The 57,671-nt window shown below is 73.4% G+C and carries 47 protein-coding genes and 1 pseudogene (1 of these 48 running past the window's edge); 28 read left to right on the top strand and 20 right to left on the bottom strand.

Annotation, left to right across the window (positions count from 1 at the left end; genetic code table 11):
• From ACFWAR_RS21190 to ACFWAR_RS21145, 10 genes and pseudogenes are all read left to right on the top strand, one after another.
• A protein-coding gene (locus ACFWAR_RS21190) for a ParA family protein (protein WP_385779313.1) crosses the window boundary here: on the top strand, positions 1–626 show its 3' portion. Its footprint begins 493 nt before the window's first position; 626 of the gene's 1,119 nt are visible here — the last part of the coding sequence; its start codon lies beyond the left edge, outside the window; its stop codon occupies positions 624–626.
• Positions 611–1,132 (top strand): hypothetical protein, encoded by a 522-nt coding sequence (locus tag ACFWAR_RS21185; RefSeq protein WP_385779311.1) that lies wholly within the window; start codon positions 611–613, stop codon positions 1,130–1,132. The genes ACFWAR_RS21190 and ACFWAR_RS21185 overlap by 16 nt, the downstream gene beginning before the upstream one ends.
• A 95-nt stretch (positions 1,133–1,227) precedes the next feature.
• Positions 1,228–2,358: a segregation/condensation protein A gene (locus ACFWAR_RS21180; RefSeq protein ID WP_385779309.1), complete on the top strand. Its 1,131-nt coding sequence runs from the start codon at positions 1,228–1,230 to the stop codon at positions 2,356–2,358.
• A complete protein-coding gene (gene scpB / locus ACFWAR_RS21175) occupies positions 2,351–2,980 on the top strand; it encodes an SMC-Scp complex subunit ScpB (protein ID WP_354384103.1) in 630 nt (209 codons plus the stop codon). The genes ACFWAR_RS21180 and scpB overlap by 8 nt, the downstream gene beginning before the upstream one ends.
• Entirely contained in the window at positions 2,980–4,473 is a 1,494-nt protein-coding gene (locus ACFWAR_RS21170; RefSeq protein ID WP_385779307.1) for a pseudouridine synthase, read from the top strand. The genes scpB and ACFWAR_RS21170 overlap by 1 nt, the downstream gene beginning before the upstream one ends.
• 138 nt (positions 4,474–4,611) lie before the next feature.
• A complete protein-coding gene (gene pnuC / locus ACFWAR_RS21165; protein WP_385779305.1) occupies positions 4,612–5,214 on the top strand; it encodes a nicotinamide riboside transporter PnuC in 603 nt (200 codons plus the stop codon).
• Entirely contained in the window at positions 5,211–6,323 is a 1,113-nt protein-coding gene (locus ACFWAR_RS21160) for an AAA family ATPase (RefSeq protein WP_385779303.1), read from the top strand. The genes pnuC and ACFWAR_RS21160 overlap by 4 nt, the downstream gene beginning before the upstream one ends.
• Positions 6,320–7,087: an NUDIX domain-containing protein gene (locus ACFWAR_RS21155; protein WP_385779301.1), complete on the top strand. Its 768-nt coding sequence runs from the start codon at positions 6,320–6,322 to the stop codon at positions 7,085–7,087. The genes ACFWAR_RS21160 and ACFWAR_RS21155 overlap by 4 nt, the downstream gene beginning before the upstream one ends.
• A complete protein-coding gene (locus ACFWAR_RS21150; RefSeq protein WP_385779299.1) occupies positions 7,084–8,103 on the top strand; it encodes an ADP-ribosylglycohydrolase family protein in 1,020 nt (339 codons plus the stop codon). Before ACFWAR_RS21155 ends, ACFWAR_RS21150 begins: the two co-directional genes overlap by 4 nt.
• Before the next feature lie 3 nt (positions 8,104–8,106).
• Positions 8,107–8,732: pseudogene (locus ACFWAR_RS21145) on the top strand (DNA polymerase beta superfamily protein).
• Here ACFWAR_RS21145 and ACFWAR_RS21140 read toward each other — a convergent pair.
• From ACFWAR_RS21140 to ACFWAR_RS21130, 3 genes are all read right to left on the bottom strand, one after another.
• On the bottom strand, positions 8,721–9,416 hold the full coding sequence (locus ACFWAR_RS21140) for a DNA polymerase beta superfamily protein (protein WP_385779297.1): 696 nt from the start codon (positions 9,414–9,416) through the stop codon (positions 8,721–8,723). The pseudogene ACFWAR_RS21145 and the gene ACFWAR_RS21140 overlap by 12 nt on opposite strands.
• Positions 9,417–9,465: 49 nt before the next feature.
• Positions 9,466–9,960, bottom strand: a complete 495-nt coding sequence (locus tag ACFWAR_RS21135) for a Rieske (2Fe-2S) protein (protein WP_385779295.1) — start codon at positions 9,958–9,960, stop codon at positions 9,466–9,468.
• Positions 9,961–10,068: 108 nt separating this feature from the next.
• On the bottom strand, positions 10,069–10,410 hold the full coding sequence (locus tag ACFWAR_RS21130) for a DUF952 domain-containing protein (protein ID WP_385779293.1): 342 nt from the start codon (positions 10,408–10,410) through the stop codon (positions 10,069–10,071).
• 69 nt (positions 10,411–10,479) lie between these two features.
• On the opposite strand from ACFWAR_RS21130, the gene ACFWAR_RS21125 reads away from it, so the two are divergent.
• From ACFWAR_RS21125 to der, 5 genes are all read left to right on the top strand, one after another.
• On the top strand, positions 10,480–10,995 hold the full coding sequence (locus ACFWAR_RS21125; RefSeq protein WP_385779347.1) for a YidB family protein: 516 nt from the start codon (positions 10,480–10,482) through the stop codon (positions 10,993–10,995).
• A gap of 160 nt (positions 10,996–11,155) precedes the next feature.
• Entirely contained in the window at positions 11,156–12,241 is a 1,086-nt protein-coding gene (locus ACFWAR_RS21120) for a prephenate dehydrogenase (RefSeq protein ID WP_385779291.1), read from the top strand.
• Between the two features lie 138 nt (positions 12,242–12,379).
• Positions 12,380–13,090, top strand: a complete 711-nt coding sequence (cmk, locus tag ACFWAR_RS21115) for a (d)CMP kinase (protein ID WP_385779289.1) — start codon at positions 12,380–12,382, stop codon at positions 13,088–13,090.
• 56 nt (positions 13,091–13,146) lie between these two features.
• Positions 13,147–13,734 carry a lysophospholipid acyltransferase family protein gene (locus tag ACFWAR_RS21110; RefSeq protein WP_385779346.1) on the top strand — a complete coding sequence of 196 codons (588 nt, stop codon included), beginning with the start codon at positions 13,147–13,149 and terminating at the stop codon, positions 13,732–13,734.
• Positions 13,735–13,810: 76 nt separating this feature from the next.
• A complete protein-coding gene (der, locus tag ACFWAR_RS21105; RefSeq protein WP_385779287.1) occupies positions 13,811–15,280 on the top strand; it encodes a ribosome biogenesis GTPase Der in 1,470 nt (489 codons plus the stop codon).
• Between the two features lie 24 nt (positions 15,281–15,304).
• On the opposite strand, the gene ACFWAR_RS21100 is transcribed toward der, so the two are convergent.
• Positions 15,305–15,757 carry a hypothetical protein gene (locus ACFWAR_RS21100; protein ID WP_385779285.1) on the bottom strand — a complete coding sequence of 151 codons (453 nt, stop codon included), beginning with the start codon at positions 15,755–15,757 and terminating at the stop codon, positions 15,305–15,307.
• A 235-nt stretch (positions 15,758–15,992) separates the two neighbouring features.
• A complete protein-coding gene (locus tag ACFWAR_RS21095; protein ID WP_385779283.1) occupies positions 15,993–16,808 on the bottom strand; it encodes a hypothetical protein in 816 nt (271 codons plus the stop codon).
• Between the two features lie 324 nt (positions 16,809–17,132).
• Here ACFWAR_RS21095 and ACFWAR_RS21090 point away from each other — a divergent pair, with 324 nt between their 5' ends.
• Positions 17,133–17,804: a transglycosylase family protein gene (locus tag ACFWAR_RS21090; RefSeq protein ID WP_385779281.1), complete on the top strand. Its 672-nt coding sequence runs from the start codon at positions 17,133–17,135 to the stop codon at positions 17,802–17,804.
• A 291-nt stretch (positions 17,805–18,095) separates the two neighbouring features.
• Positions 18,096–19,094 carry a helix-turn-helix transcriptional regulator gene (locus ACFWAR_RS21085; protein ID WP_385779279.1) on the top strand — a complete coding sequence of 333 codons (999 nt, stop codon included), beginning with the start codon at positions 18,096–18,098 and terminating at the stop codon, positions 19,092–19,094.
• A gap of 300 nt (positions 19,095–19,394) precedes the next feature.
• Here ACFWAR_RS21085 and ACFWAR_RS21080 read toward each other — a convergent pair whose 3' ends face one another.
• Positions 19,395–20,447 carry a phosphatase PAP2 family protein gene (locus ACFWAR_RS21080; RefSeq protein WP_385779277.1) on the bottom strand — a complete coding sequence of 351 codons (1,053 nt, stop codon included), beginning with the start codon at positions 20,445–20,447 and terminating at the stop codon, positions 19,395–19,397.
• A gap of 253 nt (positions 20,448–20,700) precedes the next feature.
• On the bottom strand, positions 20,701–21,849 hold the full coding sequence (locus tag ACFWAR_RS21075; protein ID WP_385779344.1) for a hypothetical protein: 1,149 nt from the start codon (positions 21,847–21,849) through the stop codon (positions 20,701–20,703).
• A 317-nt stretch (positions 21,850–22,166) separates the two neighbouring features.
• On the opposite strand from ACFWAR_RS21075, the gene ACFWAR_RS21070 reads away from it, so the two are divergent.
• Both ACFWAR_RS21070 and ACFWAR_RS21065 read left to right on the top strand, forming a co-directional pair.
• Positions 22,167–23,819 (top strand): MFS transporter, encoded by a 1,653-nt coding sequence (locus ACFWAR_RS21070; protein WP_385779275.1) that lies wholly within the window; start codon positions 22,167–22,169, stop codon positions 23,817–23,819.
• 206 nt (positions 23,820–24,025) lie between these two features.
• On the top strand, positions 24,026–25,210 hold the full coding sequence (locus ACFWAR_RS21065) for an acyl-CoA dehydrogenase family protein (RefSeq protein ID WP_385779273.1): 1,185 nt from the start codon (positions 24,026–24,028) through the stop codon (positions 25,208–25,210).
• Positions 25,211–25,219: 9 nt separating this feature from the next.
• Here the strand turns inward: ACFWAR_RS21065 and ACFWAR_RS21060 are convergent, their stop codons facing one another.
• On the bottom strand, positions 25,220–25,678 hold the full coding sequence (locus tag ACFWAR_RS21060) for a cell division protein SepF (RefSeq protein ID WP_354384123.1): 459 nt from the start codon (positions 25,676–25,678) through the stop codon (positions 25,220–25,222).
• A gap of 284 nt (positions 25,679–25,962) precedes the next feature.
• Between ACFWAR_RS21060 and ACFWAR_RS21055 the strand changes: the two genes are divergently transcribed.
• The 4 genes from ACFWAR_RS21055 (at position 25,963) to ACFWAR_RS21040 (ending at position 29,843) form a co-directional block, all read left to right on the top strand.
• The gene (locus tag ACFWAR_RS21055) at positions 25,963–27,318 is read left to right on the top strand and encodes a DUF5685 family protein (protein WP_385779271.1); all 1,356 of its coding nucleotides are present in this window, start codon (positions 25,963–25,965) and stop codon (positions 27,316–27,318) included.
• 83 nt (positions 27,319–27,401) lie between these two features.
• Positions 27,402–28,226: a DUF1684 domain-containing protein gene (locus ACFWAR_RS21050; RefSeq protein ID WP_385779269.1), complete on the top strand. Its 825-nt coding sequence runs from the start codon at positions 27,402–27,404 to the stop codon at positions 28,224–28,226.
• A gap of 88 nt (positions 28,227–28,314) precedes the next feature.
• Complete coding sequence (locus tag ACFWAR_RS21045) at positions 28,315–29,256, top strand: S1 family peptidase (protein WP_385779267.1); 942 nt, start codon at positions 28,315–28,317, stop codon at positions 29,254–29,256.
• Between the two features lie 107 nt (positions 29,257–29,363).
• A complete protein-coding gene (locus tag ACFWAR_RS21040) occupies positions 29,364–29,843 on the top strand; it encodes a hypothetical protein (protein WP_385779265.1) in 480 nt (159 codons plus the stop codon).
• A 48-nt stretch (positions 29,844–29,891) separates the two neighbouring features.
• Here the strand turns inward: ACFWAR_RS21040 and ACFWAR_RS21035 are convergent, their stop codons facing one another.
• The 7 genes from ACFWAR_RS21035 to ACFWAR_RS21005 all read right to left on the bottom strand — a co-directional run bounded on the left by ACFWAR_RS21035 (position 29,892) and on the right by ACFWAR_RS21005 (position 40,674).
• Positions 29,892–30,791, bottom strand: coding sequence for a DUF4231 domain-containing protein (locus tag ACFWAR_RS21035; protein WP_385779263.1), 900 nt, complete (start codon positions 30,789–30,791; stop codon positions 29,892–29,894).
• 100 nt (positions 30,792–30,891) lie between these two features.
• The gene (fxsT, locus tag ACFWAR_RS21030) at positions 30,892–34,857 is read right to left on the bottom strand and encodes an FxSxx-COOH system tetratricopeptide repeat protein (RefSeq protein WP_385779261.1); all 3,966 of its coding nucleotides are present in this window, start codon (positions 34,855–34,857) and stop codon (positions 30,892–30,894) included.
• A complete protein-coding gene (locus tag ACFWAR_RS21025) occupies positions 34,841–36,226 on the bottom strand; it encodes a TIR-like protein FxsC (protein WP_385779259.1) in 1,386 nt (461 codons plus the stop codon). Before ACFWAR_RS21025 ends, fxsT begins: the two co-directional genes overlap by 17 nt.
• A gap of 80 nt (positions 36,227–36,306) precedes the next feature.
• Positions 36,307–37,119 (bottom strand): AAC(3) family N-acetyltransferase, encoded by an 813-nt coding sequence (locus ACFWAR_RS21020; RefSeq protein ID WP_385779257.1) that lies wholly within the window; start codon positions 37,117–37,119, stop codon positions 36,307–36,309.
• Positions 37,116–39,389: a radical SAM/SPASM protein FxsBH, inactivated beta-hydroxylase extension form gene (gene fxsBH, locus ACFWAR_RS21015; RefSeq protein ID WP_385779255.1), complete on the bottom strand. Its 2,274-nt coding sequence runs from the start codon at positions 39,387–39,389 to the stop codon at positions 37,116–37,118. Before fxsBH ends, ACFWAR_RS21020 begins: the two co-directional genes overlap by 4 nt.
• 29 nt (positions 39,390–39,418) lie before the next feature.
• Positions 39,419–39,583 carry an FxSxx-COOH cyclophane-containing RiPP peptide gene (gene fxsA, locus ACFWAR_RS21010; protein WP_385779253.1) on the bottom strand — a complete coding sequence of 55 codons (165 nt, stop codon included), beginning with the start codon at positions 39,581–39,583 and terminating at the stop codon, positions 39,419–39,421.
• Between the two features lie 188 nt (positions 39,584–39,771).
• Positions 39,772–40,674, bottom strand: a complete 903-nt coding sequence (locus tag ACFWAR_RS21005; RefSeq protein ID WP_385779251.1) for an alpha/beta fold hydrolase — start codon at positions 40,672–40,674, stop codon at positions 39,772–39,774.
• Positions 40,675–40,965: 291 nt separating this feature from the next.
• Here ACFWAR_RS21005 and adhE point away from each other — a divergent pair, with 291 nt between their 5' ends.
• Positions 40,966–43,605, top strand: a complete 2,640-nt coding sequence (gene adhE, locus ACFWAR_RS21000; RefSeq protein WP_385779249.1) for a bifunctional acetaldehyde-CoA/alcohol dehydrogenase — start codon at positions 40,966–40,968, stop codon at positions 43,603–43,605.
• A gap of 106 nt (positions 43,606–43,711) precedes the next feature.
• On the opposite strand, the gene ACFWAR_RS20995 is transcribed toward adhE, so the two are convergent.
• From ACFWAR_RS20995 to ACFWAR_RS20980, 4 genes are read right to left on the bottom strand one after another with little or no spacing between them, the layout of a single operon-like run.
• Complete coding sequence (locus tag ACFWAR_RS20995) at positions 43,712–44,272, bottom strand: YcxB family protein (protein ID WP_385779247.1); 561 nt, start codon at positions 44,270–44,272, stop codon at positions 43,712–43,714.
• Between the two features lie 49 nt (positions 44,273–44,321).
• Entirely contained in the window at positions 44,322–45,506 is a 1,185-nt protein-coding gene (locus ACFWAR_RS20990) for an AAA family ATPase (protein ID WP_385779245.1), read from the bottom strand.
• Positions 45,507–45,531: 25 nt separating this feature from the next.
• A complete protein-coding gene (locus tag ACFWAR_RS20985) occupies positions 45,532–46,227 on the bottom strand; it encodes an acetate uptake transporter (protein ID WP_385779243.1) in 696 nt (231 codons plus the stop codon).
• A complete protein-coding gene (locus ACFWAR_RS20980; RefSeq protein ID WP_385779241.1) occupies positions 46,224–47,357 on the bottom strand; it encodes a DUF3533 domain-containing protein in 1,134 nt (377 codons plus the stop codon). The genes ACFWAR_RS20985 and ACFWAR_RS20980 overlap by 4 nt, the downstream gene beginning before the upstream one ends.
• Positions 47,358–47,536: 179 nt before the next feature.
• Here ACFWAR_RS20980 and ACFWAR_RS20975 point away from each other — a divergent pair, with 179 nt between their 5' ends.
• From ACFWAR_RS20975 to ACFWAR_RS20965, 3 genes are all read left to right on the top strand, one after another.
• Positions 47,537–51,112: a DNA polymerase III subunit alpha gene (locus tag ACFWAR_RS20975; RefSeq protein ID WP_385779239.1), complete on the top strand. Its 3,576-nt coding sequence runs from the start codon at positions 47,537–47,539 to the stop codon at positions 51,110–51,112.
• Entirely contained in the window at positions 51,109–52,146 is a 1,038-nt protein-coding gene (locus ACFWAR_RS20970) for a hypothetical protein (protein WP_385779237.1), read from the top strand. Before ACFWAR_RS20975 ends, ACFWAR_RS20970 begins: the two co-directional genes overlap by 4 nt.
• A gap of 238 nt (positions 52,147–52,384) precedes the next feature.
• Entirely contained in the window at positions 52,385–53,245 is an 861-nt protein-coding gene (locus tag ACFWAR_RS20965; RefSeq protein ID WP_385779235.1) for an esterase/lipase family protein, read from the top strand.
• A 49-nt stretch (positions 53,246–53,294) separates the two neighbouring features.
• Here ACFWAR_RS20965 and ACFWAR_RS20960 read toward each other — a convergent pair whose 3' ends face one another.
• Positions 53,295–54,368: a lytic polysaccharide monooxygenase gene (locus ACFWAR_RS20960; RefSeq protein ID WP_385779233.1), complete on the bottom strand. Its 1,074-nt coding sequence runs from the start codon at positions 54,366–54,368 to the stop codon at positions 53,295–53,297.
• A 296-nt stretch (positions 54,369–54,664) separates the two neighbouring features.
• Between ACFWAR_RS20960 and ACFWAR_RS20955 the strand changes: the two genes are divergently transcribed.
• A complete protein-coding gene (locus ACFWAR_RS20955) occupies positions 54,665–57,628 on the top strand; it encodes an NACHT domain-containing protein (RefSeq protein WP_385779231.1) in 2,964 nt (987 codons plus the stop codon).
• The last annotated feature ends 43 nt before the right edge of the window (positions 57,629–57,671 follow it).

Raw genomic sequence — 57,671 nt, 5'->3', positions numbered from 1 at the left:
GCGTGAATCCGATGGAACTCGACCTGACGGTCTACAACCTGCTCATGGAGCGGGGGATGTCGGCCGACGAGGTGCTGCTGAAGACGGCGGTCCCGAACATGGACCTGCTGCCCAGCAACATCGACCTCTCCGCCGCCGAAGTGCAGTTGGTCAGCGAGGTCGCGCGCGAGTCGACGCTCCAGCGGGCATTGAAGCCGCTGATGGCCGACTACGACTACATCGTGATCGACTGTCAGCCCTCGCTCGGTCTGCTGACCGTGAACGCCCTGACGGCGGCTCACAAGGTCATCGTCCCGCTGGAGTGCGAGTTCTTCGCGCTGCGCGGCGTGGCGCTGCTGACCGAGACCATCGAGAAGGTGCAGGAGCGGCTCAACCCCGAGTTGGAGCTCGACGGCATCCTCGCCACGATGTACGACTCCCGTACGGTGCACAGCCGCGAGGTGCTGGCGCGGGTCGTCGAGGCCTTCGACGACCACGTCTACCACACCGTCATCGGCCGCACGGTGCGCTTCCCGGAGACCACGGTCGCCGGTGAGCCGATCACCACGTACGCCTCCAACTCCGTCGGCGCCGCCGCCTACCGCCAGTTGGCCAGGGAGGTGCTCGCCCGGTGTCCCGCCGAGTGAGTCTGCCCGGAGCCGACGAACTGTTCCGCACGACCGGGGGGACCGCCCTCCAGTCGTCCTCGCCGCGACGCGCGGGCGAGGACGCGGCCTCGGCCGCGGGCGGTGCGTCGGTCCGGACGGAGCACACCGCCGCCGCGGAGGACGCGGGGGCGGAGGGGCGCAGCCGGGAGGCGGACCCCGCCGCGGGCGCCGTGGGCCAGCAGCGCAGGCCGCAGGAAGGTTCTGTCAGCTCCGTGGGCGGGGCCGGCGGCGAGCAGCGGCGCGGCAAGGGCCGCGGGGCGAACCGGCGGCCCAGCGGCCGCGAGCGGCACGACGAGAAGATCACGGTCTACGTCTCCGCCGAGGAGCTGATGGACCTGGAGCACGCGCGGCTGGTGCTGCGCGGCGAGCACGGGCTCGCGGTGGACCGCGGGCGGATCGTGCGCGAGGCCGTCGCGGTCGTCCTGGCCGACCTGGAGTCCCGCGGGGACGCGAGCATCCTGGTCCGCCGCCTGCGCGGGCGCTGACCCGCCGCTCGTACGCCGCGTCCCGCCCCGCCGGGGCGGAGGCGGCAGCATGGGGGCCGTAACGACCGTTCCGCCCCCGCACTCCCTGGACCGCGATGCCTCCCTCGACCGCCGACCCCGGCCGTCCCACCCGCCGCAGCCTGGGCCGCGGCCCCGGCCGGGCCGCTCCCGAACCGCCGGAGAACGCCCTGGAGGGCGCCGCGGAGCCCGTACGGCCCCTACCGGCCGCGGGGGACCCGGAGGCCGCGCAAGGGCCTCAGGGGCCCGCTGAGGGCGTTCGTGGCGGGTCCGGGGCGCGGGGCGCGAGCGCCGCGGAGCCCGAAGGGCCGCCTGCGGAGCCCGGTGGGCCGACGGGAGCGCCCGACGGCGCGGCCGGGGATCCCGGTGCGCGGGATCCGGGAGCCGTGGCGGGCGACGGCCGCTTCAGGCTGCGGCTGGCGAACTTCGAGGGCCCCTTCGACCTGCTGCTCCAGCTGATCTCGCGGCAGAAGCTCGACGTCACGGAGGTCGCCCTCTCCCGGGTCACCGACGAGTTCATGGCGCACATCCGGGCCATGGGGCCCGAATGGGACCTCGACCAGACCACCGAGTTCCTCGTCGTCGCCGCCACCCTCCTCGACCTCAAGGCCGCCCGGCTGCTGCCGGTCGCCGAGGTGGAGGACGAGGCGGACCTGGCGCTGCTGGAGGCGCGGGACCTGCTCTTCGCCCGGCTGCTCCAGTACCGCGCGTACAAACGCATCGCCACGATCTTCGAGCAGCGCGCCGAGGACGAGGGCCGGCGCCACCCCCGCACCGTCGGGCTGGAGCCGCACCACGCCGAACTGCTGCCCGAGGTGGTCATCGGCATCGGCCCCGACGGCTTCGCGCGGCTCGCCGTCAAGGCCATGCAGCCGCGGGCCCGGCCCGAGGTGTACGTCGACCACATCCACGCACCGCTCGTCAGCGTCCGGGAGCAGGCGGAGGTCGTCGTACGGATCCTGCGGGCCCGTGGCGAGGCCACCTTCCAGGAACTGACCGAGGACACGCGGGACACCCTCACGGTGGTGGCGCGCTTCCTGGCGCTGCTGGAGCTGTACCGGGAGAAGGTGGTCGTCCTGGAGCAGGAGGAGGCCCTGCGGACGCTCACCGTCCGCTGGACCGGCGCGGCGGGCGCGGACGGCGCCCCGGCGCCGTTGACCGTGAGTGACGAGTTCGACCGGACCGGGGAAGGCGCGCGGGATGAGTGACGTGGGAGAGCTGGCGCTGGGGCCGGCGCTGGAGGCCGTACTGATGGTGGTCGACGAGCCCGCGACCGAGGCCCACCTGGCCAAGGTGCTGGAGCGCACCCCCCGGGAGGTGGCGCTCGCGCTGCGGGAGCTGGCCGACGAGTACACCCGCCAGGGCCGCGGCTTCGAGCTGCGGCTGATCGCCGGGGGCTGGCGGTTCTACAGCCGGCCGCAGTACGCGGCGGCCGTGGAGGGCTTCGTCCTGGACGGCCAGCAGGCCCGGCTCACGCAGGCCGCGCTGGAGACGCTGGCGGTGGTCGCCTACCGCCAGCCGGTGAGCCGCTCGCGGGTCTCGGCGGTGCGCGGAGTCAACTGCGACGGGGTCATGCGGACCCTCCTGCAGCGCGGTCTGGTGGCCGAGGCGGGGACGGAACCCGAAACAGGTGCGATCCTGTACAGGACGACGAACTACTTTCTGGAGCGGATGGGCCTGCGCGGCCTGGACGAGCTCCCGGAGCTCGCGCCCTTCCTCCCCGAGGCGGACGCGATCGAAGCCGAGACGCTGGAGGGTGTGCCGTCGTTCGATCCGGACGAGGCGTACGCCCCGGACGATTCTGAAGACGACAAGACGACGGAACTTTGATGCGAAGCAGCGGCAACGGCAACGGCGGCGGCAACAGGAACAGCGGCGGCGGTGGTGGCGGACGCGGTGGTAACCCCCGCGGCGGCTCCTCCTCCGGCGGCGGCGGCAACTACCGCGGAGGCGGCTCCTCCGGCGGCGGTGGCTCCCGCGGCGGCTCCTCCTCCGGCGGCTCCTCCCGCGGCGGCGGCTACCAGGGTGGCGGCTCCGGCGGTTACCAGGGCGGCGGCTCGCGCGGTGGCTCGTCCTCCGGTGGCGGCTACCAGGGTGGCGGCTCGGGCGGTTACCAGGGCGGCGGCTCCCGTGGTGGCTCGTCCTCCGGTGGCGGTTACCAGGGCGGCGGCTCGCGCGGTGGTTACCAGGGCGGCGGCTCCGGCGGCTACCAGGGCGGCTCCGACGCGCGCGACCGCGACCAGGCCCCGGCGCCGCGGATCCGCAACCCCCGCCCCGAGGAGCGCCGCTACGACGTGGGCCCCGAGGGCGAGCGCAACGGTCGCGGCGGTGCCAAGGCGGGCGGCGGCGGTGCCCGTGGCGCGGCCGACGGCAACCGCGGTGGCGGTGCGCGCGGCGCGGCGGCCCGCGGTGGCGCCAAGGGCGGCCCCAAGACCTCCAGGACCCCCGGCATCGGCGGCGCGGGTGGTCCGCGGATCGGCCCCGGCAGCCGCAGCGGCAAGGCCAAGCCGCGCGAGCTGGAGGCGCGGATCGAAGAGCGCGTGCGCGACCGCTACGCCGACAAGCCCGAGATCAAGACCCCGAAGACCTTCCCGGGCGCCGAGGAGGAGGGGGAGCGCCTGCAGAAGGTGCTCGCCCGTGCGGGCATGGGTTCGCGCCGCGCGTGCGAGGAGCTGATCCAGCAGTCGCGCGTCGAGGTCAACGGCGAGATCGTGCTGGAGCAGGGCAAGCGCGTCCAGCCGTCGGACGAGATCAAGGTGGACGGCCTGACCGTCGCCACCCAGTCGTACCTGTTCTTCGCGCTGAACAAGCCCGCGGGCGTCGTCTCCACGATGGAGGACCCCGACGGCCGCCAGTGCCTCGGCGACTACGTCACCAACCGCGAGACCCGGCTGTTCCACGTCGGCCGGCTCGACACGGAGACCGAGGGCATCATCCTGCTCACCAACCACGGTGAGCTGGCCCACCGCCTCACGCACCCGAAGTACGGCGTGAAGAAGACGTACGTCGCCGCCATCACCGGCCCGCTGCCGCGTGACATCGGCAAGCGCCTCAAGGACGGCATCGAGCTGGAGGACGGCTACGCCCGCGCCGACCACTTCCGCGTCGTCGACCAGCTCGGCAAGAACTACCTGGTCGAGGTGACCCTCCACGAGGGCCGCAAGCACATCGTCCGCCGCATGCTGGCCGAGGCCGGTTTCCCGGTCGAGAAGCTCGTGCGGACCGCCTTCGGTCCGATCGAGCTCGGTGACCAGAAGTCGGGCTGGCTGCGTCGCCTGACCAACACCGAGGTCGGCATGCTCATGCGGGAGGTCGGCCTCTAGCAGGGCCGGGTCACCACCCCGCACCACCGCACCACCCAGGAGAGCCCGCGGCGCCACCGGCGCCGCGGGCTTTTCCCTTGCCTGGCGCCGCCGCACCACTTTATAGTCATGGTGACTATTAAAGAAGGGGGGGCGGTCATGAGCTGGACCGAGGTACTCGGCTTCGCCACCGGCGCCCTGTGCGTCTGGCTGGTGGCCCGCCAGCACGTCGCCAACTGGCCGATCGGCATCGCGAACAACGTCTTCTTCATCGTGCTCTTCGCCCGGGCCGGCCTCTACGCCGACGCCGGGCTGCAGATCGTCTTCATCGCCCTCGCCGCCTACGGCTGGTGGTCCTGGACCCACGGGGGTGGACCGGGAACGGCCGAGGCCCTGCCGGTGCGCGCCACCACGCGCACCGAATGGACCTGGCTGGCCGCGGCGGGGGCGGTGGGGGTCCTCGCCCTCACCCTGCTCCTCGGACGGGTCAGCGACTCCACCGTGCCCTTCTGGGACGCGCTCACCACCGGGCTCTCGCTCGCGGCCACCTACGGGCAGTGCCGCAAGCTCGTCGAGTCCTGGTGGCTGTGGATCGCGGCCGACCTCGTGTACATCCCGCTGTACGCGTACAAGGGCCTCTACCTGACCTCCGTGCTCTACGCCGGATTCCTCGTCCTGTGCCTGATCGGGCTGCGCAACTGGCGGCGCGAGGCGACCACCGCGTCCGGCGCCCGTACCGCGGCCGTGGGAGCGGGCGCGTGAGCGCGCACGGGCGGCGCCACGGGCACGGGCTGGTGCTCGGGAAGTTCTACCCGCCGCACGCCGGCCACCACCACCTGGTGCGCACCGCCCAGGACCAGTGCGAGCGGCTGACCGTCCTGGTCTGCGCGGCCTCCGTCGAATCGGTGCCGCTCGCCGACCGGGTCGCCTGGATGCGCGAGGCGCACCCGGGGGCGCGGGTCGTCGGCGCGGTGGACGACATCCCGGTCGACCTCCTCGACCCGGCGGTCTGGGAGGCGCACATGGCGGTCTTCCGGGGCGCCGTCGGGGAGCCGGTGGACGCCGTCTTCACCTCCGAGGAGTACGGCGCCGAGCTGGCCCGGCGCTTCGGCGCCGAGGAGGTGTGCGTCGACCCCGCCCGCTCCCTCTTCCCGGTCTCCGGGACGGCGGTGCGCGCGGATCCCGTGACCACCTGGGAGTTCCTCGGCCCGGGCGTACGGGCCGCGCTCGCCCGGCGGGTCGTCGTCCTCGGCGCCGAGTCCACCGGCACCACCACCCTCTCCCGGGCGCTGGCCGCGCACTACCGGCGCCGGGGCGGGGTCTGGGCGAAGACCGGCTGGGTCGCCGAGTACGGGCGCCGCTACAGCGAGGAGAAGCTGGCGGCCCTGCGCGCCGCGGACCCGGCGGCGGACTGGGCCGATGCCGCCTTCGCCTCCGCCGAGTTCCCGGTGATCGCGCGCCGTCAGGACGCGGACGAGGACGCGGCGGCCCGGCTCGGGTCCCCGGTGCTCTTCTGCGACACCGACTCCTTCGCCACCGGCATCTGGCACGAGCGCTACGTCGGCGCCCGCAGCGCGGAGGTGGAGGAGATCGCCCGCTCGGGGCCCCGACGGGACCTGTACCTGCTCACCGACCACGAGGGCGTCCCCTTCGAGGACGACGGGCTGCGCGACGGGCCGCAGCTGCGCCCCTGGATGACCGGCCGGTTCCACGAGGAACTCACCCGTACCGGCAGGCGTTTCCTCGTCATCGGCGGGGACCGCGAGGAGCGTCTGGAGACGGCCGTCGCGGCGGTCGACGGGCTGCTCGCGGAGGGCTGGTACTTCGCCGACCCGCTCCCCGAGGACGTACGGCCCCTGGAGCACCGGTGAGCGCCCCGCCCCGGGCCCCGCGCCCCGCCGGGTACGACCCGGCCGCCTTCGAGCCCTTCGCCGTCGCCGCCGACCTCGCCGTCTTCACCGTGCGGGAGGCGCGGTTGCACGTACTGCTGATCCGGCGCGGCCAGGAGCCGTACGCCGGGGCCTGGGCGCTGCCCGGCGGCTTCGTGCTGCCCCGGGAGTCGGCCGAGGCCGCCGCCCGCCGCGAGCTCGCCGAGGAGACCGGGCTGCCCGGTGCGGTGGTCGCCGACCTCCACCTGGAACAGCTGCGGACCTACAGCGAACCCGACCGGGACCCCCGGATGCGGGTCGTCTCGGTCGCCTTCGCCGCGCTGGTGCCCGACATGCCCGAACCGGCCGCGACGGGCGGCGGCGACGCCGAGCACGCGCGCTGGGTGCCGCTGGGGGAGGTCCGCGACCCGGTCCCCGAACTGGCCTTCGACCACGCGGTGATCCTGGCCGACGCGCGCGAGCGGATCGGCGCGAAGCTGGAGTACACCTGCCTGGCCACCGCCTTCTGCCCGCCCGAGTTCACCCTCGGGGAACTCCAGGGCGTTTACGAGACCGTCTGGGACACGGCCCTGGACCGGCCCAACTTCCGCCGCAAGGTGCTCGCCACCCCCGGCTTCGTCGACGCCGTGCCGGGCGCCGCCCGGCTGACCGGCGGGCGCGGCAAACCGGCCGCGCTCTACCGGGCCGGCCGCGCGAGCGCCCTCCACCCGCCCCTGCTCCGCCCTTCGGAAGGACCCACACGATGACCACGGCCACCAAGCGGGCGGCGACGGGGGCGATGACCGGGCTGGCCCTGGGCGACGCCCTCGGCTTCCCCACCGAGTTCAACGACGTCCCCTCGATCCTCGCCAAGACCGGCCCCTGGCGGCGGATGGCGCTGCCGCGCCCGGCGATCGTCACCGACGACACCCAGATGACCCTGGCCCTCGCCCGCGGGATGCGGACCGCCGCCGAGCGGGGGCCGCTCGCCCCGCTGCGGCTCACCCGGCCGGTCCGCGAGGAGTTCGTCGAGTGGTACCGCTCGCCCGAGAACAACCGCGCCCCGGGCCGCACCTGCATGGTCGCCTGCTCCCTGCTGGCACGGCCCGACCGCGACTGGCGCGACGCCAGCCAGGTCGGCTCGAAGGGCTGCGGGGCGAACATGCGGGTGGTCCCGGTGGGGCTCGTACCGGGCTGGACCGAGGAGGAGCGGGCCGGCGCGGCCCAGCTCCAGTCGGCCCTCACCCACGGGCACCCGACCGCGCTCGCGGCCTCCGACCTCACCGCGCACGCCGTGTACTTGCTGGCCCGGGGCGCCGAGGTGACGGGGCTGGTCGGGCTGCTGCGCTCGTACGCCCTCGACAACCGCACCCGCTACCACGAGCGGTGGCTCGGCGACCTGTGGCAGCGCACCACGGCCGATGCCACGCCCGAGTCGTACATGGCGCGCGGCTGGGACGAATGCCTGGCCGTCCTGGACCGGCTGTCGGCCGCCCTGCGCGAGCCCTCCCCAGAGACGGACCCCTGCCTGACCACCGGCGACGGCTGGATCGCCGAGGAGGCCCTGGCCACCGCCCTGCACTGCTTCCTGCTCTTCCCCGAGGACCCGCTGACCGCCCTGCGCCGGGCCGCCTGCACGGCGGGCGACTCGGATTCGATCGCCTGCCTCACGGGCGCCTTCGCGGGCGCCCACCTCGGCGCGGACGCCTGGCCCCGCGACTGGGAGGGCCGCATCGAATACCGCGACGAACTCCTGGCCTTCGGCACCCTCTGGGACGCGTGAGCCGTGCTGGACACGTCGAACGTCGACCTCGCCCCCGTCGTGGCCGAGCAGCCCGACCCGCTGCTCTTCGCCACGGTCTCGGGCGCCCACTTGTACGGCTTCCCCTCGCGCGACTCGGACGTCGACCTGCGCGGCGTCCACCTGCTGCCCCCCGAGGCGCTCTTCGGGCTCCAGCCGCCGGAGGAGACCCGGACCCGGATGTGGGACCGGGACGGCACCGAGATGGACCTGGTCACCCACGACCTGCGCAAGTTCGTCCGGCTGATGCTGCGGCCCAACGGGTACGTGCTGGCAAGCCGCTGCTCTACGCCTTCCGGGCGCTGCTGACCGGCATCGTGCTGATGCGCGGCGGCGGGGTGCAGGCGAACCTGCCGGTTCTCGTGGCCGAGGTGGCCGGGGCGCCCGGGTACCTGCCGGAGCTGATCGCGGCCAAGGTCGCGGCCGAGCACGGACCGTGCGGGGGACCGGACACGGGGCTGCTGCTGCGCGACTTCACGGCGCTGCACGGCGTGCTGGACGCGGCGCAGGCGGGCAGTGCGCTGCCGGAGCAGGCCGGTGCCGGTGTGCACGGGGTGCTCGATGGATTCGTGGTGCGTACGCGCACCCGGTTCCCGGGGTCAGTGGGCTGAGGCGCGGCGGGCGCGGGTGAGGAAGTCCTCGATGCGGGGGAGGTCCGGGTCGGCGGGGAGGGGGGAGGTGGCGAGGGCCGCCTCGCACTCCGCCTCCAGGCGGGACATCCGGAGCTCGACCTCGGCCCACGGGACCTCGCCGCGCTTGACGGCGAGCAGGTCCTCGCGCCGCTCGCCGACGTCGATCGTCAGCTCGCCGCCGCGCAGCAGGTCCCGGCAGGACTCCAGCAGGCGCAGCAGGTGCATCGCGTGCTTCCAGCGCGGGGCGCCGTGCGTGCGGACGTCCGCGCGCAGCTTGGTGCGCTGCGAGGCCGCGTAGCGGCCGAAGGTGGTGTGGGCGCGCCGGGACAGGAAGGCCCCGCGGAGCGAGAGGAGTTCCTCGCCCACCGGGGTCAGCCGTTCCACCAGCGGGGAGTGCAGGCACTCCAGGATGTTGGGGTTGGCGCGCAGCGCCAGCTCGCAGAAGCGCTCCAGCTCCCAGGAGAACTCCTCCTCCCGGGGCCCCTCCACGTGCGTCGGCGGCTTCTCGAACCGCCAGTACAGCGGGGTCGGGGCGAGGTAGACACCGCGCCGGTCGGTGTCGCTCGCGCCCGTGGCCAGACCGAACGCCCGCGACCCCGTCACGCACGCGTAGACCGTGTGCTCGCGCACCAGCGTCAGCGCCTGCTCGTCGTTCCTGTCCATCGCCGCAGCGTAGGCGGGTGGCGGCCCGCCCCGCGAAGGGATATCGCCGTCAGGCGAGGGTGATCTCGCCCGCCGCGGACACCACGATCTTCTTCTCCGCCAGCGGACGGGTCGCCGGACCGTGGGCCACGGACCCGTCGGCGACCTGGAACTTGCTGCCGTGGCACGGGCAGTCGATGGTGCCGTTCTCCACCTTGTTCACCAGGCAGCCCTGGTGGGTGCAGACCGCGGTGAAGCAGCGGTAGGAGCCCGCCGTGGGCTGGGTGACCACGAGCTTCTCGTCCTTGAGGACCGTGCCCCCGCCCACCGGTACCGCCTCGGCCTTCAGCAGGGCCTTGCCGGTCGCCCCGCCCCCGGCCGGGGACGACGCGGCGGAGGAGGGCGCGGCCGGGGACGACGCGGCGGGGGAGGGCGGCGTGGCCGCGCCGGCTCCGTTCGCCGGCTTCTCGTCGGCGCCGCCGCACGCCGTGAGCGCGCCGCCCGCCAGGGCCACCGCCCCTGCCGCCAGTACCGTGCGCCGGGCGGTGCGCGTGGGCTCGCTCATGACATCTCCTTGCTGGGGTGGTCGGTGGGGCAGCAGCATCCTGGCGCGTCGGGGGCTCCGTGAGAAGCCTGCCGCGCCGCCGTCCGCCGCCCCGCCGCGCCGGCCCCGTCAGTGGCCGGGCGTCGGCGGAGCCAGTTCCGCCGGGCGCCCCGGTGTCCGTACGACCTCCCACACGCGGACCACCGCGTCCCGGTTCAACGGGCCGTGGACGTGCGGGTAGCGGCCGCCGGATTCACCCTCCCGGCGGACCGGCGAGGTCAGCGCCGCCTCGTCGAGTTCGAGCGCGAGCAGCGGCCCGGGCACGGCCGCGTAGTGCGCCTGCGCGATGGCGAGCGCGGTGGCGGCGTCACCCGAACAGTGCACGAAGCCCTCCGAGTCGAGCGAGGGCGGGGCGTACGGGCGCTCGGGCGCGGCGGACCAGTCGGCGAGGGCGACGATGTGGAAGATCATGCCGTTCGTTCTACCGCAGGGCGCGGGGCCGGACGCCGCCCAGTGGCGGCCCCGTCCGGTTCGGGTGACATTGGCCGTGTTCTCGATGCCGGGTCGGCCAAGGGCCGCAGCCCGGCTCCCTCTTCGAAAGGCATGACGATGGCGGGTAACGACCTCGGCTCCCTGCTCGGCGGTCTCCTCGGCGGCGGCGGGAGCGGCGGCCAGGGCGGTGGCGGCGCGGGCAACATCCTCGGCGCCCTGCTCAGCGCGCTCGGCGGCGCCGGTGGCGGCGGTGGCGCCCAGGCGGCCGGCGGCGGCAACAACCCGCTCGGCGGGCTGCTGGACATGCTGACCAAGTCCGGCCTCGTCGACCAGGCCCAGTCCTGGGTCGGTACGGGCGACAACCAGGCGGTCAGCGGCGCCCAGATCGCCGAGGCCCTGCCGGACGAGGCCCTGCAGCAGGCCGCCCAGCAGGCCGGGGTCAGCCCGCAGGAGGCGGCCGACCAGATCGCCCAGGCGCTGCCCCAGGCGGTCGACAAGCTGACCCCCCAGGGGTCCCTGCCCACCGGCTCGCTGGAGGACATCATCAAGCAGCAGAACCTCTGAGCCACCGGACACCCGGACACCCGGCCACCGGCCGCCCCGGACCGGAGCCCGGCGGTCCGCCCCGCGCGGCGGACCGCCGGGCCCCGGTGCGTGCGGGCTGACTACGCTGGGACCGTGCGGCGCACCGCACGCCCGATCGTGATCCAGCCGAGGAGCCCCCGTGAGAACCGCCGCCGTCATCGGAACCGGACTGATCGGCACCTCCGCGGCCCTCGCCCTGACCGCCCGCGGGATCACCGTCCACCTCAGCGACCACGACCCGACCCAGGCCCGCACCGCCGCCTCCTTCGGCGCCGGCACCGACGAACCCGCCGAGGGCAGGGTCGACCTCGTGATCGTCGCCGTACCGCCCGCGCACGTGGCCACGACCCTGGCCGACGCGATCCGGCGCGGGCTGGGACGGGCCTACGTGGACGTGGCCAGCGTCAAGGGCGGCCCGCGGCGCGAGCTGGAGGCCCTGGGCGCCGACCTGAGCGCGTACATCGGCACCCACCCGATGGCCGGGAAGGAACGCTCGGGACCGCTCGCCGGCACGGCCGACCTCTTCGAGGGACGGCCCTGGGTGCTGACGCCGACCCGGGACACCGACCACGAGGTGCTGAACCTGGCGCTGGAGCTGGTCGCGCTCTGCCGGGCCGTGCCCGTCGTGATGGACGCCGACGCCCACGACCGGGCCGTCGCGCTGGTCTCGCACACCCCGCAACTGGTCTCCAGCATGGTCGCGGCGCGCCTGGAGGAGGCCGACGAGAGCGCCGTGCGCCTGTGCGGGCAGGGCATCCGCGACGTGACCCGGATCGCCGCCTCCGACCCGCGGATGTGGGTGGAGATCCTCTCCGCCAACCCCGGACCGGTCGCCGACGTGCTCACCGGGATCGCCGCCGACCTGGAGGAGACCGTGCAGGCGCTGCGCGGGCTCCAGTCCGCGGACGAGGAGAAGCGGCGCGGCGGCGCGGACGGCATCGCGGACGTGCTGCGCCGCGGGAACGCGGGCCGGGTGCGCGTCCCGGGCAAGCACGGCTCCGCGCCGACCGTGTACGAGACCGTGACCGTGCTGATCAGCGACCAGCCGGGCGAGCTGGCGCGGATCTTCGCCGACGCCGGTCGGGCCGGGGTCAACATCGAGGACGTACGGATCGAGCACGCCAACGGGCAGCAGGCCGGTCTGGTCCAGCTCAGCGTGGAGCCCCGGGCGGTCGCGGGACTCACGGCCGAGCTGCGCGAGCGGGGCTGGGCCCTGCGCCAGTAGGCCTCCCGGCCCTCCCGGAGCCCTCCCGGCGGCCCCCGGAACCGACCGGCGCCGGGTGCTCCGCCGAGTCGGTAACCTTAAGGAGGGGCGTTTTAGCGCGCCCGGACACGTACGCGCAACCAGGAAGGTGCTCGCCCCGTGGAAACCGCCGCTCAGTCCGCCGTGATCGTCGCCATCGACGGTCCCTCCGGCACGGGCAAGTCCAGCACCTCCAAGGCCGTCGCCGCCAAGCTCGGGCTGCGGTACCTGGACACCGGTGCGCAGTACCGGGCCATCACCTGGTGGATGATCACCAACGGCATCGACCTCGACGACCCGCAGGCCATCGCGCTCGCGGCCGGCAAGCCCGCGATCGTCTCCGGTACGGACCCCGCCGCGCCCACCATCAGCGTGGACGGCCTCGACGCCGCCGGGCCGATCCGCACCCAGGAGGTCACCTCCAAGGTCAGTGCGGTCAGCGCGGTGCCCGAGGTGCGCACCCTGATCACCGACCTCCAGCGCACCATCGCCGCCGAGGCGGCGGGGGCGGGCGCCGGGATCGTCGTCGAAGGCCGGGACATCGGCACCACCGTCCTGCCCGACGCCGACCTCAAGGTCTTCCTCACCGCATCGGCCGAGGCGCGCGCCGCCCGCCGCAGCGGCGAGCTGAAGGGCGCCCACGCCCAGGACCTCGCGGCCACGAAGGCGGCGCTGATCAAGCGCGACGCGGCCGACTCCGGCCGCAAGACCTCCCCGCTGGCCAAGGCCGCCGACGCCGTCGAGGTCGACACCACGGAACTCACCCTCGACCAGGTCATCGAGTGCGTGGTGACCCTCGTGGAGGACAAGAGGGCGGGCGGCGGCCGGTGAGCGAAACGCCCTCCCTCAAGGGTGCGGCGGTCGGCCGGCGGATCGGGATCGGGCTCATGTACGGGCTCTGGAAGCCCCGTGTGCTCGGCGCGTGGAAGGTACCGGCCTCCGGGCCGCTCATCCTGGCCGTCAACCACTCCCACAACGTCGACGGGCCCATGGTCATGGGCACCGCGCCGCGGCCCGTGCACTTCCTGATCAAGAAGGAAGCGTTCGTCGGCCCGCTCGGCCCCTTCCTGGAAGGGATCGGGCAGGTCAAGGTCGACCGCTCCGGTGCCGACCGGGAGGCCGTCACCCGCGCCCTGGGCGTCCTCGGTGACGGCGGGGTCCTCGGGATCTTCCCCGAGGGCACCCGAGGCGAAGGCGACTTCGCCTCGCTGCGCGCAGGCCTCGCCTACTTCGCGGTCCGCGGCGGAGCGCCCATAGTGCCCGTCGCGGTGCTGGGCAGCACCGAGCGCCGTGGCAGGCTGGTCAAGGGACTGCCGCCCTTCAAGGGGCGGGTCGACGTCGTCTTCGGCGACGCCTTCGACGCGGGCGACGGCAGTGGCCGCCGCACCCGCACGGCGCTCGACGCGGCCACCGTACGCATCCAGGACCGGCTGACCCGCCACCTGGCCGACGCCAAGCGGCTCACCGGCCGCTAGGCGAGACTTGAACTCAGTAGTGGACCCGCACGCTGCGGGTGCCACCGATCACCACGAACGACGAGGAACGGACTTCATGAACGACCAGCACGACCACGGAGCACTCGGAGACGCCGAGTACGCGGAGTTCATGGAGCTCGCCGCGGAAGAAGGCTTCGACATCGAGGACGTCGAAGGCGCGATCGGGGAGGCGGCCGCGGGCCCCCTCCCCGTCCTCGCCGTCGTCGGCCGCCCGAACGTCGGCAAGTCGACCCTGGTGAACCGCATCATCGGCCGCCGCGAAGCGGTGGTCGAGGACAAGCCGGGCGTCACCCGCGACCGCGTCTCTTACGACGCCGAATGGGCCGGCCGCCGCTTCAAGGTCATGGACACCGGCGGCTGGGAGCAGGACGTCCTCGGCATCGACGCGTCCGTCGCCGCCCAGGCCGAGTACGCCATCGAGACCGCCGACGCGGTCGTCTTCGTCGTGGACGCCAAGGTCGGCGCCACCGACACGGACGAGGCCGTCGTCAAGCTGCTGCGCAAGGCGGGCAAGCCCGTCGTGCTCTGCGCCAACAAGGTGGACGGCCAGAGCGGCGAAGCCGACGCGACCGCGCTGTGGTCCCTCGGCCTCGGCATGCCGCACCCGGTCTCCTCGCTGCACGGCCGCGGTACGGGCGACATGCTCGACGCCGTCCTGGAGGCCCTGCCCGAGGCCCCGCCGCAGACCTTCGGTTCCGCCGCCCCCGGCGGCCCGCGCCGGATCGCCCTCATCGGCCGTCCGAACGTCGGCAAGTCCTCGCTCCTGAACAAGGTCGCGAAGGAGGACCGGGTCGTCGTCAACGAGATGGCCGGCACCACCCGCGACCCGGTCGACGAGCTGATCGTGCTCGGCGGCATCACCTGGAAGTTCGTGGACACCGCGGGCATCCGCAAGAAGGTGCACCTCCAGCAGGGCGCCGACTACTACGCCTCCCTGCGCACGGCCGCCGCCGTCGAGAAGGCGGAGGTCGCGGTCATCCTGATCGACACGACCGAGAACATCAGCGTCCAGGACCAGCGCATCATCACCATGGCCGTCGAGGCCGGGCGCGCCATCGTCATCGCCTACAACAAGTGGGACGAGCTGGACGAGGAGCGCCGCTACTACCTCGAGCGCGAGATCGAGACCGAGATGCAGCAGGTCTCCTGGGCCCCGCGCGTCAACGTCTCCGCCCTCACCGGCCGCCACATGGACAAGCTGGTCCCGGCGATCGAGACCGCCCTGGAGGGCTGGGAGACGCGCGTCCCGACGGGCCGCCTGAACGCGTTCCTCGGCGAGATCGTCGCCGCCCACCCGCACCCCGTGCGCGGCGGCAAGCAGCCCCGCATCCTCTTCGGCACCCAGGCGGGCACCAAGCCGCCGCGCTTCGTCCTCTTCGCCTCGGGCTTCCTGGAGCACGGCTACCGGCGCTTCATCGAGCGCCGCCTGCGCGAGGAGTTCGGCTTCGAGGGCACCCCGATCCACCTCTCGGTGCGGGTGCGCGAGAAGCGCGGCTTCAACAAGAGCAAGAGCAACAAGCAGTAGTCGCACCCATCGGGTGCCCCGGGGTCAGTAGCCCCGGCGCGGAGCGGGCGGCAGGGCCGCCGGGATGTGCTGCATCCCGGTCTGGTGCTGGCGCCCGTTGCCGTATCCGGGGGCGGTGCCCGCGGTGGCGTACCCCTGGGCGCCCTGGCCGGCGTAGGAGGGCTGGGGGACGTACGCGGGCTGGGGCGCGTACGAGGGCTGCCACGGGTCGGTCTGCCATGCGGAACCGTTCCAGCCGCTCGTGCTGGTCTGACCGCTGCTGTACGTGCCCGGGTACCCGGTGGTGGCCAGCGCGCTGCCCGGAGCTGCCGGGGCCGTCCCGAAGGCCGTGAAACCGAGGTCCTCCTCGCCGCTGCGGTCGCCGGGCAGGGCCCGGAAGGAGCGCAGGTACTCCGAGTACAGGGCATCGAAGATCGGGGTGGGCGAGGCGGTGTGCGGCGCGGCGTGCGTCCCCTCCCGCGTCCATGCGGGGCGCATCGGGGGGATGGGGCTCGAATAGGACGGGGCGCGGGAGGGATCGTATGAATGCACGTATCTGCCAACGAAACCGGCGCCCTGCGGATGCGGGGCGCCGGGGAGAAATCGCAGATCGCCGGGGGTGTGCGGGACGGACCGCGCACCCCCGGCGCACGCCATCGTCCGGCCCCCGCCCGACGGACGGGTCCGTGGGCCGGGACCGGACGAGGGCAGTCCGGTGGGAGCGGGGCGGGGCTCAGGTGCCCGCGAGCGGCATGGAGGCCGCCACGAGCTTGCCGCCCGCCGCGGCCTTGTCGAGCGCGTCGCGCAGCAGGTCCTCGCGGGGCTGCTGGCCGATCGAGCCGACGGGGGCGGCGTAGACGAGGACGCGCTGGGTCTTGTTGACGGCGGCGCGCCAGCCGTCGGTGACCGAGAGCGCCTTGTGGGCCTGCCACCAGGAGGTGGGGGCGCCGCCGTCGATGCCGGGCTGGAGCACGGCGTGCAGCAGGCCCGCGGCGAGCAGCACCGACCAGCCGGAGAGCTGCGAGGGCAGCGCGGAGGTGTCGGTGACCGGGATGAAGCCCTGCTCGATGAGGAGGGGCAGGAAGTCGTCGCCGGGGCCGTCGGTGCCGGGGCGGGCGATCGGCGCGGTCGGCTCGACCACGAGCGCGGGGTGCAGCTCGCCGCCGATCAGGACCAGCCCGCTGGTGATGCCGAGGACGGCCTGGCCGCCGGGCACGGCCTGGGGGACGTCCGGGGCGGCGAAGGCGTCGCCGGGGGCCTCGGCGGCCGGGTCGGTGCCGGTGATGCTGCGGACGGCGCCCTGGAGCTGGGCCTCGGAGACGTTGACCACCTGCGAGGGGATGCACAGCGCGTGGGCGAAGGCGAGGACGGCGGTCTCCTCGCCGACGAACAGCACGGTGCTGGTCTGCTCGCGCTCCGAGTCCCCCGGGGTGCGGCACGAGGTGCAGTCGTAACTGCTCGGGGCCTGGTCACCGGCGAGCAGCCGGTTGGCTTCTTCGTCGCCGATCTCGGCGCGTACGTCATCACTGACCTCGAGCATGCGCGGCACGGAGTGACTCCTCGGACTACGACGGACCGGTGGGCCGTTCCGTCTCGGCGTGCGGGACCGGGCGGTTCCCGGCTCGCCGGGATCAACGGGGGAGCGAGGGCCGGGGTCACGCCGGATGAGGGAACGGATTCGAACCTGACCCCCGGACGAGTGAATGGGCTGAACGGAGCGTTGCTTTCATGCCAACTCTTTTCTCTTTGTGCTCAGTTGACGGCGCGGAATGCACGGTTGGCGGGGGCGGGGTGATCGGCCTTCCGGGTGGCCGCGCGGGGGCGGCCGCGTGGCGGGGCGGGGGTGCGAGGGGGGGCTGCGTAGCGTGATCAGATGCCCACATTCCGGATCCGGGCGGCCGTGTTGGTGGCTGCCGCGCTGGTGTTCGTACCGTCGGCGGCGTCGCGCGGTTACGCGTCGGCCCCACCACCGCCCGCGCCGGGGCCCGCCGGGGTCTCGGCCCTCGGTGCGCCGGGGACGATCGGGAAGGGGGCCGGGGACTGCGGGCCCGGCGGGCAGTGGCCGTGGGACTGCGTCGCCGACTGCGAGAGCACGGGCCGCTGGAACGTCAACACCGGCAACGGCTTCTACGGCGGGCTCCAGTTCTGGCAGCCCACCTGGGAGGAGCACGGCGGGCTCGGCTACGCGCCGCGCGCGGACCTGGCTCCGCGGGAGCAGCAGATCCGGGTCGCGGAGGACGTCCTGGGGACGCAGGGGTGGGAGGCGTGGCCGGTCTGCTCGAAGCGGTACGGGTTGGCGGGGCGGATGCATGTGGTGCGGAGCGGGGATTCCTTGGACTCGATCGCTCGGCGGCATCGGGTGCGGGGTGGGTGGCGGGTGCTGTACGAGGCGAACCGGGGGGTGATCGGGGCCCGGCCGGAGCTTCTGGCGGTGGGCACGCTCCTGTCCCTCCCCCCGTCGACCCCGGCCCCGACCCCGGCGCCGACTCCGGGGGCCGTGGCCCCCACGCCCGTCCCGGCCGCGCCCTCGCCGCGCCCGAGCTGACCCAGGCGTTCGTCCTGCGGTAGCCGGAGCCTCCGGCGGCGCCTCAATCGCCGGCGGGGCTGGATGTGGCTGGGCGCGGTGTTCGTCCTGCGGTAGCCGGGGCCTGCGGCGGCGCCTCAATCGCCGGCGGGGCTGGATGTGGCTGGGTCGATTCAGCCTGCCCGGCGTTTGAGGGCCCGCCGGAGGCTTCGGCAGCCGTCGGCGGTCTCGCCCGGCGGGGGCGGCGGCCGGTCGGGGCCGATTCAGCCCGCCCGGCGATTGAGGGCGTACGGCGCTGGCAGACTCGGGGGCATGCTGGATACCTCCGCTCGGTTGTTGCGGCTGTTGTCGCTGTTGCAGGCGCACCGGGAATGGACCGGGTCCGCCCTCGCGGAGCGGCTCGGGGTGACCCCCAGGACCGTACGGCGCGACGTGGACCGCCTCCGCGAGCTGGGCTACCCGGTCAACGCCAGCCCCGGCACCGGCGGCGGCTACCAGCTCGGCGCCGGAGCCGAGCTGCCCCCGCTGCTGCTCGACGACGACGAGGCCGTGGCGGTCGCGATCGGGCTGCGGACCGCCGCCGGGAACGGCGTCGAGGGCATCGGGGAGGCCTCCGTACGCGCCCTGGCCAAGCTGGAGCAAGTGCTCCCGGCGCGGCTGCGGCGCCGGGTCTCGGCCCTCAACGCCTTCACCGTGCCGATGCTGCGCGGCCCGGGCCGCGCCACCGTGGACCCCTCCGTGCTGGCCGAGCTGGCGGCCCTGTGCCGGGACGGCGAACGGCTGCGCTTCGCCTACCGGGACCACGCCGGGGCGAGCACCCGCCGGACCGTCGAGCCGCACCGCCTGGTGTGCACCGAGCGCCGCTGGTACCTGGTCGCCTGGGACCTGGAGCGCGCCGCCTGGCGCACCTTCCGGGCGGACCGGATCGAGCCGAGGCCCCCGCACGGCCCCCGGTTCACCCCGCGCCCGCCCCCGGCCGAGGACCTGGCGGCGTACGTCTCCGAGGGCGTCTCCCACCGTGGGTACGCGGCCCGGGCCGTGGTGCGGCTGCGGCTGCCGGCCGAGGAGGCGGCGCGGACCATCGCGCCCTCGGACGGGGTGCTGGAGCCGCTGGACGCGCACAGCTGCCTGCTGCGCACCGGAGCGGTCAGCCTGGACGTGCTGGTCATTCACCTCATGCTGCTCGGATGCGAGTTCGAGGTCGTGGAGCCCGTCGAGCTGACCGCGCGGATCCGCGCGGCGCGCGACCTGCTCGGGCGCGCCGTGGGGCCGCAGGACGGAGCCGACTCGCCGCCCGTGGAGAAAGGGTGAAGGTGCGTCGGGCAATGCCGACACGGAATTCCGGGGGCTCGTACAGGAATTGCAATCGCCCTTCGCCCCGGGCGTGTCGCGGGCCGGTAAACAATTGCCGCGAGGAACTCGGCAGGCGGAACGGCTGTCGGCAATCCGTGACACAAGCGTGACCCGGATTGGACGAACACCTGGGCGTTCGGCTGACGCACGACTGCCGCGGTCCGGAGGATGATCCGGATCGCGGCAGTCGGGTGGAGCGTGGAGCGGGGCTCGGGCGGGATCGGGCTGTGCGTACCGTGCTCTCGCCCGGGCGTGGGGTCAGCCGCCGGCCACGGGGCGGGCCGCCGGGTTGCGTCCGGTCCGGTCGCGGTCCGTGTGCGGCGGGCGACGGCTGCCCGCCGGGGTGACCGGGGTCCGCTCCGAGCGGATGACGTGCGGCCGGGCGCTCACGTGCGGCGCCGCCGTGCGGGCCGTGGTGGCGTGGCCGGCGCCCGCGGGCACCGCGGCAGGCTCCTCGGCCACCGGAAGCGCCTCGGCCGCCCGCTGGACGAACACCTTGGCCTGGGCGGTCAGCGGGGCGACGGGCAGTGCGGCCGCGCCCTCGCCGCTCCGGCGGCGCAGGCGCCAGGCGACGCGCTGCTCCATGATGAAGGCCTCGGTCCGGGCGATGAAGGGCTCGAACCACGGCAGGGCGAGCAGCACCAGCAGACCGGCGGCCCAGCCGAGCAGCACGTCGCTGACCCAGTGCGTACCGAGGTAGACGGTGGTGGCGCCGACGCTGAGGGCGACGATCGCGGACGCCGTCGACAGCACCCGTCGGGTGACTCCGGTGGAGGCCAGGTAGGCCAGGATCCCCCAGGTCACGACCGCGTTGGCGGTGTGGCCGGAAGGAAATATATCGCCGCCGCCGAACATCTCGGCCGAGCCGATCTGGGTCGCGTAGTGCGGGCCGAGGCGGCCGAGGCCGAGCTTGACCGAGCCCACGGTCACGTTGAGCGCGAGCAGGGCCACGCCGAGCGTGATCAGCGGGCGCAGGGTGTGCTGGCGCCAGCAGCGCCAGCCGAGCCAGGCCATGACCATCATCGAGGTGGGGCCGCGCTGGCCCAGGACCACCAGGTAGTCGAGGAAGGCGTGCACCTGCGGCCACTGCTCGTAGGGCCGGAAGAACATGAGCTGCCAGTCGAGCCGCACCAGCCACGAGGTGGTCAGTACGCCGATCACGATCGCCAGGTAGAACACGAGCGTCGCGCCGAAGAGCACGACACGGTGCCGGCTCATCTGCGGCACTTGCAGATGAGCCGGTCGTTCGGGTTCCCGGTCGAGGCGGGCGAACACCCGCTCCAGACGGGTGAAAATTTGGTCAGTACGCACCCAATCGACGTTACCGCGCGCCGATGGGCCGCCCGGTCGAATCCCGGGCTTTGTGATGACCATGTGATGTGGAGTTGGTCTCGTTCGGGTCTTTATTCCCCGGAATGCGGCAATGTCCTGCGGCGCGGCTGCCGGAACGTGATCCACATGTGTCCTGAATAAGGTGACACACTTATCGGGATTTTATGGGGCCGGGAGCAATTACTTTGCACAAAGATGGATCGGAATTCCCCCTTCCGTTAGCCGGATCCCGTTACGGCGGGCCCGACCCGTTCAGCCACCAGGCCCCGTAGACCGCCGAGGCCAGGGCCAGCGCCCCCACCACCGCGGCCGCCCGCCCGGTCCGACGGCGGGCCAGGGCCACCGCGACCGGCAGCAGCAGCGGAAAGGCCGGCAGCAGCAGGCGGGGCTTGGACCCGAAGTACCCCGAGGCGCACAGGGCCAGGGCCACCACGATCCCGCCGTAGACCAGCAGCGCCACGGGCTGCCGCCGGCGCACGCACGCCGCGCACAGCCACAGCACCAGCGCGACCCCCGCGAGCAGCCCCAGGCCCGCCGCCGCCCCGGCGGGCGTGCCCGAGCCCAGTCGGCCCCCGATGAAACGCGCGAAGGCCCAGCCGCCGTCGAAGCCGTTGCCCCAGCCGGCCTGCACGTCCAGGTAGCCGAAGAGCCCGCGCCCGGTGTGCGCGCCGACCCACAGGACGTAGGCCGCCGCCCCCAGCGGGGCCAGCGCCGCGCCGAGCGCCATCCGCCAGGTGCCCCCGCCGCGCCGCCGGGCCACCGCGGCCGCCACCCAGACCGCCGCGACCACCGCCGCCCCGACCGGCCGGGTCAGCCCCGCCAGCGCGGCCAGCGTGCCCGCCCACAGCCAGTTCCCGCGCAGCGCCCCGTACAGGGCCCAGGCGGCCAGCGCCGTGAAGAGGGCCTCGCTGTAGGCCATGGACTGCACGATCCCGACCGGCAGCGCGGCCCAGAGCGCCACCGCCAGCACCCCGGCCCGGCGCCCGTACAGCAGGTCGGCGACCGCGAAGATCCCCCAGGCCGCGGCCAGGGACGCCGTCCACGCCACCACCAGCCCCGCATCGCCGTGGGCCAGGCCGGTCGGCGCCGACACCGCCCGCTCCAGCCACGGCAGCAGCGGGAAGAAGGCGAGGTTCGAATGGACGTCGCCGTTGGCCAGCACCACCTCGTACCCGTAGCCCTCGCCCGCGACCCGCGCGTACCAGAGGGAGTCCCAGCGGGCGGAGAGCAGCGTGTGCGCGCTGCTGCCCGCGGCCAGCCCCCACAGCCAGAGCGCGAGCAGACCCAGTGCCCGCACCGCGGCGAAGGCGGCCAACGCGGGCGCGACCCGGCGCGGGGTCGGGCTCGGCGCGGGGTCCGGGGTGGGCTCGGGCGGCCGGATCGCGGGGTGCGGCGGCGCGGGCGGGGCGGGTGGGACGTGATCGTTCACGGGATCGATTATCGGGGCCGACGCGGGGCGCCACGGCCCGTGACCTGGCGTGTACGCCGGTGGAAGAGGGGGAAGGGGGCAGCTGCGCCGTGACGTACCGCACCGCGCGGACGGGACCGGGATGAGAGCTTGGCCACGTCGGCGGCGGCTCGAACTCGCGTACGCTGTCCGTTCACTCGCGCGTCGATGCCGGACCCCGTGGGCCGCTGCCGTCCGCGGCCGTCGGACGCTGGTCCGCCGCGGCGAGGGCTCATCTGGGAGGTGGATGCATGTCGGGGACGAACACCCTCCGGCAGCGGATCGGCGCGCTCGCGGGAGGCGCCAACCGCTGGGCCGTACTGGCCGTCCTCTGCGTCAGTCTGCTCCTCGTCGCGCTCGACGCGACGATCCTGCACGTCGCCGTCCCCTCGGTCACCGAGGACCTGCGCCCCGGCTCGATCGAGCTGCTGTGGATCGTCGACGCCTACCCCCTGGTCTGCGCCTCGCTGCTGATCCTCTTCGGCACGCTCGGGGACCGGGTCGGCCGCCGCCGGATCCTGCTGCTCGGCTACGGGCTCTTCGGCGCGGCCTCGGCGATCGCCGCCCTCGCCGAGAGCGCCCAGGTGCTCATCGCCGCGCGCGCCCTGCTCGGCATCGGCGGCGCGATGATCATGCCCGCCACCCTGTCGATCCTGCGCACGGTCTTCCCCGACCGCCGCGAGCGGGCCCTCGCGATAGGGATCTGGACCGCGGTCGCCGCCGTCGGCGCGGCGAGCGGTCCCGTCATCGGGGGCTTCCTCGTCCAGCACTTCTGGTGGGGCTCCGTCTTCCTGATCAACATCCCGCTGATGGCGCTGATCCTGCCGCTGGGGCGGTGGCTGCTGCCCGAGTCCAAGGGGGCCGACGACGGGCCCTGGGACGTGCTCGGTGCGCTGATGGCCGCCGGGGGCGTGCTCGGCACGGTGCTCGGGGTCAAGCGCGCGGGCGCCGACCGGACCTTCCTGGAGGTCGGGGCGGTGGTACCGGTGCTGATCGGAGCCACCCTGCTGGTGCTGTTCGTGCGGCGGCAGAAGCGGCGCGAGCACCCGCTGATCGACATCGGGATGTTCTCCCGGGTGGCCTTCTCCACCTCCGTGGGCTGCATCGTGCTCGCCATGCTGGCGCTGGTCGGCCTGGAGCTGATCGCCGTCCAGTACCTCCAGCTGGTGCTGCACCTGAGCCCGCTGGAGACGGGGCTGCGGCTGCTGCCGCTCACCTTCGCGGCGATGGCGGCGGGCGCCACCGGCTCGTACACCCTCCAGCGGGTCGGCCCGCGCGCGATGGTCTCGCTGGGCTTCACGCTCACCGCGTGCGCCGTGCTGCTGCTGACGCTGATGGGGCTGGACGACCGGCCCTGGCTGCTCACCTTCGGCTTCGTGCTGCTCGGCTTCGGGCTGCAGACCACGCTCTTCGCGGCCTACGAGTCCATGCTGAGCGAGGCCCCGGCCAGCAAGGCGGGGGGCGCGGCGGCGATCGGCGAGACCTCCTACCAGCTGGGTGCGGGGATGGGCATCGCGCTGCTCGGCAGCGTCATGAACGCGGCCTACATCCCGGGGCTGCGGGAGGTTCCCGGGGTCTCGGCGGCCGACTCCGGGCGGGCCTCGAACTCGCTCGGCGAGGCGTACCAGATCGCGCGGAGCCTTGGTGGGTCGGCGGGGGAGTCGCTCTACTCCGCGGCCCGGCACTCCTTCGTGCACGGGTTGCACGTGACGCTGCTGGTGAGTGCGGTGCTGTTGTTCGCGGGGGCGGCGATGGCGTTGAAGCTGCCGCGGGGGCTGGAGGCCGAGCCGGGTGCCGAGCCGGGTGCCGAGCCGGGTGCCCCGGCCGAGGCGGTCCGCATCCCCGGTCAGTCGGGGCCCTGCCCCGACCCGGTCGCGGAGCCCTCCGCCCCGCGCTCCTCCTGACCCCGGATCCCCGCGCCCACCCCGGGGCTCCGCCCCGGACCCCGCGCCTCAAACGCCGGCGGGGCTGATCTCGGCCCGCCCGCCCGACCCGCCCTGCCTGTTCGGTGATTGAGGGCGGGGTCACTCGGGTGGGGGTGGACCTCGGGGGTGAACGGTGGCTAACTTGCAGCGCTAGGTTTTGTTTCCAGGTCCGCCGGGAGGCCCTCGTGTCCGCGTCGAAAACGCCGTTCGTCCCCACCGATCCCCTGGGGCTCGACGAGCTGCTGAGTCCCGAGGACCTCGCGGTGCGGGACACCGTCAGGGCCTGGGCCGCCGACCGCGTGCTGCCGTACGTCGCCGATTGGTACGAGAAGGGCGAGCTGCCCGGGATCCGGGAGCTGGCCCGCGAGCTGGGTGGGATCGGCGCGCTCGGCATGTCCTTGACCGGGTACGGCTGCGCGGGCGCCAGCGCCGTCCAGTACGGGCTGGCCTGCCTGGAGCTGGAGGCCGCCGACTCGGGGATCCGCTCCCTCGTCTCCGTACAGGGCTCGCTCGCCATGTACGCGATCTGGAAGTACGGCTCCGAGGAGCAGAAGCAGCGCTGGCTGCCCGGCATGGCCGCCGGTGAGCTGATCGGCTGCTTCGGGCTGACCGAGCCGGACGTGGGTTCGGACCCCGCCGCGATGCGCACCCACGCCAAGCGCGACGGCGGCGACTGGGTGCTGAACGGGCGCAAGATGTGGATCACCAACGGCTCGGTCGCGGCCGTCGCCGTGGTCTGGGCGCAGACCGACGAGGGGATCCGCGGCTTCGCCGTGCCCACCGACACCCCGGGGTTCTCGGCGCCCGAGATCAAGCACAAGTGGTCGCTGCGCGCCTCGGTGACCAGCGAGCTGGTCATGGACGACGTACGACTGCCCGCGGACGCGGTGCTGCCGGAGGTCACCGGGCTGAAGGGCCCGCTCGGCTGCCTCAGCCACGCGCGGTACGGGATCGTCTGGGGCTCCATGGGCGCGGCGCGCGCCAGCTTCGAATCGGCCCTCGGCTACGCGAAGACGCGCGAGCAGTTCGGGAAGCCGATCGGCGGCTTCCAGCTCACCCAGGCCAAGCTCGCGGACATGGCCCTGGAGCTGCACAAGGGCATCCTGCTCGCCCACCACCTGGGGCGCCGCATGGACGCGGGCACCCTGCGGCCGGAGCAGATCAGCTTCGGCAAGCTCAACAACGTCCGCGAGGCGATCGAGATCTGCCGCACCGCGCGGACCGTCCTCGGCGCGAACGGGATCTCCCTGGAGTACCCCGTCATGCGGCACGCCACCAACCTCGAATCGGTGCTCACCTACGAGGGCACCGTCGAGATGCACCAGCTGGTCCTGGGCAAGGCACTCACCGGCCTCGACGCCTTCCGGTGAGCGCCCTGCTCAGCTCTGGTTGAAGAAGTCGCGCGTGCGCCCGCCGGGCTCGCCGCTGACGATCTGGGTGTCGGCCGGGGTCAGCAGGAAGACCCTGGTCGCCACCCGCTCGATCGAGCCGCGCAGGCCGAAGGTCAGACCGGCCGCGAAGTCGACCACGCGCTTGGCGTCGCCCGGGTCCATCGAGGACAGGTTCACGATCACGGGCACGCCCTCGCGGAACAGCTCGCCGATGCCCCGCGCGTCGCGGAAGCCGTCGGGGGTCACCGTGGCGATCCGCCGGCCCTGCTCGACTGCCGACTCGGACGCCACCTGGACCCGCGGGTCGGTGACCCACTGCTCGCGCTCCACACCGCCCGTGTGGTTGCTCTGCGCCGCGGCCTCCGCGTACTCGTCGTCGTAGTACCGCTCGTCACCGCTGTCCTCGACGAGACCCAGCCAGGCACTCGCCTTGCGTACCGAACCCATGGACGCCTCCTTTCACCGGGGGTCTGTATGTCATCTTCTCCGCGTCCCTATGGTCGACCATGATGCTGACAACGCGCCAAGTGGATAGTCGCCGCGCAGGGGTTTCGTGACGGTACTGGTGCAGAACATCCGGTGCGGGCCAAGGTTCCAGGCGTCTACCCGCTGCTGACTGAGTGAAAATACGATCGCTGCATCCGTTCGGGTGACCGCAGGGGACGTACGGGTGAAGGACCGGGCTCGGTACGATGCCCCGCACGCACGCGCTTGACACACGGGGGAACCACTTGTTCGGCATCGTCAGACCCTGCACGCACCGGCTCGGCGACCGGTTCAAGACGGAATGGATGGCCCATCTCTGCGGACTGTGCCTGGCACTTCGCGGGGACCACGGTCAGTTCGCACGGGTCGTGACCAACTACGACGGTCTGCTCGTCTCCGTTCTGACGGAGGCTCAGTCCGGTCCGGCCGCGGGCTCCCGGCGCACGGCGGGACCGTGCCCGCTGCGCGGGATGCGCACCGCGCCGGTGGCCAACGGCGAGGGCGCGCGGCTCGCCGCCGCCGTCTCCCTGGTGCTCGCCTCGGCGAAGGTGCGGGACCACGTGGCCGACCGGGACGGCCTGTTGGCGCGTGCTCCGCTGGCCGCCGCCGCGCGCACGGTGGCCCGGCGCTGGGACCGCGCCGGCGAGCGCACCGGGGCCTCGCTCGGCTTCGACACCGCGGTGCTCGTGGACGCGGTGGACCGGCAGGGCGACATCGAGGCGCTGGCCGGTCTCGGCACGCCGGTGCTGCGGGTGACCGAGCCGACCGAGACCGCCACGGCCGCCGCCTTCGCCCATACCGCGACCCTGGCCGGACGGCCAGGCAACGCCCCCGCGCTCGCGGAGGCGGGCCGCTACTTCGGTCGGCTCGCGCACCTGCTGGACGCGGTGGAGGACCAGGCCGCGGACGCCGCGGCCGGGGCCTGGAACCCGCTGACGGCCACCGGGACCCCGCTGGTCGAGGCCCGGCGGCTGTGCGACGACGCGCTGAGCGGGATCCGGCTGTCCCTGCGGGAGGTCGAGTTCGTGGACGCGGGGCTCGCGCACCGGCTGCTGGTGCACGAGCTGCGGAGCTCGGTGGACCGCGCCTTCGGCACGAGCTCCTGCGGGCACGCGGGCACGGCCGCCGCCGGCCATGCGCACGGCGGCCAGGGTCAGGGCCAGGGCCAGGGTCAAGGCTTCGGCGCGGCGCCGCCCGGCTGGGACGCGGGGAGCGGGGGCCCGTACGGCGGCCCCCAGGGCGGGAACCCGTACGGCGGCAACCCCTACGGTCCGGCCGCTCCCGGTGGTCCCGCGGCGCCCCCGCCGATGGGCCCCGGAGGCGGCGGGGGCGGCTGGAGTGGCGGTCCGGGCGGCTTCGGCGGCCTGCCGCCGCAGAAGCCGCGACGCGGCCTGCTGGGGGGCTGCGCGGTGGCCATCGGGCTCTTCTGCACCTGCCAGCTCTGCTGCACCGACTACGAGGGCCCCTGGTCCCGCAAGAAGCGGGACGCCTGGTGCGACAACTGCGACTGCGACTGCTGCAACTGCGACTGCGGATGTTGCAGCGACGGCTGTAGCTGCTGCGACGGATGCGACTGCTGTGACTGCGGGTGCGACTGCTGAGCGGCCGTCAGGGCGGGTCCGTACGGCGTACCTTGTCACGCCGCTGACACCAACCGGCGGTCGCGGTGTGGAAATGTGACCGCATGGTCTCCGACGCAACGGACACGGCCGACGCCGTCGCCGCCTGGGAGCGCTGGCACGCGCACCGGGTGGACGCGGTGTCCGGCCCCTACGGCCCCCTGGCCCTCACCGGCACGCACTGGCTCGCCGACTACCCGGAGGGTCGAATTCCGGACGTTCCGGGGCGGTGGCGCGAGACGGACTCCGGGGTCCTCCTCGCCGCCGGCCCCGGGGACGGGCTGACCCTCGACGGCGAAGCCTTCGCGGGCGAGGCGGTGCTCGGCGCCGACGACGGCCCGCCGTCGGCCTCCCGGGCCGCCGCGGGCGCGGTCCGGCTGGTGGTGATCCGGCGCGAGGGGGCGTGGGCGGTCCGCGGCTACGACCCGGACGCCCCGGCCCGCGGCGCCTTCAAGACGATCGAGGCCACCCCCTACGACCCGGCCTACGTGCTCCCCGGGCGCTTCCGGGCGTACGACGAGGACCGGACGGTACAGGTCGAGAACGCCGACGGGCGCGCCCGCGGGCTCGGCCTCGGCGGCGAGCTGACCTTCGACTTCCGGGGCGCCCCGCACACCCTCCAGGTCGCCGTGGACGAGGACGACGGCAGCCTGTGGGCCGTCTTCGGCGACGCCACCGGCGGGCGGAGCAGCTACCGCTTCCGGTTCCTGCGCCCCGGAGTCCCGGCGGCCGATGGATCCGTCACGGTCGACCTGAACCGGGCGCTGCTGCCCCCCTGCGCCTTCGCGGACCACTTCATCTGCCCGTTCCCGCCGCCCGGGAACACCCTGTCCTTCGAGGTCGCCGCGGGTGAACGGCGGCTGGAATCAGCCCTTGCTACCGGTATCTGACGCCACCACACTCCCGGTCAGTGCTTGTCAGGTGCACGGCCAGGCCCCCCAGTCCGCCGCGCCCCGATTCCCTCCGGGAGGACGAGAAATGAGCTTCAAGCACATCCCCCACACCCCCCACACCCCCATCCCCGCAGCGACCCGCGGGCGCGCCCGCACCCGCACCCGGCTCGCGGTGCTCGCCGCGGGCCTCGCCGCCGTCGCCGCCTTCACCGTCCCCGCCACGGCCAGCGCCAGCTCCGAGGCGGACGCGGGCGGCCTGAGCGCCGACCGGCTCGCCGCCGTCGGCGCCGCCGTCCAGCGCGCCGACGTCGCGGGCACCGCCTGGTACACCGACCCGGCCACCGGCACCCTCGTGGTGAGCGCCGACTCCACCGTCTCCGCCGCCGACCTCGCCAGAATCAGGCGCGAGGCCGGGACGGACGCCGGGGCCCTGCGCGTGGAGCGCACCGCGGGCACCTTCCGCAAGCTGCTCTCGGGCGGCGACGCCATCTACGCGTCGAGCTGGCGCTGCTCGCTGGGCTTCAACGTCCGCAGCGGGAGCACCTACTACGCGCTCACCGCCGGGCACTGCACCGACGGCGCCGGCACCTGGTGGACCAGCACCTCGCACACCACCACCGTCGGCAGCACGGTCGGCTCCAGCTTCCCGGGCAACGACTACGGGCTCATCAAGTACGCGAGCAACTCGCCCGTGCCGCCCGGCACGGTCGGCAGCCAGGACATCACCAGCGCGGCCAACGCCACCGTGGGCATGTCCGTGACCCGGCGCGGCTCCACCACCGGCATCCACAGCGGCACGGTCCAGGCCCTCAACGCCACCGTCAACTACGGCGGCGGCGACGTCGTCTCCGGCCTGATCCGCACCAACGTCTGCGCCGAACCGGGCGACAGCGGCGGCCCGCTCTACTCCGGCTCCCGGGCCATCGGCCTGACCTCCGGCGGCAGCGGCAACTGCTCCAGCGGCGGCACCACGTTCTTCCAGCCGGTGACCGAGGCCCTCTCCGCCTACGGGGTCAGCGTCTACTGATCGGCGCTCGTCCCGCGCGCCCCCGTGCGCACCCTGGACGTCCCCCCGCCTTCTGGGAGGATGTCGTGGACGTCCAGGGTTCGGCCGTCCACGGGGGAGGCTCGGGTATGAAACGCATCGGGGTGACCGGCCACCGGTCCCTTCCCGACGAGGTGATCGCCCACGTCGAGGACGGGCTGCGGGCCGTGCTCGACGGCCACGACGGCCCGCTGGAGGCGCTGTCCAGCCTCGCGGAGGGGGCGGACCAGCTATTCGCCGACATCGCGCTGCAGTGCGGGGCCGACCTCACGGTGGTGATCCCCAGCGCCGACTACGAGGCCACCTTCGGCGGCGGCGAGCCGCTCGCCGGCTTCCACCGGCTGCGGGAACTGGCCTCGCAGGAGGTCCGGCTCGACTTCGCCCGCTCCACGGACGAGGCCTACTACGCGGCGGGCACCTTCATCGCCGACAGCTGCGACCGGCTCGTCGCCGTCTGGGACGGCCTCCCGGCCCGCGGGCACGGCGGCACGGGCGAGATCGTCGCCTACGCCCGGGCGCTCGGCAAGCCCGTCACCGTGCTGTGGCGGACGGGCGTCGTACGGGACTGAGCGCTCCCGCACCGCACGACGCCGCGCCCCCGGGGCGGTGGGCCCGCCTCAACTGCTGTGCCGGGCCAGCCAGTCCGTGTGCTGCGGGGAGACGTAGCGCTCGGTCTCGTAGACCGCGGACGGCCACTGCGTCTCCGTGATCGTCGTCTGCATCACCACCATCATCGCGGACAGGTCCTGCTCGATCAGGGTGTGCGCCTCGATCAGCGGATGGTGGCGGCGCACCTCGTTCCAGGCGATCCCGGCCGCCGCGGCGGCGCTCAGCAGCGCCGTCACCTGCGTCCCCGGCCCCGATCCGAAGGCCCCGAGCAGCGCGAACAGCAGCGCCACGCAGGTCAGCAGCACGATCGACCACGACCACACCGCCGTGGCCCGCCGCGACACCTCCGTCTTGCGCTGGTACCACTTGCGCTGCTCGATCAGCCGGTCCCGCACGTACGTCTCGCGCCGCACCTGGTAGTCGAGGCCCCGCAGCCGGTGCATCGCCCCGGTGATCTCCCCGCCCTCGGGCAGCACCCCGGCGGCGCGCGGATCCTCCCAGCCCATCTTGCGCAACTCGTCCAGACCCGCCTCCAGCCGGGTCCCGTACACCTGCGCCACGCCCGACACGTCGCTGCCGAACGGCGCCCCGTGGACGGCGTACCGCCAGGCCAGCGACTTGATGAACTCCGCCGCGCTGCGGTTGAGCTGCCACTGCGGGCGGGCCCGGCGCCGGGTGGCGCGCATCCCGACGGCGAGCACCCCCGCGTACGCCAGGGCGCTCAGCATCCCGAACAGGTGCAGCGACCCGATCCGGGCGGTCGAGGACGGCAGCGCCCCGGCCGCCGCGGCCGTCACGAGCAGCAGCAGCTGCGCGCGGGTGGCCTGGGTGGACTCCCGCTGCCGGGAGATCGCCGCCTGGTCGGTGTGGTGGAAGAGGGCCGGCAGGTCTTCGTTTCGAAAGGTCATGCTGTCGGTCACAGCGAACCCCCCAGTCTGCTGTCCAGTGGTGCGCGGCGCGGCCGCCGGGACCTGCCCGGTCCCCGGCGGCCGCCCCGCCCGCGGGCGGTCACACCGCCAGCGGCTCCAGGTCGCGGTGGACCCGGCGCTCGTCGCGTGCGTAGCGGGTCAGGCCGTGTTCCTCGCCCAGGAGCCTCGTCAGCTCGTTCACCGCTTCCGTGCGGACCCGTGCGGCCTCCTCCTTGCGGCCCATCGAGTCCAGGCTGACCGCCATGTTGGAGGCGCTCGCCAGGGTTTCGGGGTGGTGTGCGCCGAGCGCCTCGCGCAGCCGCATCACCGACATCCGCTCCAACTCCAGCGCGCCCTCCGGATCGCCGAGGTCGGCCAGCGTGTTCGCGAGGTTCAGGTGGGCGAAGATGGTGTGCGGGTGGTTGTCTCCGAGCACGTCGCGCATGTGCCGGATCACGTGCCGCAGCATGGGCTCCGCCGTCTCCGCCGCACCCGAACCCCAGTGGAAGACCGCGAGGTTGTTGAGCGCGGCCAGCGTGTACGGGTGCCGTTCGCCCGGCACCTTCATGTACTCGTCGACGACCTCCTGCGCCAGGTCCCGCGCCCCCGCCGAGTCCCCGACGGCGAACATGTCGGCGGCCAGGTTGAGTTCGCAGGCCAGCAGATCCGGATTGACCGAGGTGTACTTGGCCCGGTAGCGGTTGCGGGTGGCGGTGGTCAGCCGCCGCGCGTCCTCCAGCTCACCGGCCCGGCGCAGCGATACGGCCAGCGACTTCGCGGCCGCGAGGGTGCCCGGGAAGGCGCGCCCCAACTGCCGCTTGTAGATCTCGTAGGTCCGGCTCAGCAGCTGCACCGAGTCGTCGTAGCGGCCCACCTCCCGCAGGTCGCGGGCCAGGCTCTGGGCCGAGGAGAGGGTGTACGGGTGGTCCGGGCCGAGCACCTCGGTGCGCCGGTCGAAGACCTCCTGGTCGATCTCGCGGGCCCGGGCGTACTGCCCGACCATGCGCAGGTTCAGCGCCAGGTTGTTCGCGGCCGCCAGGGTCCGGGGGTGCGACTCGTGGAAGATCTGGCTGAAGCCCTCGTGCGCGGCCGTCGCCAGCTCCATCGCCTCGCCGTAGCGGCCGAGGGTGCCCAGGTCCATCGCCAGGCCGCTGGTGGTCATGTAGGTGTGCGGGTGCGAGGGACCGAGCGCGGTGCGCTGGCGCTCCAGGGTGACCTCGTCCAGCTCCTTGGCCTCCACGAACCGCCCCTGCGAGCGCAGGATGTTGGACAGGTGGAAGCGCAGGTACAGGTACTGCAGGTCGTCGCCGCCCAGGGTCTCCTTCCAGGTCTCGCGCAACTCCTCGCCCAGCTGGTAGGCCGCCTTGAAGTCACCGCGCTTCCACAGGTAGCGGACCCGGTCGATCAGCAGCCGCCGGGTCTCCGGCTCCTTGCAGAAGCGGGCCTCGGACGGGGTCAGGTGCGGCCAGATGGTGTTGAACCGCGGCCACGTCTCCGGGTTGTCTATCGGCTCGTCGTCGTCGGGTCGGGCGCCCGCCAGGATCCGGTGCACCGCGTGCCGGGCCTCGCGCTGCTCCTCCTCGGTCAACTGGGCCCGGATCACGGCCTGGACCAGGCGGTGCACCTGGATGCTGTTGCTGACCTGGTCGACCTTGGCCATCGCGAAGCGGCCGATCTCGCGGATCACCCGGCCCAGCACCAGCTTCTCCTGGAGCGAGGAGTCGTAGGGCTTGAGGGCGTCGATCATCTCCTTGCTGTAGAGGAGGTTCGCCGAGATCGGCTCGGGCGCGAAGAAGGCGCAGAGCTGGAGCAGCCGCACGGCGGCGGGGGAGCGGCTCTGCAGCCGTTCTATGGAGACGTTCCAGGTGGCCGCGACCGGCTCCGGGTAGCCGGGCGGCTGGTTGAGCGCCAGCACCCGGGCCGCCTGCTGGGCGAGCTGCTCCAGGTACGCCGAGACGGGGGTGGCGGTCTCCGCGATCCACGCACCGGCCTGCTCGACGGCGAGCGGCAGGTCGCCGACCGCGATCGCGACCTGCTCGGCGTCGTCCTTGGTGAGCCCCGGGGCCCGCCGCTGGAGGTGCTCGATGGACTCCTCGCGCAGGAAGACGTCCACCGGCAGCGCGTCCCCGTACTGCGACCAGCTCTGGTTGCGGGAGGTCACCAGCACGTGCCCGGGGCCGCCCGGCGGGAAGAACCGCTTGAGGGTCTCCGGATCGTCCGCGTTGTCGAAGACGAGCAGCCAGCGCGCGGAGGGCACCCCGCGCCGCAGCAGGTCGATCGCCTCCTGGGAGGCGGCCGACATGTCCTCGCCCGTCTGCGCGCCGAGCCGGACGGCCAGCTCGGCGAGGGCCGCGACCACGTCGTCCGTCTGCTCGGAGGAGATCCACCACACCAGGTCGTAGTCCGCCATGAACCGGTGGACGTACTCCAGCGCGACCTGGGTCTTGCCGACCCCGCCGAGCCCGTACAGGGTCTGCGGCTGCGGCAGCACCACGGCCACGCCGCCGCCGAGCTGGTCGCGCATCCGCTCCAGCACGATGGAGCGGCCGGTGAAGCCCGGGTTGCGCGGCGGCGCGTTCCAGATCTTGGGGACGGTCCCCGGGAAGCGGGGGCCGGGCGCCGTGGCGCTGGTCATCCCGTCGTGGAGGGCGGTGGGCCGCTCCACCGCGCGCAGCAGGGCGGTGGTGGCGTGCACCTCGTCGAGGCGGAAGAGGTCCACCGGATTGCGGTCGATGTACGGGGTGCTCAGGCGTACGTCGCCCACGCGCAGCGGCACCAGCTGGCGCCGCCCGCCGGTCGGGTCCTCGGCGGCCGCCCGCTCCCAGACGTCCACGGCCCGGGCGGACTTGAGGTAGGCGCTGGAGAGCAGCACCACGGTCCGTGCGGCGGTGTCGACGCTGATCCCGGCGCCCAGGGTGTCGCCGGGCGCGGCCGCGGGCGGGCGTTCGGCGGAGACGTCCTTGGGCACCACCCGGAAACCGGCCCGGGTGAGGACCGACTCGATCCAGTCGGCCCACATCCGGTTCTCGGCGACGTAGGACAGGAACAGGTCGGCGGGCAGGGCGGGGCGGCGCCGGGTGAAGGCGTCGCGGATGCGCAGCCGGACCTCCTCGCCGATGGCGGGCATGGAGGTGATCTCGCCCTCGGTGACCACGGTGGTGAGCCGTTCGAAGGCGGAGAGCAGGGAGTTGGTGAGCCCGGCCTCGTCGCCGAAGGTGGCCAGGGTCTCCTCGTAGGCGTAGTACGGGCGGTAGGGGATCTCCACCGCGCCCCAGTAGGCGGTGAGTTCGTCGCCGCCCAGACCGCTGGGGAAGCGGTCGAACTTGATCCGGGCCAGCGCGCGGCCCGCGTCGGCCTTCTCCTTCTCGCCCTCGTCGATGCGCATCGGGACCGGGTAGATCTTGATGCCCCGGTCGTTGAACCGCTCGTCTATCTGCCGGGCGACGGAGGCGGCGCCGTCGATGGACTGGTCGGAGAGGGTGAAGCAGTCGACCAGGACGTCGGGCAGGTGGACCGTGCAGATGTCGGCTATGTCGCTCAGCCCGGTGCGGCTGTCGATCAGGACGTAGTCGTAGTTGAACTTCATGTCGTCGCGCAGCGCGTCGAAGAAGTGGCCGCCGCCGAGCCGGTCGTAGAAGTTGTCCCAGTCGAAGGTGGAGACCGTGGCCGAGTACTCGCGGTTCTGCCGGCCCGCGGAGACGAAGTCCAGGGTGCCGCCGTCGGGGAACTCCCAGCCGAGGGTCTCGGGGGTGAGGGAGACGGCGTGCGGCTGGATCCGCGCGTAGTCCTTGTGCCAGTCGTCGGAGCGCTGCGCCGGGCTGGTCGCGGCCCAGGCGTACTCGCTGATCAGGTCGATGATCCCGGTGGTCGCGCCCAGGGTGGAGGGGTCCAGGAACGGGTGGAAGAAGCGGTGCAGGCCGGGCGCCTCCAGGTCCCAGTCCACGGCGAGGACCCGCTTGCCGTTGGCCGCGAGGATCCAGGCGGTGTTGGCCAGCGCCATGGTGCGGCCGGTACCGCCCTTGTACGAGTAGAAGGTGACGATCCGTCCGTCACGACTGGCTGTCATCCGCGTCCCCCGCTTGGTTGGTCGGTCCGTCGGCGTCCGGGTGCGGCCCGGTGGTCCGGGCGTCGTGCTGTTCGGTGTCGGGCGGGAAGGGCGCGGGCGGCGGCGCCGGTGGCCCGTTCATGCCCATCGGGCCGAGCAGCCGCGGCCGTTCGGTGTGCGCCCCGCCCGCGGGCGGATAGACCTGGGCGTGTCTGAGGAACTGCTGGGCGGCCGCCTCGACCACCTGCGGCAGGATCTGGCCGAGGGTCTCCATGTTGGCCACGCCGTTCGCGGCGGCCCGGCAGGCGATCCGGCCCTGACCCATCTTCACGGGCATGGTGTCTTCCAGCTGATCGGTCAACTCCGCTTCCCTGGCCCGGCTCTGGTGGTCGTACCGGTTCCACGGCACGACCACGCTCACCCAGGGCCGGGGGTCCTGGTCGAAGGCGGCCAGGCGCTGGCGGCGCAGGTCGTCGGCGACGGCCCAGCGGTCGACGATCAGGATCTCGGGGCGGGTCGGCGGCTGCTTGGTGTCGAAGTGGCCGGCCTCGTCGTCGAAAGAGGCCATCGTGGTCTGGTAGTTGAGCGAGCGCACCAGGTCCTCGGCGACGTAGGCCACCGGCCGCTGGGCGACGGGGTGGTACGGGTTCCAGTCCAGCGCGGTGTCCCCGTAGTACTCGGGGCTGCGGCCCTCCGGGAGGTCGTGCCGGGTGGCGGCGGCGACGGTGACGTGCAGGCTGCGGGCCGCGTTGCCGGGGCCGCCCGCGGCCCCCGGAACGCCGAACGCGCTGGGCACCACCCGGTAGTCCATGGGGCGGCTGACGTCGAGGCGCACGGATTCGGCGACGCTCACGATGCGCTTGGCCAGCTCGTAGACGGCCCGCTCGTACTGTTCGGCGTACCCGCGCAGTTTGATCAGTCCGTAGAGCCCGTCGGTGACGTAGCGCTCGCCGAAGGTGTTGTGGTTGAACTGGAGCCGCTCGGCCGGGCCGGGCAGCTGCGCGGGCGGCACGGGGACCCACAGCGCGGGCACGATCGCCTCGGCCGGTTCGCCGCTGACCGCGGTCCGCTGGATGGTGCGGTGTGCGAAGGCGAACCATTCCTTTCCGCACATCTCGCTGGCGAAGTAGCGCGGTGAGAAGAGCGGGACGAAGACCCGACAGGTGGCCAGTGCCGTGCCGAGCCGTTCCGACCAGCCCTCGCCGCTGCGTATCTCCCGGTCCATGAATCCGGCGTCGGATCCGGCGGGCAGGTCAGTGAGCGCCATGACGTGGCTGGAGAGGTCACGGAAAAGCCGCTCCACCCACATGTCGGGGTCGGGCCCCCCGGCCCCGAACCTCGGCGTATGCGCATAACTGAGAAAAAAGTACGGCTGCACTGATGCGGGCACACGACCCCCGTCCCGAAGATGTGGAGCGAAGAAACATCATTCCGGAGCTGCTCCGCCACATCGCCTCATGGTTCAGTCAATCAGCGTCTGTTTTCGGTCATCCAGGTAACGGCGTGATCGACGGCATCAGGAATCCCGAAGATCTTGACCGAGGCCCCTCCCAGCTGCCCCTCGCGCACCTTGGACGAGGGGAAATCCCGGCCGATCTCCGCGAAATCACTGTCGTCGAGCGCGACGTCCTCGTATGCCGTCCACTCCTCCCCCTGCCGCCGCCCCGGAAGGTTCACCTTCACCACACACGCGTACATGCGCAAGGGGGGCTTCGGAATTCGATACTCCGCGAGATGGAATGCGCTGCAAACGGAAAATCCCACATTGATCATGAGTACCTGCCCCCCCTCCCGGCACAGCGTTCCCAGCGGCGAATCCTCCCCCAAATGGCAGGCCAGCCGATGACCGGCGGCGAACCGCCGCGCACCGTGCCCCAGCACCGCGAAAGAGGTCTGCGGATGGCCGCTGCGCGCCGCCCCCCGCGCGGTGCGCACCGCCTCCGCGAAGACGCCCATGTCCTCGCTCGGGGTGCGCACCGGATCGAAGCCGGGCATCCGGGCCCGGAAGGCCCGCAGCTCGGCCCCGTCCATGCCCGCGGTCCGGGCCAGGTGGGAGGTGGAGGTGCGCGAGTTGGAGGTGGTGAAGGCGGGCACCACCAGGGTGCCCCGGGGGCCGAGCACCTCCACCAGGGCCGCCAGCAGCCGCTCGGCGCGCAGACCGGTGCCGCCCAGAGAGGCGTGCACCAGGAGCCGGCCCCCCGGCCGCACCCCGAGCAGCCGCAGCCGCGCGGCGAGCGCGGCCGTGCTGGGCGGTGCGAGGAGCGGGGTCGGCCCGCCGCTCACGCGTCGACCGCCTTGGCTTCCCAGCGCATCTCCTCGACCAGCCGCTTGCCGGTACTGGTCAGCTCGGCCGCGCCCGCGAGCCGGTCCAACGCCCGGTGGATCCGGTCCGTGCCCGCCGGGTGGTACGGCTCGGTGGCCCGCCGGTACGCCTCCACCGCGACCCGCTCGTGCACGTCCGCCAGCAGCCGGGACACCGGAACGGGCCGCTCCCGCCAGGGCGAGGGGTGCTCCCACGCCCCGTCCAGCGCGTACAGGTCGGCCACCTCGGTCAGCGCCCGCAGCCGGGCCCGGCGCTGCCCGGTGAGCAGGGCCAGGGCGGTCTCGCCGACCCCGGCCGCGTAGGGCAGGCCCAGGGCGCCGGGGCCGTGCCGGCCCGCCTCGCCCCAGCCGACCGCCCGCGGGCCCCCGGCCAACGGGGTCAGGGTGGTCAGCCCCGCCGCGGCCGCCCGCGCGAACTCCGGCACCGCCCGGTGCAGCAGCGCCCAGGCCGCACCCAGCCGCTCCCGCCACTCCTCGGCCTCCCCGGCGCCCAGGCGCAGCCGCGGGGGGCGGGCGAAGCAGGTGCGGTACGGGTCCAGGTCGTCCAGCGCCACGGCCGGGCCCCGCGGCCCCGGGGACCAGGACCGTACGGGCTGCCAGCGCGCGTCCCCGGCCGCCGGGCCGAAGCGGTGCCCGGAGCGGCCGTCGTGGGCCGCGTAGCCGTCCTCGGTGGCCCGCAGCGAGGCGCGGCCGTCCGTGCCGGGCTCCCCGAGCCGCAGCAGCCCCAGCGTCGGCAGGTACACCTCGCCGTCCCGGTAGCCCACCTCGGCGGGCAGGTCCAGGCCGCCCCGCAGCACGGCGGCGGCGGCCAGCGCGGCCAGCCGCAGCGCGGCCTCCGGCCCGTCCGGGCGCCCCTCCTGCGCCGCGTCCAGGGCCGCCAGCACCCAGGTCCGGGTGTAGGGGTGCGCCAGTACGAGGTCCAGCGCGTCCGCACCCGCCCCGCCCGCGCCCTCCACCGCCCCCAGCAGCTCCCAGGCGTGCGCCCAGGCGGCCCCGCCGCCCGCGCGGGGGGCGAACTCGGTCAGCTCGGCGTGCAGGCGGGCGAGAAGCACCCGCGTCAACTGGTGCTGGGAGGCTGCCAGTTCGGCGGGGTCGCTCAGCTCGACGGCGGTCGCCTCGGCGGCGGTGCGCCCCTCGACCCCGTCGATCAGTTCCCGCAGGTCGGCGCAGTAGACGGAGGGGTTGGCGAAGTCGGTTCCGGGGCGGTAGCGGTGGGTGTAGAGCCCGCCGCCGCACGAACGTACGACGGGGCAGCCGCGGCACGTGTCGCTGACGCCCTCCAGGCCGAGCTGCCGGGCGCGCACCCCGGGGTGGGCGGCGACCTGGTCGAAGGTGTGCGAGAAGACGTCGAAGCCGGTGGCGGCGGCGCCCTCGTAGGCGCTCTTGAGGGAGTCCACCTGCTCCAGGGCCCCGTCCGTCTCCACGACCACCAGGTCGGTCGGGGCCAGGCCCAGCGACTCGGTCAGGCTGGGGCCGCCGCGCAGGGTGCTGGCGAGCGACTCGAAGATGCGCACGGGCACGGGCCGCCCGAGCCGGTCCCAGTGGTCGAAGACGCGCAGCAGCCAGCGGGCGTACGCGTCGGGCGCGCCGTCGGGGCGGGGCGGGGGCGTCTCCCAGGTGGCGTGCGGGAGCAGGAAGTCCACGCGCGGGGGTGCGAGGTCGACGAGGGCGTCGAGCACGGCGACGGGGTCGTTGGCCACGTCCACCGTGCATAGCAGGCCCTGGTAGAGGTGCCGGTAGGGGGCCGAGCGGAGCAGTTCCACGGCGGCGAGGACGAGCGGGTGGCTGGTGCGGCCGTCCGCGAAGCGGCGGTGGCGGTCGTTGGCCGCGCGGTCGCCGTCCAGGGAAATGCCGACCCGGACGCCGAATTCGGCGAAGAGGTCGAGGTGGCGGGTGCCGAGCTGGAGGCCGTTGGTGTGGATGCGCAGGTCCAGCGCGGCGGTTCCGGCGAGGGCCCGGGTGAACTCCTCGCACACCAGGCGCAGTCGCTCGGGTCCGGCCAGCAGGGGTTCCCCTCCGTGGAGAATCACCGTGACGGAGGGGAGTGCATGATCACGGGCATGTTCGGCGAGCCGCGACGCGGTATGGGAAATGACCTCGGGGGAGATCACTTTCGGCCGGGCTCGCCAGCTCTGATCTGCGTGTTCATAGACATAGCAATGATCACACGCGAGATCGCATCTGCTGTGAACCTTGAGGACGATCTCGCGAAAAGCGATCAGGCCGGTCATTCCACCAGTCTAGAGCGCCTACTTCTCGGTCAGAGCGCAGAGTTGAAGATCGGTGCCTGAACCGTGCGACCGGATTCTTCGCGCAGGACGCGTCCGAGCGCGGCGGCGGAGGACGCGCTGCGGACGTCGATCTGGGCGAGGGGGACCCGGCGGGCCTTGACCGTGCTGGTCGCGGGGGTTGCGGAAGTGTTCACGACACCGTCCTTGAGGGGGCCATGTGAAATGGGCGGGGGATTGACAGGAGCGTCATGCTCGTGCCATGCGTGGACTTTACTAGTCCACGTCCTATTGGCAACCGAGACATGACGCCAGGTCAAGCGTTCTATAGAAAGAGTGACGCAATTCCTTTACCCGCCGCCCGCAGGCCTCCTCGTGTTCGCCGTCAGGCAGGCCGTTGGTGCTGTTCGGGCGGGTCGGGGAGATCGCGCAGCAGCCAGGTGAGGATCTGCGGCAGGGCGCGCAGGGCCGCGAAGTGCGCCGCCGCGGGATCGATGGTGGCGGTGGCGCCGGGGATCCGCTCGGCCAGCCAGCGCGAGTGGCCGACGGGGGAGAAGACGTCCTGCTCGCCGTGCCAGATCATGACCGGGCAGCGGATGTCGGCGGGCTCGAACCCCCAGGGGCTGCACAGCGCGAGGGCGTCGTCGATCCAGCCGTCCGCCGAATTGCGCAGCCCCTCGCGGAAGTTGCGCAGCAGCATCGAACGCAGACCGGCGTCCGCGACGATCATCCGGTCGTTGTCGGTGAGTTCGATGCGCAGCTCCTCCAGCAGCCGCCCCGGATCCTTGCCGATGGCCGCGGCCCGCGGGGTGAGCCGGGCCGCCAGCTCCTCGGGGTCCGCCGACGCGGTGGTGTACTCGCGCACGTTCGAGGCGGTCATGCCGTCGAACCAGTCGAGCCCGTCCGCGTCCCAGGGCGCGAGGCCGACCAGGGCCGCCGTCCGGGTGACCCGCTCGGGCAGCAGGGCCGCGCAGGCCAGGGCGTGCGGGGCGCCGCCGGAGCGGCCGGCGACGGCGAACCGGTCCAGGCCGAGGGCGTCGGCGATGGTGGCCACGTCCCGGACGGCGTCGGCGACCGAGCGCCCGCGCAGCCGGTCGGAGTCCCCGTAGCCGGGACGGTCGTAGGCGATGATCTGGATCCGGCGCTGGTAGAGCACCATGCCCCGGGGGGCCGGGCCCAGTCTGCTGCCCGGGGTGCCGTGCAGCAGGAAGACCGGTCTGCCGCGGGGGTCGCCGAAGCGCTCCACCATCAGTTGCCGTCCGTCCGCGGTGCGCACCCGATTGTGCACGCGTCCCTCCCTCACGGTCGACGGTGAAGCCGTCCTGGTGATTGTGCTCGCTGGGGGAGGAGTGCGGTAGGGCGCACTCTCTCCGAAATTCTTGTGAAAGTTTTCACAAGCGCACAGGGGTCTTTGGTCCCCTGGCATATCCGCAGGTCAGATGCCATTTCGAAGGGGAGTGAACGGTGGTGAACGGCCCTTCGACCCCCGCTGTGGGGGCTTTTTCGGCGCCACTGCTTCCGCTTTTGGGTGTCGAATTGAGGCATCAGGAAAACGGGTCGCAAAGAAGGAGTTCCTGCCATGCAGGCCAACGAGATGGTGGACGCGCTCGTCCAGGGGGCGCTCACGGCGCTCGACCAGTTCGAGGGTTTCGACCAGGAGCAGGTCGACCACATAGTCAAGAAGGCCTCCCTGGCGGCCCTGAGCAGCCACGGAGAGCTGGCCGAGCTGGCGGTCGAGGAGACCGGCCGCGGCATCTTCGAGGACAAGGCGGTCAAGAACCTCTTCGCCTGCGAGCACGTCGTGAACTCGATGCGCGGGCTGAAGACCGCCGGCGTCATCCGCCGCGACGAGCTGAACGGCATCACCGAGATCGCCGAACCCGTCGGCGTCGTCTGCGCGATGACCCCGGTCACCAACCCGACCTCGACCACGATCTTCAAGGCGCTGATCGCGCTGAAGACCCGCAACCCGATCATCTTCGCCTTCCACCCCTCCGCGCAGAACTGCTCCGCCGAGGCCGCCCGCATCGTGCGGGACGCCGCCGTCGCCGCGGGCGCTCCGGAGAACTGCGTGCAGTGGGTCACCGCCCCCTCCATGGAGGCCACCGGCGCCCTCATGAACCACCCGGGCGTCTCCACCATCCTCGCCACCGGCGGCAACGCGATGGTCAAGGCCGCCTACTCCTGCGGCAAGCCCGCTCTGGGCGTCGGCGCGGGCAACGTCCCGGCGTACGTCCACAAGAGCGCCAAGCTGGCCCGCGCGATCCACGACATCGTGCTCTCCAAGGCCTTCGACAACGGCATGATCTGCGCCTCCGAACAGGCCGTCATCCTCGACCGGGAGATCTACGAGAAGGGCCTGGCCGAGTTCAAGCGGCTCGACGTCCACGTCGTCTCGGCCGCCGAGAAGACGAAGCTGGAGCAGTTCATCTTCGGCACGACCGCCTACGCCGCGGACGCCTCCGGCGCCAAGCTGAACCCCGCGGTCGTCGGCAAGTCGCCGCAGTGGATCGCCGAACAGGCCGGTTTCGAGGTCTCCCCGCAGACCTCCATCCTGCTCGCCGAGTGCAACGAGGTCGGCGAGAACGAGCCGCTGACCCGCGAGAAGCTCTCCCCGGTCCTGGCCGCCCTGAAGGCCGACGACACCGAGCACGGCCTCGAACTCGCCGCCGCGATGGTCGAGTTCCACGGGCTGGGCCACAGCGCGGCCATCCACGCCGAGGACGAGGCCCTCGTCGAGGAGTTCGGCAAGCGCGTCAAGGCCATCCGCGTCATCGCCAACTCCCCTTCCACCTTCGGCGGCATCGGCGACGTCTACAACGCCTTCCTGCCGTCCCTGACCCTCGGCTGCGGCTCCTACGGCCACAACTCGGTGTCCAACAACGTCACCGCGGTCAACCTGATCAACATCAAGCGGATCGGACGGCGCAACAACAACATGCAGTGGTTCAAGGTCCCGCCGAAGATCTACTTCGAGCGCAACTCCATCCGCTACCTCGGTGAGATGGACGGCATCGGCCGCGTCTCGATCGTCACCGACAAGACGATGGTCGCCCTGGGCTTCGTGCAGAAGGTCACCGACATCCTGCAGGCCCGCGAGGGCGCGGTCGCCATCCAGGTCATCGACAACGTCGAGCCCAACCCGGAGCTGTCGACCGTCCAGGCCGGCGCCGCGATGATGCGCGACTTCAAGCCCGACACGATCATCGGCCTCGGCGGCGGTTCGCCGATGGACGCCGCGAAGATCATGTGGCTGATGTACGAGCGCCCCGAGGTCGAGTTCGCCGACACGAAGGAGAAGTTCTTCGACGTCCGCAAGCGCGCCTACACGTTCCCCTCGCTCGGCGAGAAGGCCAAGATGGTCGCCATCCCGACCACCTCCGGCACCGGCTCCGAGGTCACCCCCTTCGCCGTCATCTCCGACCCGGCCGCGGCCCAGAAGTACCCGCTCGCCGACTACGCGCTGACCCCGAACGTCGCCATCGTCGACCCGGTCCTGCCGATGGGCCTGCCGGCCACGGTGACCGCCGACTCCGGCTTCGACGCCCTGACGCACGCCACCGAGGCCTACGTCTCCGCCTACTCCAACGACTACACCGACGGCCTGTGCCTCCAGGCCATCAAGCTCGTCTTCGAGAACCTCGAACGCTGCGTCCTGGACGGACCCAACGACCCCGAGGCCCGCGAGAAGATGCACAACGCCTCCACGGTGGCGGGCATGGCCTTCGCCAACGCCTTCCTCGGCCTGGTCCACGCCATGGCGCACACCCTGGGCAACACCTTCCACGTCGCCCACGGCCGCACCAACGCGCTGCTCCTGCCGCACGTGATCCGGCACAACGGCACGGTCTCGCACAAGGCCACCCCGTGGCCGAAGGCCGAGGTCTACCGGGCCCCCGAGCGGTTCCAGGAGATCGCGAAGATGCTGGGCCTGGCGGCCGCCACCCCGGCCGAGGGCGTGGAGTCCTACGCCAGGGCCGTCGAGGAACTGCGCGCCAAGTGCGGGATCCCGGCCTCCTTCGCCGAGGAGGGCGTGGACGAGCAGGCCTTCATCGAGGCCCTGCCGACCCAGGCCATGAACGCCTACGCCGACCAGTGCGCCCCCGCCAACCCGCGGATGCCGATGATCGGGGACATGAAGCAGCTCATGCGCCAGGCGTACTACGGCAACACCGAGGGCGCCCCGGCCAAGGCCCCGAAGGCCGCCAAGAAGAAGTAGCGGCCGCGGGAGGATCCGCAGGACGAGCAGCAGGAAAAGTCAGGAGCCCGCCCGGGGCGTCACGGCCCGGGCGGGCTCCCGCACGTGCGCCGCGCGCGGGCGCGGATCAGATCCGCCGCAGGTGCTCCGTGAACAGGGCGCGCGCCCCGTCGACGTCCTCGGGGGAGAGCGCCCCGCGCTTGGGGAGCACGAAGAAGTGCTCCAGGCTCCCGGTGAGGACGAACAGTTCGTCCGTCTCGAACCACCAGGGGTAGCCGCGCCAGTCGGTGACCTCGTCCGCCGCGTCCGCTCCGTCCGCCCCGGCCCCGGTGACGGTCAGGCCGTCCTCGGTGAGCACGGTGCGGACGGCGCCGCGGGCCGCGTCGGCCTCGTACAGGCGGTTCATCCGGAACCGGCGGTGCCACTGCCGGATGCCGAGCGGGGCGATCAGGAGGGTCACGCCCAGCGTGACGTATCCGGACGTGCCGAGGCCCCAGACCGCGACGCGCAGGCCGCCCGCCGCGGCCCCGAGCACGACGGGCAGCACCAACATGGCGGTGCGGCCCGGCCGGGTGCCCAGGGTGTACCGCCACAGGGCCCGGCCGTAGTCGGCGGCGACCGGGGCATGGGCGAACCGGGCGGTGCGCGAGGCGGTGTTCCCGGCCGAGGCGGCTTGATTCATGTCCATGACAGCGGAGGGTACGACACCCCCCGGGCGGGGCTCCCGCGGCCCCGGATCAGCGCTGCGGCCAGTACCAGAGCGGCTCGTCCAGCGGGCCCTCGCGGCCCGCCACCTCCGTCTGGCCGAAGTCCTTGAACAGGGTCAGCGTCCGCAGGTCCACCCGGTGGTGGCGGCTGCCCGCGGCGAGCGCGTCGGCCAGCGGATCGGCGTGGGTGACCACCACCGTCTGGGTCTCCCGGCTCGCGGTGAGGATCAGGTCCGCCAGGGGGGCCAGCAGGTCCGGGTGCAGGCTGGTCTCCGGCTCGTTGAGGACCATCAGCGCGGGCGGTCGGGGGGTCAGCAGGGCCGCCGTCCACAGCAGGTAGCGCAGGGTCCCGTCGGAGAGTTCGGCGGCGCCCAGCGGGCGCAGCAGCCCGTGCTGGTGCAGCTCCAGCTCGAAGCGCCCGTCCCGCTCCCGGACCCCCACCCGGGTGCCCGGGAAGGCCGCCGCCACGGCCTCGTCCAGCGCCGCCCCGTCGCCCACCTCGCGGATGGTCTGGAGCGCCGCGGGCAGGTCGGACCCGTCGCCACCGAGCACGGGCGTGCGCGTGCCGATCCGCGGGGTGCGGGCGGGGGCCGCCGCGTCGGTGCGGACGTGGTCGTAGAACCGCCAGGACCGGATCAGCTCGCGCAGGGCCAGCAGGTCGGGCGCCAGCTGCGGGTCGGCGAGCTCGCTCAGCATGGAGTCGTACGGCCGCAGCGCGCCCTGGGTGCGGTGCCAGCCGCCGTCCGCCGTGCGGGTGCGCACGGCGGGCCCCGAACGGTCCGACAGCAGGGCGGCGGGGCGCAGCACCGGCCCGGCCCAGGTGCACTCCCGCTTGATCTCGGGGTCCAGGCCGAAGAGGGAGTCCGGTACGGGCGCCGGGTGGCCGAAGTCCACGGCGTACCCGAACTCGTCCCCGGCGAAGCCCAGGCGCAGGCTCACCGGTTCGGAGCGGACGGTGGGCTGGACGGCGTAGCGCCCCTCCCGGACCGCCCGCCCGGTCTTCTCCGGTCCCGCCCACAGGGTCGAGGGCAGCCCGCCCTCCCGGGCCAGCGCCGCGACCGCGCCGCCGCGCGCGGAGTCGGCGAGCAGCCGCAGGGAGCGGTAGAGGCTGGACTTGCCCGTCCCGTTGGCGCCCGTCACGACGGTGAGGCGGCCGAGCGGCACGATCAGGCGGCGCAGGGAACGGTAGTTCTCGACGGCCAGTGTGGTGATCATCCTTCGATCGTCGCATTCCGTCCGGTCACGTCTCGGGGTGCTCCTCGGGAGCCAGGAAACGGCCCATGGGCAGCACCGGGCGGCCCCAGGTGCTCGCGAGGATCTGCCCGGCGAGCAGGTACAGGGCGCCGAGCGCGGCCAGCAGGCCCGCCCAGCCGGTGATCCGGTTCCAGATCACCTCGCCGGTGAACCCGTTGACCGTCATGGCGATGAAGACGACGAGCACGCAGGTGAAGGTCGACAGCAACACCAGGTGGATCCGCCAACTGCCGAGCCAGAGCACGAACACCACGAACACCCAGGGCAGCGTGAACAGTCCGCTGACGTCCCCGCGCAGCGCGGGGTCGGTCGCGGGCAGCACCCACTGGAGCAGGCAGGCCTTGGCCATCCAGAAGAGGCCGAAGCCGCCGAACACGGTGGCGTGCCAGGTGTCGCCGCGCTGCGCCTGGAAGAGGCCGGCCAGCAGCTGGGCGAGCCCGCCGACGAAGAAGCCGACCAGCGGCAGCACGGAGTGGCCGAGCTTCTCGGGGAAGACGCCCGCGTCGATGCCGGTGGCGATGGTGGTGACCACGATGAAGCCGGTGAGGCCGAGCGCTCCGAGCTGCGCCTGGGCGCTCGGCTCCATCCGCTTGACGGAGGCGGACTGGGCCACCGGCCCCTGGCGGTTCCACAGGGCGCGGCCGGCCGGGTCGTGCGCCGGGCCGCCCGTCGGGTCGTTCACCGCCCGGCCCCTTCGGCGGGATCGGGGTCGGGGTCGGGCAGGCCGCTGCCCACGGCCGCTCCCGGGCGCCCCTTGTGGAAGATCGCGCAGGCCAGGGTCACGGCGGAGCCGAGCACGGCCCAGCCCGCCAGGACCAGCATCGAGGGGGCCATGTCATTGCCCTTGAAGTACGCGATGGAGCGGGCGGCGTAGGTGCCCGCGCCCGGTGGCAGGGCGGGGCCGATGGCCTTCCAGAACGGCGGCAGCAGCGGGTAGGGATAGGCGCCGCCCGCGCTCGGGTTGCCGAAGACGACCACCAGCAGGATCGCCAGGCCGATGCCGACGACGCCCGCCAGCCCCTGGAAGGCCAGGGTGATCGCGCCGACCGCGAAGACGACCAGCGTGCCCAGCCCCCAGAGGCCGAGGATGCTGCCGGGCAGCGCGTCCAGGACGGGTCCCGCGATCACCGCGCCGAGCAGCCCGGCGGCGATGGAGTACAGCAGCAGCGCACCGAGCCGGATGACCGCGCGGGCGGAGTTGGCGGGCCGTGCGCCGGCGCTGATCGCGAGGATCGCGGCGCACAGGTAGCCGCCCACGCACCAGCCGACGACGAGGTAGAAGGAGCTGAGGCCGCGCCCGTCGCCCGCGGCGGAGGGGGCCACGTCGACGACCTGGACGGTACGGCCCTGGGCCTTCTCGGTCAGGCCGACGACCTGTTCGAGGGCCTGGGAGAGCGCCGCCCCGGAGCCGCCCGCGACGAGCAGCCGGTCGGTGGTGCCGCCGGGGTCGACGATCAGGGCGCCGTCCACCTCCCGGTTCTTGATCTGGCGCAGGGCGGTGGCCTCGTCCTTGACCGCTCGGGGGTCCAGCGGCTTGCCGGGCAGCTCGCCGAGCTGCTTCACGGACCGCTCGGTGAGCTGGGCGACGGGGGTGGTGACCGCCAGCGGGATCTCGCTCGGCTTGGGGTGGTGGAAGGCGCCGATGTAGGAGGTGATGAAGGCGAGCTGGAGCGCCAGCACCCCCAGGACCAGCAGGGCTGCCCGGGCGGTCACGGCGTCCTTGACCTCGGCGAGGAAGCCGCCGGAGGGGGCGCCGGAGGGGCCGGTGGAGCTGCCCGAGGGGCCTGCTGCGGTATCGGTGGGCCGGTTCATGCCTTCACGCTCGACCGGGTGGGGACCGGGCGCAGCAGGGGTGGGCCGAACGGATGAACGGGGCGGGTCGCACCCGGATGGTCGAACACGTGTTTCGCACGGACATTCGAATTGCTCTATGGTGGAGAGGGGGAGGGTGAAGGAGTGTCGGGCGCAACGAGCGAAGCAGGAGGCCGCGGATGCCTGGTTTCACGCATCTGCACACCGTTTCGGGGTTCTCCGCGCGCTACGGCGCCTCGCACCCCGAGCGGCTGGCGGAGCGCGCCGCGGAGCGGGGCATGGACGCCCTCGCGCTCACCGACCGCGACACCCTCGCGGGTGCGGTGCGGTTCCTGAAGGCGTGCGAGAAGGCCGGGATCCGGCCGCTGTTCGGCGTCGGACTGGCGGTGGCCCCGGCCCCCGGCGATGGGGGCCGTCCCGCCCCCGGCCGCGACGACCGGCTCTCGCACCGGCTCCGCGCGCCCGTCACCCCCGTCAAAGGGGGAGCCTTCATCGACGAATCCGCCACCCGGGCGCTCTTCCTCGCCCGCGACGGAGCCACGGGCTGGGCCGAGCTGTGCCGGATGATCAGCGCCGCCCACGCCCGCCCCCGGGGCGGCGGCGGGGGCTCCCCGCTGCTGCCCTGGGACGCCCTGCACGGCGCGGGCGGCGTGTACGTCCTGCTCGGCCCCGACTCCGAGGTCGGCCGCGCGCTCGCCGCGGGCCGCCCCGACCGGGCCGCCCGGCTGCTCGCCCCCTGGCGCGAGCGCTACGGCGACGACCTGCGCCTGGAAGCCGTGGACCACGGCCGCGGCGGCGCCCGGGCGGGCACCGGCCCCGGCTCGCTGCGCCTCGCCGCCCGTACCGTCGGCTTCGCCGCCGACCAGGGCGTGCGGGTCGTGCTCAGCAATGCCGTGCGGTACGCCGACCAGGGCCAGGGCCGGGTCGCCGACGTCCTGGACGCGGCCCGCCGGCTCGTCCCGGTCGACCCCCGGCGCGGCCTCGACAGCGGGGAGCGCTGGCTCAAGGATCCCGCCGCCATGGCCGAGGCCGCCGACCGCGTCGCGCTCGCGGCCGGTCTGGGCCCCTCCGGCGCCCGCGACCTGCTGGCCGAGACCCGGGCCACCGCCGAAGCCTGCGTGGTCGACCCCGCGGACGACCTCGGCATCGGCGAGGTGCACTTCCCCGAGCCCCGGCTCGTCGGCGCCGCCCACCGCACCGCGCAGCGGGTGCTCGCCTCCCGCTGCGCGGCGGGCATGGTGCTGCGCGGGCACGCGGACGACCCGGTGTACCAGGAGCGGGTGCGCCACGAGCTGGACATCATCGCCCACCACGGCTTCGCCTCGTACTTCCTGACGGTCGCCCAAGTGGTCGACGACGTACGGGACATGGGCATCCGGGTGGCCGCGCGCGGCTCCGGGGCAGGCTCGCTGGTCAACCACCTCCTCGGCATCGCCCACGCGGACCCGGTCGAGCACGGACTGCTGATGGAGCGCTTCCTGTCCAAGCGCCGCCGGGTCCTGCCCGACATCGACATCGACGTGGAGTCCGCGCGCCGCCTGGAGGTCTACCGCGCGATCATCGACCGCTTCGGCATCGAACGGGTCGCCACCGTCGCCATGCCCGAGACCTACCGGGTCCGCCACGCCATCCGCGACGTGGGCGCCGCCCTGTCCATGGACCCCGCCGAGACCGACCGGCTCGCCAAGGCCTTCCCGCACGTCCGGGCCCGCGATGCCCGCGCGGCCCTCGCCGAGCTGCCCGAGCTGCGCGACGTGCGCGAACGACAGGAGCGGGGCGGGGCGCACGGGCTGTTCTGGGAGCTGGTCGAGGCGCTGGACGCGCTGCCGCGCGGGGTCGCCATGCACCCGTGCGGAGTGCTGCTCTCCGACGCCTCGCTGCTCGCGCGCACGCCGGTGGTCCCCACCAGCGGCGAGGTCCCCTTGGGCGCCGCCGGTCCGGGGAGCGCCCCGCTGCCCATGTCCCAGTTCGACAAGGAGGACGTGGAGGACCTCGGGCTGCTCAAGCTCGACGTGCTCGGGGTGCGGATGCAGTCGGCGATGGCGCACGCCGTCGCCGAGATCCGGCGCGGTACGGGGCGGGAGCTGGACCTGGACGACCCGGCGCAGGTGCCGCCGGGGGACGGGGCGACGTACGAACTGATCCGCTCCACCGAGACGTTGGGCTGCTTCCAGATCGAATCGCCCGGCCAGCGCGACCTGGTGGGACGGCTCCGGCCCGCCACCTTCCACGACCTCGTCGTGGACATCTCGCTCTTCCGCCCCGGCCCGGTCGCCGCCGACATGGTGCGCCCCTTCATCGAGGCCCGGCACGGGCGGGCGCCGGTCCGCTTCCCGCACGAGGACCTGGCGCCGCCGCTGCGCGAGACCTACGGGGTCGTCGTCTTCCACGAGCAGATCATCGAGATCGTCGACATCATGACCCGCTGCGGGCGGGACGAGGCCGACCGGGTGCGGCGCGGGCTGTCCGACCCGGATTCGCAGGCCCGGATCAAGGTCTGGTTCGCGGCCCGGGCCGCCGAGTTCGGCTACGCGCCCGAGGTGATCGCCCGGACCTGGGAGATCGTCGCGGCCTTCGGCTCCTACGGCTTCTGCAAGGCGCACGCGGTGGCCTTCGCGGTGCCCACCTACCAGTCCGCCTGGCTCAAGGCGCACCACCCGGCCGCCTTCTATGCCGGGCTGCTCACCCACGACCCCGGCATGTACCCCAAGCGGCTGCTGCTCGCGGACGCGCGGCGGCGCGGGGTGCCGGTGCTGCCGCTGGACGTGAACCGGTCCGCGGTCACCCATCGCATCGAACTGGTGTCCGACGGGTCGGCCGGCGAGCGGCGCTGGGGGCTGCGGCTCGCCCTCCTCGATGTGCACGGCATCAGCGAGGCCGAATCCGCGCGGATCGAGAGCGGGCAGCCCTACGGCTCCCTGCGCGACTTCTGGGACCGGGCCCGACCGAGCCGTCCCGTGGCCGAACGGCTCGCGCAGGTCGGCGCGTTGGACGCCTTCGGCGCCAACCGCCGCGATCTGCTGCTGCACCTGTCCGAACTGCACGGCGCGCAGCGGGCGAAGGGTGCTCGGGGGCCGCAACTCCCGCTGGACGGCGGGCGGTCCACCGCCTCCGTCGGCCTGCCCGACCTGGACGACGCCGAGCGGCTCAGCGCCGAGCTGGGCGTCCTGGGCATGGACGCCTCCCGCCACCTGATGGGGGACCACCGGGCCTTCCTGGCCGAGCTGGGCGTGGTCACGGCCCGCGCCCTGCGCACGGCCGCCCACGGCCGGACCGTCCTGGTCGCGGGCGCCAAGGCGGCCACCCAGACCCCGCCGATCCGCTCCGGCAAGCGGGTCATCTTCACCACCCTGGACGACGGCAGCGGCCTGGTCGACCTCGCCTTCTTCGACGACAGCCACGCGGCGTGCGCGCACACCGTCTTCCACTCCTTCCTGCTGCTGGTGCGCGGAGTGGTCCAGCGGCGCGGCCCGCAGAGCCTGAGCGTGGTCGGCGCGGCCGCCTGGAACCTGGCCGAGCTGGCCGAACTGCGGGCCACGGGCGGCCTGGAGGCGGTCGCGGCCCGACTGGCGGAACCGGCCGCGCCGACCGCGCCACCGGAGCGGCCCGAGCCGGGGGCCGGGGCGGCCCCGGGCCGGACCATCCGACTGGCGACGGGGTACGAGCTGAACCCCTGGGCCGACCTCCAGCCGCCGGGCACCGGCCCCGCCACGGGCCGCAAGCTCTGGCACTCCAGCCCGGGGAGCGCGGGATGAGCGCGGAGCCGCGGCCGGGCCCGGCCGCGGCCGGGCGCGACGGGGGCGACGCGCCGGTGCTGTGCCTGCGCTTCCGGCGGGTCGACGGCGCGCCCCTGGACGCGGACACCCACACCGGCCTGCTCGCCCTGCTCGGGGCCCTCACCCCGGTGGTCCAGCCGCTCCCGCCCGACGGCGCCCTGGCCGACCTCCGGGGCGCGCTGCGCTACTTCGGGCGGGGCGCGGCGGAGCTGGCCGCGGTGATCCGGGTGCGCGCCCTCGCCCTGTACGGGGTCGAGTGCGCCATCGGCGCCGCCGGGAACCCGATGCTGGCCGCGATGGCGGCCCGCGGGGCCGGTCCCGGGCGCACCCTGGTGGTCCCGGACGAGCCCGCCGCCGTACGGGAGTTCCTGTCCGGCCGACCCGTCGCGGCCCTGACCGGGGTGGGCCGGGGGGCCGCCCGGACGCTCTGCTCCTACGGCCTCGACACCATCGGCCGGGTCGCCGCCGCCCCGCCCGCGACCCTGCGGCGGATCCTGGGACCCCGGGTCGGGCGCGAGGTGTACGAGCGGGCCCACGGCATCGACCGGACCCCGGTGCTGCCCGGCGCGGCCGCGCGGTCACTGGCCGCCGAGCGCCCCTTCGACCGGGACGAGCTGGACCCCGTACGCCACCGCCGCGCCCTGCTCTCCCTCGCCGAGGAGCTCGGCGCCCGGCTGCGCGCCGGTGACCAGGTCTGCCGCGCCCTCTCCCTCACCGTGCGCTGCGCCGACCGGACCACCCTGACCCGGACCCGGGTGCTGCCCGAGGCCACCGCCCACTCGGCCGCCCTGACCGCCACGGCCTACGCCGTGCACGCGGCCCTGGGGCTCCAGCGGGCCCGGGTCCGGTCGCTCTCCCTGCGCGCCGAGGACCTGACCCCGGCCGACCGGGCCGCCCACCAGCTGACCTTCGACCCCGAGGACGAGAAGGCCCGGCGGCTGGAGGCGGTCACGGACCGGATCCGGGCGCGGTTCGGGCCGGCCGCCATCGCCCGCGGCAGCCTGGCGGCGTGACGGTCGCCGCGGTAGATCCGCTCAAGTGCTGCCCCGTAGAACGCCCGTACGCCATCGGTGAACCGATTCGCCGCGCGACACGCATTCTTTACTGACGCGTAACTTCCAAGTCTTGCTACTCGCCCGTAATTTGGCGGCAGCAGCACCTCCATGTGATCCGGATCACGGGACTTCCCCCGCCGTACCTCCCTCGCCCCGCCCAGTTCGCGCTGCGCGGATCCCCCTAGGAGATCACTCGATGCTGCCCTGGAGACGACGCCTGCTCCGCCCCCTGGCCGTCCTGGCCCTCGCCGCCGCCGCCCTGGTCCCCACCGGGTCGGCGCAAGCCGCCTCCGCCCCCCACAGCGGATGGAACAACTGGTCCTGCAAGCCCTCCGCCGCGCACCCGCGCCCCGTGGTGCTGGTGCACGGCACCTTCGGCAACTCCGTCGACAACTGGCTCGGGTTCGCCCCGTACCTCGTGGACCGCGGGTACTGCGTCTACTCCCTCGACTACGGCCAGCTGCCCGGGGTGCCCCTCTTCAACGGGCTCGGTCCCATCGACAAGTCCGCCGGACAGCTCGACGTCTTCGTCGACAAGGTGCTCGCCTCCACCGGCGCGGCGAAGACCGACATCGTCGGGCACTCGCAGGGCGGCATGATGCCGAACTACTACCTGAAGTTCCTCGGCGGCGCCGCCAAGGTCAACGCGCTGGTCGGGATCGCCCCCGACAACCACGGGACCACCCTGCTCGGCCTGACCAAGCTGCTGCCCTACTTCCCCGGCGCCGGGGACCTGATCAACTCGGCGACCCCGGGGCTGGCCGACCAGATCGCCGGTTCGCCCTTCCTGACCAAGCTGAACGCGGGGGGCGACACCGTGCCGGGGGTGGCCTACACCGTCATCACGTCCCGCTTCGACGAGGTGGTCACCCCCTACCGCTCCCAGTTCCTCGACGGCCCCGACGTCCACAACGTGCTGCTCCAGGACCTGTGCGCGGTCGACCTCTCGGAGCACGTCGCGATCGGCCTCACCGACCGGATCGCCTGGCACGAGGCGGCCAACGCGCTCGACCCGCAGCACGCGCGGCGGACCACCTGCGCGTCGGTCTTCGACTGACGCGCGGGCGGTCCGGGGCGGTCCGGGGCGGTCCGGGGCGGGGCGGCCGTCAGCGGCCGTGACGACCGGCGGTGGCCCGGCGACGGGCCACCCCGAAGAGCACGGCCGCGCCCACCGCGAGGGTGCCCGCGCCGGCGATCGCGATCATCGGGGTCGAGCCGTCCCCGCCGGTCTCGGCGAGGTTGCCCGCCGCCGGGGAAGCGGCCGCGACCGGCACGGCCGAAGAGCCGTTGGTCTTCGGGTCGTTGTCCCCGTGCCCGGCGTGCTCGACCGTGGACTTCCCCGCGCCGTCCGCGATCTGCTGGTCCGTGGGCGCCTTGGGCGCGCCCTCCGTCCCGGCGGACGGTCCGGCGCCGGGCGCGGTGGAGCCGCCGGCCGGGACGGACGGCTTCGTGACCGGCCCCGCGGACTGCGCGGGGTCGGTGCCGGTGCCGGGCGCGGTCGTGGGCCGGGTGGCGCCGCCCCCGTTGTCCTTGCCGAAGACCACGTCGGAGCAGGTGTAGAAGGCCTCGGGGCTGTCCGAACGCTGCCAGACGCTGTAGATGAGGTGGCGGCCGGTCTTCTTCGGGACGGTGCCGGAGAAGACGTAGTCACCGCTCTGCATCCCGGGGTCGCTGACCTTGAGGAACGGCGTCGCCTCCAGGTCGGACCACTTCAGCGGCTTCGTCGGGTCGTAGGAGTCCTTCGTGACGTACAGCTCGAAGGAGCCCTTGTGCGGGGCGGTGCCCTTGTAGCGGAAGGTGTGGGCGCCGGCCGTCATCGGGCTGGCCGGCCAGTCGGCGCGGGGCAGGTCCAGCCCCTTGTACTTGCCGTTGCCCGCCGAGCACAGCTGCCCGTCCGGGATCAGCTTCTTGCTCTGGCCCGCCGCGTTGGCGATGTTCACCGCGTTCCAGTCGTAGAAGGCCTGCGCTCCGCTCGCCGCGACGGCCGCCTTGCACGCCGCCGACTTGGGAGACTCCGGCCCTTCCGCATAGCACGCGGCCACCCGGCTGACCGGGTCCGTCATCGAGCCGTGCGCCGCGGCGGGCACGGCGGCGTACGCGGCCACCGCGAGCGGGGCGAGGCCGAGGGCGGCGATCCGGGCGGCGGTGCGGGTGGCGGCGTGCGGGCGGCGTGCGGGCATGTGCGGAACTCCTCTGAGCGGGGCGTGCGGGTCGGTACGGGCTGTGCGGCGCCGCCCCCGTCACGGGGTGACGACGCCGCCTCCGGCCCTCCCTGGCTCGCCCAAGCTAGCCACCGGAACCGCCCGTTCCGAGGCCTTGGGCCCCCTGGAGCCGATCCTTAGGCTCCACTTAAGGCACCGGTAAGCGCCCCCTGAGGAACGGGCCCCGTGCCGTTGCGTCCGACCGGCACCTGCCCGGAGACTGTCAGCCACGTTCAAGGGGCAGCGGCGCCGCTGCCGTTGGCGCAGGGGGACGCTTGAGCATCGAAGCAGCCATCGCGGGACGGCTGGCGGGGGCGGTCGCCAGTCCGCTCATCGGCCGTGTGCAACGCGAACTGGCCCGTCGGGGACGGGCCAGGGGGAACCTCGCCGACGCCCTGGCCCGCATCGCGGACCCGGACCGTCGGACCGTTTCCCCCACCGCCCTGCTGAACGACCTCCCCCGCGGGGTGAACAACCGCGAGGTGCTCGCCTGCATAGCGACCCCGGAATTCCGCGCGCTCTCGCAGCAGTTGATGGCCATCGAGATCCTCGACGGGGACCTGAGGGCGGCGACGAAGGTGAAGTTCGCCCTGCGGGACTTCTTCCGGCAGCAGTTCCCGAACGCCGACGTCGCCGCCGTGAACAACTACTCGGAACTCCTCTTCGTCCATCTGCACCGCACGTGCGAGGGGCTGGTCGGAGAGCTCCGCGCGGCGCTGAAGGACGAGACGAACGCGATCGACTGGGCGCACGCGACCCTGGCGCGGGCCACCGCGGACTCCATCGAGTCGTACCTCGCCGTCCTGGCCCGTCCGCACCGGCTGACGATCGATGACCGGGTGGAATGGACCCAGCGCTACCGCAAGGCGTTCTCGCTGCACGAGGAGATAGCGCTGCCGGACCTCGGCAACCGCCGCCGGATCCACTACAGCAAGATCTTCGTCAAGCCGCAGCTGAGCGAGGGGCAGGCGGCGGACCGCACCTCCTTCGACGACTTCGTCGACTCCATCGACCGGACCGTGCTGCTGGGCGACCCGGGGGCCGGGAAGTCGACGAGCAGCGCCGTGTCCGCGTCACTGCTGTTCCAGCAGGGCCGCTCGATCCCCTTCTACGTGGTCATGCGCGAGGTCGACTTCACCGCGGTGGGCTTCTCCCTGGTGAAGGTCGTGGAGGAGCAGCTGTCCCACCGGTACCAGATCAGGGTGCCGGAAGGGCTCGTCGAGGAACTGCTCCTCGAAGGGTCCGCACTGCTCGTGTTCGACGGCCTGGACGAGGTGCAGTCGGAGAGCGTGCGCCGGAGGTCGTCCGAGATCATCGAAACCGCCAGCCGCCTGTACCCGCTGTCCCGCATCCTCGCCACGTCCCGCATCGTGGGGTACGGCTCGGCGAGACTGAATCCCGCGACCTTCCACGAGTACCGCATACGCCCCTTCGACGACGGGCTCGTCCTGGAGGACGGCGAGGTCCGCGCGTACGTGTCCAAGTGGTTCTCGGCGGGGGCGCGGCTGCCGGAACCGGCCGACCACGTGGCGGACACCTTCATGCGGGAGAGCGCGAGCATCCCGGACCTGCGCTGCAACCCGCTCCTGCTGGCCTACATCTGCGTGCTGTACCGGGGGCACCGCTTCATACCGCGGAGCCGGGCGCAGTTGTACAAGAAGTGCGCGGAGCTGCTCCTGGCCGACTGGGACAACTTCCAGGGCCTTCCGGTCGACAGCGAAACGGATCTCGACACCGTCCGGCACACCCTCGCCGCGCTGGCCTACCGGTCGATCACCGACCCCCAGTGGCTGGCCGGAATGCCGGAATCCGACGTGCGGTCGGTCGCCTCGGCCGCCATGTCCGACGAGTCCGTGCCCGCCCACGAGGCCGCGCGCCGCCTGGCCGAGGAGCTCGTCAACCTGTGCCGCGGGCGCGCCTGGATCTTCACGGAGCTGGGCACGGAGCCGGACGGTTCGGGAATCTTCGGCTTCACCCACCAGAGCCTCCAGGAGTACTTCGCCGCCCTTCACCTGACGCGGAACAGCGGGACGCCCGAACTGCTGGCCGACCGGCTCCTGCCCGAGCTGACGGGCGGCCGATGGGAGGTCCTCACCCAGATCTGCATGAACCTGGCGGACGAGAAGTGGGTCAGCGGGAGCAGCCGCGTCGTCACCAGGCTCCTGGAACGCGGACAGATGGCGGAGGGCGTCGGACTGCGGACGCTCGTCGAGTTCATGGCCCGCTGGCTCGACGTCGTGAAGATGAACGTCACGGCCATGCGGCTGCTCATGAAACTCGCCGTCGACAGCTACATCGCCACCGCGTCGGGGGAACTGCGCGAGCTCCTGTCGCCCGCGGGCCCCTACCCGGCAGCGGCCTGGGCGGCCTTCCAGGACGTCGCCGAGGAGAACCTCCCCCAGGAGGCGGAGGCCGCGGCGGGTCACGGCTTCTCCCTGGCGTGGCTCGTGGCGAACGTCCACTACCTGCCCGCCCTGCCGAGCGAGCGGCGGCGGGCGAGCACGTACGCCGACCCCGTGCGGGCGCACTTCGACTCGCTGAGCGGCCTGCGGCGCGTCGCCATGCGGCAGATGCAGAACTCCGCGGCCGGCTGGGCCCTGTGTCTGTACACGGGCGCGGCCGACATCCGGGTGCTGGCGAGCGCGCAGTCCCGCCGCGCCGCGGGTCCGCCCGACGCGGCGCACACCAACGTCCTGTCCGTCATGCTCGATACGGCGGGCACCCCCAACTCGCTGGGCCCCCTCTCGCCCGCCGCGTGGATCTTCGACACCATGGGCGGCGGCGACACCGACACGTGCCGGTACGAGCGGGCCCACCAGGCCCTCGTCGACCTCGCCGTGATGCTGGGCGACCCCATGGACACCCTGGTGAACCTCGACATCCCCCGACTGGACGACCGCTTCGTGACCTACTGGAACGAGTGCGGCGCCGTCCGCTGCGAACGGGTCCTGCGGCAGCTGTACGAAGAGCAGTCCGGCCTCGGGCGCGGAGCCGAGGGCCGCGCCCTCACCGGGCTGGTCTACGTGTGCACGGGGCTCGTGGAACTGCTCGACGAGGTGTACACGAGGCCGGTGAGGTATCCGCTGTCCCTGGCCCTGTTGGCGAAGGCCCGCAGGGAGCACGACGCCGGCATCCTGGAGCCGGTCACCCGGCACCTGATGTTTCCGGCCCGGCGCTTCGTGGCGAACTGGTCCGGGGGCCGCTCGACCTGGAACGCGGACAACACGCAGGTCTCCTGAAGCGAGGAGCGAGCGGTGCCCGCGCCCACGTGCCGATCCGCGG

Source organism: Streptomyces sp. NPDC059917 (assembly GCF_042730635.1).
Lineage (GTDB): Bacteria > Actinomycetota > Actinomycetes > Streptomycetales > Streptomycetaceae > Streptomyces.
Note: the sequence above shows the minus strand (reverse complement) of the source record. Positions and strands in the feature narration are given on the sequence as shown.

What these genes read in the sequence shown, in the direction of transcription:
- ACFWAR_RS21180 (WP_385779309.1), top strand. Translation starts at nt 1,228, where the DNA reads ATGCCTCCCTCGACCGCCGACCCCGGCCGTCCCACCCGCCGCAGCCTG.
- scpB (WP_354384103.1), top strand. Translation starts at nt 2,351, where the DNA reads ATGAGTGACGTGGGAGAGCTGGCGCTGGGGCCGGCGCTGGAGGCCGTA.
- ACFWAR_RS21170 (WP_385779307.1), top strand. Translation starts at nt 2,980, where the DNA reads ATGCGAAGCAGCGGCAACGGCAACGGCGGCGGCAACAGGAACAGCGGC.
- pnuC (WP_385779305.1), top strand. Translation starts at nt 4,612, where the DNA reads ATGAGCTGGACCGAGGTACTCGGCTTCGCCACCGGCGCCCTGTGCGTC.
- ACFWAR_RS21150 (WP_385779299.1), top strand. Translation starts at nt 7,084, where the DNA reads ATGACCACGGCCACCAAGCGGGCGGCGACGGGGGCGATGACCGGGCTG.
- ACFWAR_RS21140 (WP_385779297.1), bottom strand. Translation starts at nt 9,416, where the DNA reads ATGGACAGGAACGACGAGCAGGCGCTGACGCTGGTGCGCGAGCACACG.
- ACFWAR_RS21135 (WP_385779295.1), bottom strand. Translation starts at nt 9,960, where the DNA reads ATGAGCGAGCCCACGCGCACCGCCCGGCGCACGGTACTGGCGGCAGGG.
- ACFWAR_RS21130 (WP_385779293.1), bottom strand. Translation starts at nt 10,410, where the DNA reads ATGATCTTCCACATCGTCGCCCTCGCCGACTGGTCCGCCGCGCCCGAG.
- ACFWAR_RS21110 (WP_385779346.1), top strand. Translation starts at nt 13,147, where the DNA reads ATGTACGGGCTCTGGAAGCCCCGTGTGCTCGGCGCGTGGAAGGTACCG.
- der (WP_385779287.1), top strand. Translation starts at nt 13,811, where the DNA reads ATGAACGACCAGCACGACCACGGAGCACTCGGAGACGCCGAGTACGCG.
- ACFWAR_RS21100 (WP_385779285.1), bottom strand. Translation starts at nt 15,757, where the DNA reads ATGCGCCCCGCATGGACGCGGGAGGGGACGCACGCCGCGCCGCACACC.
- ACFWAR_RS21090 (WP_385779281.1), top strand. Translation starts at nt 17,133, where the DNA reads ATGCCCACATTCCGGATCCGGGCGGCCGTGTTGGTGGCTGCCGCGCTG.
- ACFWAR_RS21085 (WP_385779279.1), top strand. Translation starts at nt 18,096, where the DNA reads ATGCTGGATACCTCCGCTCGGTTGTTGCGGCTGTTGTCGCTGTTGCAG.
- ACFWAR_RS21070 (WP_385779275.1), top strand. Translation starts at nt 22,167, where the DNA reads ATGTCGGGGACGAACACCCTCCGGCAGCGGATCGGCGCGCTCGCGGGA.
- ACFWAR_RS21060 (WP_354384123.1), bottom strand. Translation starts at nt 25,678, where the DNA reads ATGGGTTCGGTACGCAAGGCGAGTGCCTGGCTGGGTCTCGTCGAGGAC.
- ACFWAR_RS21050 (WP_385779269.1), top strand. Translation starts at nt 27,402, where the DNA reads ATGGTCTCCGACGCAACGGACACGGCCGACGCCGTCGCCGCCTGGGAG.
- ACFWAR_RS21045 (WP_385779267.1), top strand. Translation starts at nt 28,315, where the DNA reads ATGAGCTTCAAGCACATCCCCCACACCCCCCACACCCCCATCCCCGCA.
- ACFWAR_RS21040 (WP_385779265.1), top strand. Translation starts at nt 29,364, where the DNA reads ATGAAACGCATCGGGGTGACCGGCCACCGGTCCCTTCCCGACGAGGTG.
- ACFWAR_RS21035 (WP_385779263.1), bottom strand. Translation starts at nt 30,791, where the DNA reads ATGACCTTTCGAAACGAAGACCTGCCGGCCCTCTTCCACCACACCGAC.
- fxsT (WP_385779261.1), bottom strand. Translation starts at nt 34,857, where the DNA reads ATGACAGCCAGTCGTGACGGACGGATCGTCACCTTCTACTCGTACAAG.
- fxsBH (WP_385779255.1), bottom strand. Translation starts at nt 39,389, where the DNA reads ATGACCGGCCTGATCGCTTTTCGCGAGATCGTCCTCAAGGTTCACAGC.
- adhE (WP_385779249.1), top strand. Translation starts at nt 40,966, where the DNA reads ATGCAGGCCAACGAGATGGTGGACGCGCTCGTCCAGGGGGCGCTCACG.
- ACFWAR_RS20995 (WP_385779247.1), bottom strand. Translation starts at nt 44,272, where the DNA reads ATGGACATGAATCAAGCCGCCTCGGCCGGGAACACCGCCTCGCGCACC.
- ACFWAR_RS20990 (WP_385779245.1), bottom strand. Translation starts at nt 45,506, where the DNA reads ATGATCACCACACTGGCCGTCGAGAACTACCGTTCCCTGCGCCGCCTG.
- ACFWAR_RS20980 (WP_385779241.1), bottom strand. Translation starts at nt 47,357, where the DNA reads ATGAACCGGCCCACCGATACCGCAGCAGGCCCCTCGGGCAGCTCCACC.
- ACFWAR_RS20975 (WP_385779239.1), top strand. Translation starts at nt 47,537, where the DNA reads ATGCCTGGTTTCACGCATCTGCACACCGTTTCGGGGTTCTCCGCGCGC.
- ACFWAR_RS20970 (WP_385779237.1), top strand. Translation starts at nt 51,109, where the DNA reads ATGAGCGCGGAGCCGCGGCCGGGCCCGGCCGCGGCCGGGCGCGACGGG.
- ACFWAR_RS20965 (WP_385779235.1), top strand. Translation starts at nt 52,385, where the DNA reads ATGCTGCCCTGGAGACGACGCCTGCTCCGCCCCCTGGCCGTCCTGGCC.
- ACFWAR_RS20960 (WP_385779233.1), bottom strand. Translation starts at nt 54,368, where the DNA reads ATGCCCGCACGCCGCCCGCACGCCGCCACCCGCACCGCCGCCCGGATC.